Raw genomic sequence first — 56,810 nt, 5'->3', positions numbered from 1 at the left:
GCGGTCCACAGGTCGTCGGACAGATCGTGACCTCGGTCCTCTAGAGCGTTGGACATCCCGCCGTCGAGTATCACAACTCTGCGCTTGAGGACCTCGTCGAACAACGGCACGGTTCAAGTTTGCAGCCCCGTGGTCCGTGGACTGACGGGACACCGCGCCGAAAGGCGGCGGAGTGACGCACCTCCGGCAGAGGCTTGGCACTCCATCGAGCAAGGCTGGCAGTCTGCCTACATGACCCGAACCATCACCGTCACCATCAAGGGCGAGGTCGACGACGATCGCTACGCAGACCTCGCGAATGCCATATGGCTGATCGCATACAACACCGGGCTGGAGTTCGCCGTTGCCCCGGATCGGGAGGCTCAGTCAAGCCAGCTCAACGAGGCGTGGGCCAAGTACGGCGAAGTGAGCTGGTAGGGGCACGGCCTCTGTCTGTCGATGTGGACGCTGGAGTTAAGATGCCTCGGAGCGTGCACACGAGACCCGGTGGCCGACCTCTGCTCGTAGAGCCTTGGCGACGAAGTGACGCAGGCTCGGTGTTCCGCGCGAAATGCGCGATGCACGTCGGGCATAGCCGTCGTAAGGTGGGTCGACTGAGTTCGTCGCTGCGACCGTGTGACCGGTAGCCACGCGCCAGTAAAGACGGGTGGTCACCTCTGTTCGCAGATGCCCGTACCAACCATCGTCGGGTCCGACGCTCGACGCGTCTCCGGGTGGGCGTTGCCCGGAGGCGGCGGTAGAACACACCGCTGTATCTCCTGGTCGACGGAATCTAGGTGCTTCCCGGCCAGGAGTCCGAAGGGCGCCATCGCGTCTCGAGGCCGACACGCCACACGAACTGATTGGCATCCCGTAGGGCCATATCCGCTTCCTTGCGGGAAGGCCTCATCCGTGGCCACAAGTGCGGGTGCCACACACCTAGGTCAGCGGCGCGCTGCTCCAGGTCGCCGACCGTTTCGCCAGCAATGACCACCGAGACAGGTTCGCATCCATCCACTGGTTCACCGCCTGTGACGAATCCGACGAGACGCCCACGCCACTGCCGGGGACCTGGCCCAAAGCGCCGAGTTCGCATGGACCTACGGTAGGCCGCTGCTGCAGCACTCGTCTGCGTCGTTCTGGGCGAAGTGACGCACGGTCCGGCCTTTCCTCAGCAGGTTGTCAGCGGTTGGGCTTGGCGTCGGGAGTCGCCGAGCGACGTCATCAACCGACGGCTGGGTCGTCCTCCGGGCGCTCCTTGATCACTAGGCCGAGCACCGGCGCGCTGAGTTTCTCAAGGGCATCAACAGTGGCGGCGTGGCGTTCGGCGAGGGTGGCGGCGACTTGGGCTAGTTCGGCGTGGGCGTTGGCGAGGGTGGCCATGGACTCGGCGAGTTCGCGCTGGCGGGTCAGGAAGTCCTGGAGGGGCTGGGCGGTGGCGCTGGCGAGGTCGCCGACGGCGGTGACCAGCGCGCCCACCTGGCGCAGCGCCTCCTCGGGCTGGGTGACGCCGGTGACGGTCGCGTCGTACAGGCGGGTCCAGGCTTCGCTGGCGAGGCCGAGGGCTGCGCGCTGCGACTTCGTGAGGACCTCGAATGGGTTGTAGTCCACCATGTTCCGCACCCTGCCACGGTTCGGCGCCTTGCGTCACCGCCTGTGGTCTCGACGACGGTTGCTAGCGCAACCTGCTCGACCACCCAGTTCGCTCGTCCACCCGGTTGGCGGTGGGCCTTGGTTTCGAGACGGTCGCAGAGCGACCTCCTCAACCGGCGGCCATCCGTCGCAACCTGCTCGACAACCCGATGTGCTCGACCACCTCTACGAAGGCTTGACGGCGAGGACGGGGCAGGTGGCGCCGAGGAGGATGCGTTGGGCTACGGAGCCCATCACCAGTTTGCCGACGGGGGTGCGGTGGCGGAGGCCGACGACGATGAGGGTGGCGCCGACCTCGTCGGCGACGTCGAGGACCTGGTCGGCGACGTCGGGGCCCATGCTTTGGCGGACCTCGAACGGCACTCCGGAGTCGGCCAGTGACGACTCCAGGACGGCGACGTCGCCGCTCCGGGCGTATCGGTCGTCGACCAGCGCGTCGCCGCGGGTGGCGTTGACGACCACCACCGATGCCGACCGGAGCCGGGCCTCGGCGACGGCGTGCTCGACGGCGGCCGCGCCGTACTTGTCGGCGCTCCAGCCGACCACGATCGTGCCACTCACGACACCAGCTCCTTCTCCTTATCGGGGTCCGCGGCCTGTGGCCGGCGCACCAAAGACAGCACAGCGGGTACGGCGACGGCGAGCGCCACGATCACGTAGACGATGACCGCGAGCGGCTCGTTGACCAGACCGGAGGCTTCGCCGTCGGAGATCGACAGCGCCTCCCGGAACTTCAGCTCCATGAGCGGCCCGAGGATGACGCCGAGGATCAGCGGCAGGACCGGCAACGCGAACCGGCGCATCATGAAGCCCAGGGCGCCGAAGACCAGCAGCAGCATCAGGTCGAAGGCGCGCAGGTTGGCGGCGTACGCACCGAGCGAGGCGAAGAACAAGATGCCGGCGTACAGGTACGGCCGCGGGGTGCGCAGCAGCTTCGCCCAAAGCGGGGCCAGCGGCAGGTTCAGGAGCAGCAGCAGCGTGTTGCCGATCAGCAGGCTGGCCAGCAGCGTCCACACCAGGTCGGAGTGGTCGGTCATCAGCTGCGGGCCGGGCTCGATGCCGTAGCTCTGGAACGCCGCGAGCATGATCGACGCGGTCGCGGTGACCGGCAGGCCGAGGGCCAGCAGCGGGACGAAGGTGCCGGCCGCGGAGGCGTTGTTGGCGGCCTCCGGCCCGGCGACGCCCTCGATCGCGCCCTTGCCGAACTCACTGTCGGCCCCGGCCAGCTTCCGCTCCGTGACATAGGAGAGGAAGGTCGGGGTCTCCGCGCCGCCGGCCGGGACCGCGCCGAACGGGAAGCCGAGCGCGGTGCCGCGCAGCCACGGCCCCCACGAGCGCCGCAGGTCGTCACCGGCCAGCCACGGCCGGCCACCGACGCTGCTGATCTCCAGCGGCTTGCGGCGCAGGTGCGCGGCGACCCACAGCGCCTCGCCGAGCGCGAACACCCCGACCGCGACCACCACGATGTCGATCCGGTCGGCCAGCAGCGGGTTGCCGAAGCTCAGCCTTGACTGGGCGGTCGACAGGTCGAGCCCGACCAGGCCGATGGTGAGGCCGAGGAACAGCGCGATGAAGCCGCGCAGCCGGGACGACCCGAGCACGCTGGTCACCAGCACCATCGCGAGGACCGTCACCGCGAGGTACGACGGAGCGCCGATCTCGACGGCGATCTCGGCCAGCCACGGCGCCAGGAAGACCACCAGCATGGTGCCGATCGTGCCGGCGATGAACGAGCCGATCGCGGCGGTGGCCAGCGCCTGCGCTGCCCGCCCGCGCTTGGCCATCTTGTTGCCCTCGATCGCGGTCATCACCGACGAGGACTCGCCCGGTGTGTTGAGCAGGATCGAGGTCGTGGAGCCGCCGTACATCGCGCCGTAGTAGATGCCGGCGAACATGATGAACGCCTGCGCGGGCTCCAGCCCGTAGGTCACCGGCAGCAGCAGCGCGACGGTCATCGCCGGGCCGATGCCCGGGAGTACGCCGACGAAGGTGCCGAGCAGCACGCCGATGCAGGCCCAGAGCAGGTTCTCGAAGGTGAACGCGGCCTCCAGGCCGCCCCAGAGCAGGTCGAGGCTCTCCATCAGAGCACCCCGTCCAGGATGCCCGGGCTGAGCGGGATGTCGAGCCCGACGTAGAAGCCGTACCAGCTGCCGACCGACAGCACGATCCCGACGAGTACGTCGCGGATCAGGGTCCGGCTGCCAAGCGCCCAGGCGCTGCCGGCGAACAGGATCGCGCCGTTGATCGCCCAGCCGAGGACGCCGATGGTCAGGATCGTGAAGACCAGCACCGCGACCAGCTTGGCCAGCGTCACCCAGTCAGCGGGGTGGGTGAGATCCACGTCCTCGCCCTCCTCGCTCTCGGGTACGTCGCCGCGCGCGGTGACGATCGCGAGCAGGATGCCGAGGCCGAGCAGCACACTGCCGACCGCGTAGGGGAACGCCCGCGGCCCGACCGGGTCGCCGAACCCGACGTTGAGCGTGGTGGCGTCGTAGACGGTGTAGCCGCCGATCAGTACCAGCAGCGCCGCGAGGGCGTACTGGCCGCGGTCGACCCGCCGTTCGGGTGCGGTCGAAGTCGTCGTACTCACAGCAGTCCCAGCTCCTCAAGGGTCGTGGCGACCCGCTCGTCCTGTTCCTCCAGGAACCTCGTGAACTCGTCTCCGGTGCGGAAGGCGTCGATCCAGCCGTTGTCCTCCAGCGCCTGCTGCCACTCGGGGCTGTCGTGCATCTCGGCCAGCAGCGCGATCAGCTCCTCGCGCCGCTCCTCGGAGATCCCGGGCGGCGCCAGCACTCCGCGCCAGTTGGTGAAGACCAGGTCCACGCCCGACTCCGTGAGCGTGGGCACGTCCTTGACCGACTCGCCGGTGAGCCGCTCCTCGCCGGAGACCGCGAGCACCCGCAGCTCACCGGCCTCGATCTGGCCCTCGAACTCGCCGACACCCGAGAAGCCGACGTCGATCTTCTTGCCGAGCAGGGCACTGGTGAGCGGCCCGCCGCCGTCGTAGACGACGTACCGGGCATCCCTGGGGTCGATCCCGATCGCGCCGGCGAGCTGCATCGGGAACAGGTGGTCGGGCCCGCCCGGAGAGGAGCCGCCGCCGAGCACGATCCCGTCCGGGTCCTGCTTCCAGGCGTCGAGGAAGTCGTCGATGGTCTGGTACGGCGAGTCCGCCGGCACCAGCACGCCCTCCTGGTCCTCGATCAGCTGGGCGAGCGGGGTGGCGTGGTGCGGCCGCTGCTCCAGGCCGAGGGAGTACGTCGCGCCGACGACGCCGAGACCGACGGTCATCATCAGGGTCCCGTCGCCCTCGGCGTTCATCAGCCGCGACATCGCGACCGAGCCGCCGCCACCGATGATGTTGGTGACCTCGAACGAGCCGTCGATGACGTCGTCCCGCTCCATCACGCCGACCGCGGCCCGACCGGTCTGGTCGTAGCCGCCGCCGGGGCTGTTCGGGATCCACATCGCCAGGTCGTCGTCCTGGTCGCCGCGGGTCACCCCGCAGCCGGACGCGAGCGTGGCGGCGAGGGCGAGCACGACGGCGATCAGGACACCTCGTGTCCGGCTGCCGGTGGTCATAGCACTCCTTGGTCGTGGGATTGCGACATCCTGATGGTGCTGGCACCGTGTGGCGGTCGTCACGCTTGGGAAACTAAGGGAGGTTGTGGAACTTGTGGTCACGGCGCCGGCCGGTGACGCTGGCCGGTCAGTTCCTGCTCCTTCAGCTCGCTGTGCTGCTCGCCGTGCTGGCGGTCGCGAGCGTGGTCTCGGTACGCCAGAGCGAGGACGACTTCCGCGACACCCGGGGGGTGTTCCTGCGCCGCGGCGCCGAGCGGCTGGCCGGGACCCAGAACGTCCGCGACGAGCTGTCGGAGCCACCGGTGAGCATCACACTCGCGTCGTACGCCGAGGCGGAGCGTCGCCACCTGGACGCGGACTCGGTCTACCTCGCCGACCCGGAGGGCCGGGTGCTGTCCGGGACTAACCGGCCGGCCGTCGGCACCCGCGTCGACCTGTCCGACAGCACCGTGCTGGACCTGAGGGCCTGGACCGGTGACGTCGACGACCGCGGACGGAACTCGATCGCCACACATGTGCCAGTGCTGAGCGACCGCGGCGACCTGATCGGAATCGTCGTAGTGACCGAGGAGTACCCGTCGCTGGCGGCCCGGGCTCGCGCCGTACTGCCTGACCTGGTGGGCTTCCTCGGCCTCGGCCTGCTCCTCGGCGTGGCCGGCTCCTGGCTGCTGTCGCGGCTGATCCGGCGGCGTACCCGCGGCCTGGAGCCGACCGAGATCGCGGCGCTGGCCGACCAGCGCGAGGCGCTGCTGCACTCGCTCCGCGAGGGCGTCGTAGCGGTCTCGCCGGAGGGCATCATCACGGTGATCAGCGACAGCGCCCGCGAGGTGCTCGGGCTGCCGGCCACCCGGGAGGGCGAGCGGGTCGACCGGCTGGAGCTGGACCCGACCGTCCGCGACGCGCTGACCGGCACGACCGAGGCGCACGACGACGCGCTCGTGGTCGGCGGCCGGGTGCTGGTGCTGAACCGCAGCCGGGTCGTGTACGACGGCCGGCACGTCGGCACGGTCACCACCCTGCGCGACCGCACCGAGCTGCTCGCCCTGGAGAGCGAGCTCACCGCCCGCCAGGGCATCACCGACACGCTGCGCGCCCAGACCCACGAGTTCCAGAACCAGCTGCACACGATCTCCGGGCTGATCCAGCTGGAGGAGTACGACGACGTCACCGCGTTCGTGTCCGGGCTGACCCGGCGCCGGGCCGCGATCAGCGACGCGGTCACCGCCCGGGTCGCGGACCCCGCGGTCGCCGCGCTGGCGATCGCCAAGGTCAGCCTGGCTGCCGAGCGCGGCGTCGAGCTCCGGCTCGGCGAGGACTCCGCGCTGCCGCGGCTGGACCCCGAGCTGTCCGGCGACGTCGGCACGGTGCTCGGCAATCTGGTCGACAACGCGGTCGACGCGACGGTCACGGCCGGCGGCGACCGGGTCGACGTACGCCTGGTCGAGGAGGACGGGGCTGTCATCGTCGAGGTCGCCGACGGCGGCGCCGGCGTACCCGACGACGTGGCCGACGCGATCTTCCGGCGCGGCTACTCCACCAAGCCCGCCGACCCGGCCGACAGTGGGGCGGGCCGTGGTGTCGGGCTGGCGCTGGTGCGGGTGGTCAGCGAACGCCGTGGCGGCTCGGTGTCGGTACGCAACGACCGGGATCATGACCGGGGCGCGGTGTTCACCGTGCGGCTGCCGGCAGGACGGACCCGACCATGACCGACGACCTCACCGTGCTCGTCGTCGACGACGACTTCATGGTCGCCGGGATCCACACCCGGTTCGTGGACCGTACCGACGGGTTCCGGGTGGTCGGGCAGTGCGCCACCGGCGCCGCCGCGCTCGCCGAGATCGAGAGGCTCGGCCCGGACCTGGTGCTGCTCGACGTGCACCTGCCCGACCTGAGTGGGATCGAGGTGCTGCGCCGGCTGCGCGCCGGCGGCGACGACGTCGGCGTGATCATGGTGACCGCGGCCCGCGAGGCCGAGACGGTACGCGCGGCGGCGGCCGGGGGAGCGGCGCACTACCTCGTCAAGCCCTTCGAGTACGACGACCTGCGCGGGCGCCTGCAGGCCTTCGCCACCGCCCACCACGCGCTGGCCGGCGACCGGCCGCCCGAGCAGAGCGACATCGACGCGGTCTTCGGCCCCGCGGCCGCCGGCCGCGGCCCGGTGCTCCCGAAGGGCCTGAGCGCGCCGACCGCGGACGCCGTACTCGCCGCCCTCGCCGCGGCCGGAGAGCTGTCGGCGGCCGAATGCGCGGACCGGGTCGGCCTGTCCCGGGTCACTGCGCGGCGCTACCTGGAGCACTTCGTCGGCCGTGGCTGGGCGACGGTCCGGCTCCGCTACGGCAGCGGGCGCCCGGAGAGGCTGTATCGAAGCGCCGGGCGCGGCGTGCCCTCCCAGTAGGCAAACAGGCCACCGACGGGCCGAACCGGCCGGATCGGGACGCGTTTTGCCTACTGGGAGGTCCGGGTCAGGTCGCCTGTGCGATGGCGGGGTCGCTGAGCCCCGGCTGGCCGGTCTCGACGTGGCCGGCGAAGCGCCGGAGGAATCCGGTGTCCTCGGTCGACCGCGCGGTGACGTCGTACCAGTGGCCGCTGCTCTGGAGGCCGATCCGGTGGGTCACGCTCGCGCCCGGGTTCACGATGTGCGTGCTGCTCTGGCCGCCGTACGCGTTGGTCAGGGTGAGGTGGCGGACCGTCGTGGCCGGGTTGGTGAGGGTGAGGACGAGCTCGCCGGTGCCGCCGTCGTGGCGTGCGGTCACCTCCGCGGTCGCGGTCGCGCCCGGGCCGCGGAGGGTGCGCAAGAAGCCGTTCGGGCCGTGCACCGTGAGGTCGTACACCCCGTTGTAGGCGGTCGCGTTCCAGCTGTCGGTGAGCTGCTTGCCGGCCTCGACGGTGTAGGTCCACGGGCCGTCGCTGCGGTTGCCGGCGGTGACGTGGAAGCACGCTCCGGCTCCGGGGCCGGCGTCGAAGGTGAGCGCGAACCTTCCCGTCGACGGGCTCGCAGAGCCGTCCACCAGCGGTGCGTACGGCAGCGGCCGGGTCCGCCGGGAGCCACTTTCCTGCTTCGGCATCGCCGGCTTGGTCGGCGCCTTCGGGACGTACGTCGGGTGCCGGTCGCGGTCCGGCGGCTCGTACCCGCTGGTGTCCGGCAGCGCCGGCGGCGTGCTGGCGACGGCGCCGAAGTCGAACGCCGAGGTGAGGTCGCCGAAGATCGCCCGGCGCCACGGCGAGATGTTCGGCTCGATGACCCCGAAGCGCTGCTCCATGAACCGGATGATCGAGGTGTGGTCGAAGACCTCCGAGCACGAGTAGCCGCCGGTGCTCCACGGCGACACCACGAACATCGGCACCCGCGGACCCGGACCGTAGTGGCCGGCCGCGTACCCGCCGCCGCCGGGGTAGTGCTCGCCCTCCACGCTGACCGTGGACAGTCCCTGCGCATCCGACTTCGGCGGGAACGGCGGCACGATGTGGTCGAAGAAGCCGTCGTTCTCGTCGTAGGTGATGAACAGCGCGGTCTTGCTCCAGACCTCCGGGTCGGACGTCAGCGCGTCCAGGACGCCGGCGATGTACCAGGCGCCGTAGTTGGTGGGCCAGTTCGAGTGCTCGCTGAACGCCTCCGGCGCCGCGATCCACGAGACCTGTGGCAGCCGCCCGGCCTGGACGTCGGCGGTCAGCTGGTCGAACAGGCCGTCGCCGGCCTTGGCGTTCGTGCCGGTCCGGGCGCGGTCGAACAGCGGGCTGCCCGGGGCCGAGTTGCGGTAGGTGTTGAAGTACAGCAGCGAGTTGTCGCCGTAGTTGCCGCGGTAGGCGTCGTTGATCCAGCCCCAGTGGCCGGCCGCGTCCAGGCCGTCGCCGATGTCCTGGTAGACCCGCCAGGAGATGCCGGCCTGCAGCAGCCGCTCCGGGTAGGTGGTCCAGCCGTAGCCGGCCTCCTGGTTGCCGAGCACCGGGCCGCCGCCGGTGCCGTCGTTGCCGGTGTACCCGGTCAGCATGTAGTAGCGGTTGGGGTCGGTCGCCCCGATGAACGAGCAGTGGTAGGCGTCGCAGAGGGTGAAGGCGTCGGCGAGCGCGTAGTGGAACGGCATGTCGTCGCGTTCCAGGTAGGCCATCGTGTTCGCGGTCTTGGCCGGGATCCACCGGTCGTACTTGCCGTTGTTCCACGCATCGTGTCCGCCGGGCCAGTCGTGGTCCAGGCCGGTCAGGAACTGCATGCCGAGGTCGTCCGCGGTCGGGTGGAACGGCAGTACGACCTTCCTCCCGTTCGCCTGGTGGAAGACCGACTTGCCGCTCGGCAGCGTCACCGGACGCGGGTCGCCGAAGCCGCGGATCCCGCGCAGCCGGCCGAAGTAGTGGTCGAACGACCGGTTCTCCTGCATCAGTACGACGATGTGCTCGACGTCGTTGATGTCGCCGAGCTGCCGACTGGCGGGGAGCGCGGCGGCCCGCTCGATACTGGATGTCAGCGCGGCCATGGCGGCGGTGCCACCGGCGAGCTGGAGGAAACTGCGGCGGTTGAGGTCGGTCATCTGCTCTCCTCGAGACGGCGTCATTGCAGGCTGCACCTAAGTGCTCGACCTAAAGTGACGGCGATCATAAGCGCGCAAAATGCGCCGTGTGAAGATCTTGTCGCTGACTGGATGGAAACCTGGAAAAGTTGTTGCGGGATCCGAAACAAGAAGCTGCCGACCCGCGTTCGCGGCCACCCCCCCATCCCGGATATGAGGGATCACCCCTCATGCCCCGAGCACTCCCCAGCAGCCAGATTGGTGGGCAACGGACACGGCTCACAAGAGCGGTGCCACCCCAGGCAGGGAGTCATGATGAGCACCACGAAGATCTCGGTCAGGGCCGCGGCGACAGCCGGCGCCCTGGCCGTCACGGCCGGGCTACTCGCCGGCGGTAGCACGACCGCCACCGCCGCCGACTGGCTGAACACGGAGAACGTCTCGCCGATCGCCGGAATCCCGGACAGTGCCCGGATCGGGGTCGCCGCCGACGGCGACGCCACCGCGGTCTGGCGGGCGAAAGTCGGCGACCACTACCGCGTTGCAACGGCCACCCGGCCCACCGGCGGCGCGTGGAGTACGACGACCTACCTGTCGAGCGCGGTCGTCAACTCGTTCATGCCGGACGTCGAGGTCAACGCGTCGGGCGACGCGGTCGCCTCGTGGATGGTGAACTTCGGCAACGGCAACCGCCTCCAGGTCGCCAGGCGCATCGACGGTGGCGCGTGGACCTCCACGCTGCTCGGTCCCGCCGACGAGGCCGTGGCGGACCCGGAGGTCGGCATCGACGCGTCCGGCAGGGTGTTCGCGGCCTGGACGAGCTCCGCCGACCTCACTCGCTCGGCGACGCTCCCGGTCGACGGTCCGGTCGACCCGGATGTGCTCAGCTACGAGAAGGCCACGGCGCTCGACCTGGCGGTCACCCCGAGCGGCAAGGCGACTGCCGTGTGGTACGAGCAGGCGGGCGACCAGGACGCCGTCAAGGCACTGACCTGGAGCGCGACCTCGTGGACGCCCGCGGACACCGTGGACACCGACGACGTCGTCGGCGACCTGAGCGTCGCGGTCAACAAGTACGGCGTCGCGGAGGCGGCGTACACCGTCCAGAACGGTGGCCAGGGCCTCTTCGTGATGGCCTCGCGGCGCGTGGCAGGCAACTGGGACAACCCCGAGACGCTGTCGTTCAACGGAGACAACTCGATCGAGGCGAGCGTCGGCATCGACGGTGCATCGAACTCGGTTGTCGTATGGCGGACACAGGAGGGCGAGGTGCAGTACGCCCAGCGCGGTCCGATCGGAGAGTGGGCCGACGCGAAGATCCTCACCGGGACCGGCAATCCGATGGCACCGGCGGTCGCGATGAACGACCGCGGCGACGCCGCGATCCAGTGGGCGACCAGCCAACCCGGCATCGAGATGGCCGTCCGGCCGACGGGTGCGACGGGCTTCAAGCCGGCACCGTCGCTGGTGGCCGCACCGCTGCTGGTGGCCAACCGCGGCCTCGCACTGGACGACCAGGGCAACATCACCATCGTCACGGCGGTCAAGGCCACGGCCTCGACAGGTCGGGTGCTGAGCCGGACCTACGACACGGTCGCTCCGGTCGCGAAGGTCACCAAGCCGACCAGCCTTCGGGTGAACGCCACGAAGTTCGCCGTCGCGTGGAGCACGCAGGACAGGTTTGGGGTCCCCTCCAAGGACGTGTTCGTGCGGGCTGCCGCGTGGAACGCGGGCTTCGGATCGACCCAGGTGTTCAAGAACGACACCGGCCTGAACGCCGCGACGCTCGTCGGCACGCAGGGCCGCACCTACTGCTTCGCTGCTCGCGGGACGGACGCCGCCGGCAACCAGGGCGCGACGTCGGCGTACCGGTGCACCACCACGCCGCTGGACGACCGCAAGACAAAGCTCACCGGGAAGTGGAGCAACCAGAAGGGCGGCGCCCACTACCTCGGCACCGTCCGGACCACGACCAAGCACGGCGCGATGATGAAGCTGACCGGCGTCAAGGTCGAGCGGCTCGGTCTGCTGGTGGCCAGGGGGAAGGGTTACGGGAGCGTCGCCGTGTACTTCAACGGCACCAAGCTCGGGACCTTCTCGCTGGCCGCCACCAAGTCCAAGGCAAAGCAGCAGATCCCGGTCAAGGACTTCGGGAAGGTGCGGACCGGGACCGTCGTGATCAAGGTGGTCTCGCCAAACGGCAAGCCGGTCAAGATCGACGGCCTGCACCTTCAGAAGCTGCTCGGCTAGCGATCGCCGGCTGACGCTGCACGACCCGGTGGGCGGCCCCAACAGGGTCGCCCACCCGCCGGACTACAGCTTGGTCAGCTTCGCGAACGGACTGACCAGGCGCAGTTCCCGCGATCCGAAGTTGACGGTGACCGCGACGTCGTCCTCCGCCGCGATGACGCGACCGAGGCCGTACTGGTCGTGGGTGACTCGGTCCTCCACGGAGAACTTCTCGATCACCGGCTCGGGCTTGGGCTTGAAGGGGCTGGTGGATAGGGGGCGCCGGCTGCGAACGGTATTCATTGCCTCCCAGCATGGGCCATGCCGGGCGCAAAGGCTCCCCCACGCAGCATGTTTGTTTGGGCCGGGCGCCCATCTGGGCGATCTGTCCCAATTTTGCGCTGCCCGGGCGACGCGACGACGCCGGGGCGGACCTCCTCCGGGGCCTCGACCGTGGCGGCGTCACGCTCTCGAGGGCCCGGTGCTCGTGTCCGATTCCCGCCAGTACGACGTCCGTGGGTCGGGCAGGATTGGGGTCATGACCACGACCGACGAACGGACGACCCGGGACGCCTACCGCGACTCCGAGTCGTGCTACCGCGCGGTGAAGAGCCGGGACCGGCGCTTCGACGGCGTCTTCTACACCGGCGTCCACACCACCGGCATCTACTGTCGCCCCTCCTGCCCGGCGCGGACGCCGGCGTACCAGAACGTCAGCTTCTTCCCGAGCGCGGCCGCCGCCCAGGCGGCCGGCTTCCGGGCCTGCAAGCGGTGCCTGCCGGACGCCACCCCGGGCAGCCCGGACTGGGACATCGCCGCCGACGCGGCCGGCCGCGCGATGCGGCTGATCGCCGACGGCGTGGTGGACCGCGACGGCGTCGAGGGCCTGGCGGCCCGGATCGGCTACACGCCGCGGCACCTGACCCGGATCCTCACCGCCGAGCTCGGTGCCGGCCCGCTGGCGCTGGCCCGGGCCCGCCGCGCCCAGACCGCGCGGATCCTGATCGAGACCACCGCGATGCCGCACACCGACATCGCGTTCGCGGCCGGCTTCGCCAGCGTCCGCCAGTTCAACGACACGATCCGCGAGGTCTACGCGAGTACGCCGACCGAGCTGCGCGGCCGCCGCGGTGCCAAGGCGACCACCACCGGCCAGGTCACCATGCGACTCGCGGTGCGTACGCCGTTCGCGGGACGCGCGCTGCTCGACTTCCTCGCCATGCGCGCGGTCCCGGGCGTCGAGGAGACCGGCCCGGACTGGTACGCCCGGACGCTGCGGCTCCCGCACGGCACCGGCATCGTCCGGATCACCCTCGACGACCTGCCCGAAGGCGGAACCGCGTTCGTCGAGGCGACCTTCGAGCTCGACAGCCTCAAGGACACCGCCGCCGCCGTCGAGCGCACCCGCCGGCTGCTGGACGCCGATTGCGACCCGGTCGCGGTGGGCGAGCAGTTCGCCGGCGACCCGCTGATCGGCCCGCTGGTCCGTGCCCTGCCCGGGCTCCGGGTCCCGGGCCACGTCGACGGGCACGAGATCGCGGTCCGCGCCGTACTCGGCCAGCAGGTGAGCGTGGCCGGCGCGCGCACTGTGGCGGGGCGGCTGACCGCGGCGTACGGCGAACCGCTCGCGCACCCGCGGGACTCGCTGACCCACCTGTTCCCGTCCGCCGCCGCCTTGGCCGAGCTGGCGCCGGAGGACTACCCGATGCCGCGTGCCCGCGGCCGGGCGCTGATCGGGCTGTGCCGGGCGCTCGCCGACGGCGACGTCGCGCTTGACCGCGGCCCCGACCGCGACGACGTACGCCGCGCGCTGGTCGCCCTGCCGGGGATCGGGCCCTGGACCGCCGACTACGTCGCGTTCCGCGCGCTCGGCCACCCCGACGTGTTCCTGCCGACCGATGTCGGCGTCCGCAACGCGCTGATCGCGCTCGGCCGGGACCCGGCGCAGGCCGCGGCGCTCAGCGAGTCGTGGCGGCCGTGGCGCTCCTATGCCTTGATGTACCTGTGGCAGTCGCTCTCCGCCCCGGCGGACGAGCCTGCCGTAACGAAGAAGGGAAGCTGAATCATGTGGACCGTCATGGACTCGCCGGTCGGCGAGCTGCGCATCGTCGAGCACGACGACGCGATCACCGCGATCGAGTTCTCGCCGTTCCGGCCGCCGAGCGACGGCCGGCCGCTGGGGGAGCGCGACGACGACCACCCCGTGCTGGTCGAGGCGCGGCGCCAGTTGACGGCGTACTTCGCGCGTGAGCTGACCGACTTCGACCTGCCGCTCGACCCGCGCGGGACCGACTTCCAGCTGCGGGTGTGGAAGGAGCTGCAGACGATCGGCTACGGCCGGACCGCGTCGTACGGCGACATCGCACACCAGCTCGGCCACACCAACGCCGCCTCCCGCGCGGTCGGCCTCGCCAACGGCCGCAATCCGATCCCGATCGTGATCCCGTGCCACCGGGTGATCGGGGCCGACGGCTCGCTCACCGGGTACGCCGGCGGCATGGCCCGCAAGCAGACCCTGCTCGACGTGGAGCAGGAGGCGCTGTTCTGAGGCCGGACCTCAGCTGGCCTCAGCTGGTCGGTGCGGGCGTAGGCCGGATCGCGTGGCCGATGACCGCACCGACCGCAGCGGGCGCGGCGACTAGCATCAGCGTGAACGGGCCGAGCGTCGCGAGGTCAGAGCGGAGCACCGACCAGTCGAGGCTGCCGTCCGAGATGGCGATGAAGAACGGGACGCTCACGGCGTAGACGACGGCCACGACGCCCCAGGTGATCAGGGCCTGACGGAGGTCGCGCATCCCGTCGAAGATCGCCCAGGTCCCGCAGATTGCGGCCACCGCGAGGAACTCCAGGATGCCGACACCGATCGCCGCGCCGGCGTCGTTGTCGTTGGACATGAGGTGGACCGCTCCGAGCGCAGCGCCGTACAGAGCGACCAGGGTGAGGTAGCGAAGTGCAATTCTCATGCCCACAGCCTGGTGCGCTCTTTACCTTCCGGCATCGGTATGGGTACTCATCACGCCTGAGGACCGGCGTGTCGGACAGCCCGATCAGTGCGAGTCAGCGGTGGTGTGGCCGCTGCTGGCCGACCCGAAGATGCCGCCGATCATCGCCGGGATCGCGACCAGGAATGCGAAGATCGGCACCATGCCGGCGACGTCCGAGCGGAACACCGACCAGTCGATACTGCCGTCCTGAAACGCGGAGAACAGGGCGGCGAAGACGCCAAGGACAGCGCCTGCCAGCAGCCAGGTCATCACGGTCTCCCCGAGGGAGAGGCGGCGGCCGTCGATGAACCCGCCGGCGACGGCGACCACGAGCACCAGGCCGAACGCCAGCAGCCCGGCGCCGATGTTGGCGTCTTGCTGGTCCTCGGTCCAGATCCAGTTGACCAGCACGTTGTAGACGGTCCACCCCGCAATCAGGACCAGGACTCGGATCGCGAGCCGCAACAGGAACCCCATAGGTTCACGGTCCGCCATGCGCGCGCGATTCACAACTGGATAGTCGCCGCCCTAGTGGTCACGCCTGGAGATTCATCGGGGTCTGAGCGGCCAGGGCACGCACATCGCTGCGTTGTCGTCGGTCGACGGGCCACCGGCCCGCCTCCCTCCGACGCCTTGCGCTGCACGCACCCTGACCACTCATACCCTCGAAGAATCTCCAGGCGTGACCACTGGGACAGCCTGGCCCGGGTGCGCTACTCGGGCGCTACTCGGAGGCGGCGCGGCGCAGCGACTCCGACAGGCGGTCGGCAGCGGCGAGTACGGCGGGTGCGTGCATCCGGCCGGGCTGGCGGGAGAGCCGCTCGAGCGGGCCGGAGACCGACACCGCGGCGATGATCTTGCCGCTGGGGGAGCGGACCGGCGCGGAGACAGAGGCGACACCCTGCTCGCGCTCGCCGACCGACTGGGCCCAGCCGCGGCGGCGGATGCCGGACAGCGCGGTGGCCGAGAACGCGGCGTTCTGCAGGCCGCGGTGCATCCGGTCCGGGTCCTCCCAGGCGAGCAGCACCTGGGCGGCCGAGCCGGCGCGCATCGTCAACTGGGAGCCGACCGGGATCGTGTCGCGCAGGCCGGACGGCCGCTCGGCGGCCGCGACGCAGACGCGGTGGTCGCCCTGGCGCCGCCAGAGCTGGGCGGACTCGCCGGTGATGTCGCGCAGCCGCGCGAGCACCGGGCCGGCCGCGGCAAGGAGCCGGTCCTCGCCGGCGGCCGCGGAGAGCTCGGCCAGCCGGGGACCGAGGACGAAACGGCCCTGCATGTCGCGCGCCACCAGCCGGTGGTGCTCCAGGGCCACGGCAAGCCGGTGGGCCGTCGGCCGGGCCAGGCCCGTTCCGGCGACCAAACCGGCCAGCGTGGCCGGTCCTGCTTCCAGTGCCGCGAGGACGAGGGCTGCCTTGTCGAGAACGCCGACTCCGCTACTGTTGTCCATATAGCAATACTGCCGTCTCGGATCATGGGATGCAAGGCGTAGGCTGTGTGATCTACGGCTAAACGCCGAAAACTTCGGTCCACCTACGACAGCTGGAGCAGTTCATGGGCAAGACCCTTGCCGAGAAGGTCTGGGACGAACACGTCGTCCGCGCGGTCGCAGGCGAGCCGCACCTTCTCTACATCGACCTCCACCTCATCCACGAGGTCACCTCGCCCCAGGCCTTCGACGGCCTACGACTCGCGGGCCGCGCCGTACGCCGCCCCGACCTCACCCTCGCCACTGAGGATCACAACGTTCCCACACTTGACTGGGACAAGCCCATAGCTGATCCGATTTCCAAGACACAAGTGGACACTCTTCGCAAAAACGCTGCGGATTTCGGCGTACGACTGCACTCGCTGGGCGACGTCGAGCAGGGGATTGTGCACGTGGTCGGTCCGCAGCTCGGGCTGACCCAGCCGGGCATGACCATCGTGTGCGGCGACTCGCACACCTCGACCCACGGCGCGTTCGGTGCGATCGCGTTCGGCATCGGCACCTCCGAGGTCGAGCATGTGCTGGCGACCCAGACGCTGCCGCAGGCCAAGCCGAAGACGATGGCGGTGACCGTCAACGGCAGCCTGGCCGCCGGGGTCACCGCGAAGGACCTGGTGCTGACGCTGATCGCGCACACCGGCACCGGCGGCGGCCAGGGCTACATCGTGGAGTACCGCGGCCAGGCCATCGAGGAGCTCTCGATGGAGGGCCGGATGACGGTCTGCAACATGTCCATCGAGTGGGGCGCCAAGGCCGGCCTGGTCGCGCCGGACCAGACGACGTTCGACTACATCGAGGGCAAGCCGGAGGCGCCGAAGGGTGCCGACTGGGACGCCGCGCTGGCGCACTGGAAGACGCTGGTCTCCGATGCGGACGCCGAGTTCGACAAGGAGATCGTGCTCGACGCGGCCACGATGACGCCGTTCGTCACCTGGGGCACCAACCCGGGCCAGGGCGTGCCGCTCGGCGGCAACGTCCCGAGTCCCGACGACTTCGACGAGCCGAACGACAAGATCGCGACCGAGAAGGCGCTGCAGTACATGGGCCTGGAGGCCGGTACGCCGATGCGCGAGATCGCGGTCGACACCGTCTTCGTCGGCTCCTGCACCAACGGCCGGATCGAGGACCTGCGGCTGGCCGCCGAGATCATCAAGGGCCACAAGGTCGCCGAGAACACGCGGCTGCTCGTCGTACCGGGGAGCGTGCGGGTGCGCAACCAGGCGATCGAGGAGGGTCTCGACAAGATCTTCATCGAGGCCGGGGCGGAGTGGCGCGGCGCCGGCTGCTCGATGTGCCTGGGCATGAACCCGGACCAGCTCGCTCCCCAGGAGCGCAGCGCGTCGACCTCCAACCGCAACTTCGAGGGCCGGCAGGGCAAGGGCGGCCGCACCCACCTGGTGTCGGTGCCGGTCGCCGCGGCCACCGCCGTACGCGGCACGCTCTCCTCGCCCGCCGACCTGTCTTCTGTGGAGGTCTGAGATGGACAAGTTCACCACGCACACCGGTGTCGGCGTCCCGCTGCGCCGCAGCAACGTCGACACCGACCAGATCATCCCGGCGGTCTACCTCAAGCGGGTGACCCGGACCGGCTTCGAGGACGGCCTGTTCGCGGCCTGGCGCAACGACCCGTCGTTCGTTCTCAACAAGCCGGAGTACGCCGCGGGCTCGGTGCTGGTGGCCGGCCCCGACTTCGGCACCGGCTCCTCGCGCGAGCACGCCGTCTGGGCGCTGCAGAACTACGGCTTCCGGGTGGTCATCTCCTCCCGCTTCGCCGACATCTTCCGCGGCAACTCCGGCAAGGCCGGCCTGCTCGCCGCGCAGGTCGACGAGAAGGTCGTCCAGCGGATCTGGGACTACCTCGAGGACCGGCCGGGCGCGACGATCACCGTGGACCTGGAGTCGCGGACCGTGCGCGCCGGTGAGGGTCCGGACGCGATCGAGGACTCCTTCGACATCGACGACTACACCCGCTGGCGGCTGCTCGAGGGTCTCGACGACATCGGCATCACCCTCGGCCACGACGCCGACATCGCGGCGTACGAAGCGACCCGGCCGAGCTGGAAGCCGGCGACGCTCTGACCCGAGTTACTTGACATCCAGGCGAACTTGTTTGAACAAGTCGGCTGGATGCCTTGCCGGGGTCCAGTGGGTACGGCGAGGGTGGTGGCGGCCAGCCGCCGTCCCCCTGCCCGCACGCGAGACAAGGACTCCTGCATGCCCACTTCCACCAGATTCTGGCGCGCCACCGTCGCCGTGACCGCCGCCGGCCTCGTCGCCGGCGTCGGCCTCCTTCCCGGCCAGGTCGGCGCCGCCGCGCCCGAGGCAAACACAAAGCACGTGCTCGTCATCGGTGTCGACGGGCTGAACTGGAGCCGGGTCGGCGCCGCGAAGGCGCCGACGCTGATGCAGCTCACCGCCGAGGGCACGCTCGGCCAGAGCCTGCTGTACGCCGGCCCGATGGCCGCGACCTCGTCAGGTCCCGGCTGGTCGACGCTGCTCACCGGCACCTGGCCGGACCAGCACGGCGTCCGCGACAACAGCTTCGCCGGCTCCCAGCTCTCCCAGCACCCTGACTTCCTGACCCGCCTGGAGCGCAACCGCCCGGCCGCGGACACCTGGGCCGGCGTCGACTGGAAGGCGATCGACGACCACATCCTCAGCGACGAGATCGACACCAAGTTCGTGCGCGACGGTGACGCCACGGGCTATGTGCAGAACGACCTGGCGATCGCGGACAACGCATCCGCGCACCTGCGCACCGCCCAGGCGGACGCGACGTTCGCCTACTTCGGCCAGCAGGACATCGTCGGCCACAGCTACGGTGCGGCCAGCAAGCGCTACCTGAACGAGATCGCGGTGGTGGACGGCCACGTGAAGAAGCTGCTCGACGCGATCGCGGCCCGCCCCAACCGTGCCAACGAGAACTGGCTGGTGCTGATGGGAACCGACCACGGCCATACCGACGGCGGCGGTCACGGCGGCAACACGCTGCCCGAGCGGGGCACGTTCGTGCTCGCCTGGGGTGACGGCGTACCCGCGGCGGTCAACAACACCTCGCGACTGCCCGACCTGGCCGCCAGCGCGCTCGGGCACCTCGGCGTACCGACGCAGGCGGACGCCGACGGCCGGTTGATCACGTACGCCGACACCGACCCGTTCGAGTCCAAACGCCCGGCGCTCAAGTCGGCGACGACCGAGCCGATCCCGTCGACGATCAAGGGCTGGACCCAGGAGCTGCCGGCGGGCTGGAGCCAGGACATCGCGATGACCGCGACCGGCGTACCGGAGTGGCGCGGCTGGACGATGACCACCGACGCCTTCTGGGCCCAGGCACAGCGCGGCCAGAACCGCGAGCTCTTCGTCCGTGGCCGCGGCGTGATGGCGGTCGCCGACTCCGACGAATGGGCGGACGCGACCAGCTCGACCGGAGTGCGCTTCGACGCCACCCTGTGGACGCCATCGGTCTCGGTGGCGGCCAAGCGGTGGCTCGACGTCGACCTGACCCACTACTACCGCCAGGACGGCGACTCGATCGCCAACGTCGTGGTGCGGTTCGACGGCGGCGCTGCGACGGTCGTCAAGGCGTTCACGGGCGAGACGTCGGGGAGGCGCGAGACGGTCCGGATCACGGTCCCGGCCGGAGCCCAGAACGCTCGCGTCGGCTTCCGGCATGCCGGCACCAACGCGTGGTACTGGGCGGTCGACGACGTCGTGCTGCGCCCGGTGAGCTGACTAGACCTGTGCGTCGGGTCACCGCTGAAAGTACGGCGGTGACCCGGCGCGTTCATTGTGGGAAGCGGCTGAAATACCTAGCGTGCTTAGAGAAAGACGTCGAGCATGAGCTCGGCCTCGGGTTCATTGGAAGGAAAGCTAGTGAACAAGACGCAGCTCATCGACGCGCTGGCCGCGCGTTATGAAGGAAACCGCAAGGCCGCCGCTCACGCACTCGACTCGGTGCTGGACACCATCACCCGCGAGGTCGCCAAGGGCGAGAAGGTCGCGATCACGGGCTTCGGTTCGTTCGAGAAGCGGGTTCGTGACAGTCGCTGGGTACGTAACCCGCGCACTGGCGAACGGATCAAGGCGAAGAAGACCGCGATTCCGAAGTTCACCCCCGGAGCCGACCTGAAGGCCGTGATCTCGGGCGCGAAGAAGCTGCCCAAGCTCACGCTGGCGGCGGTGCCCGGGGTCAAGATGCCGGCGAAGAAGGCGCCCGCCAAGGCTGCCGCTCCGGCAAAGGCTGCTCCGGCAAAGGCGGCAGCGCCGGCCAAGAAGGCGGCACCGGCCAAGAAGGCGGCACCGGCCAAGAAGGCGCCCGCTAAGAAGGCTCCGGCAAAGACCGCGGCGAAGTCGACCCCGGCACAGTCGACGGCCACCAAGTCGACGGCTAAGAAGGCGCCCGCAAAGAAGGCGCCGGCAAAGACTGCGGCTAAGTCCACGGCTAAGAAGACGGCCACCAAGACGGCTGCAAAGTCGACGACGGCCAAGAAGGCGCCGGCCAAGAAGGCGCCGGCCAAGAAGGCGCCGGCCAAGAAGTCGACCGCGAAGAAGACCACGGCCAAGAAGTCCTAGCCCGGAACCCACTCGTTCGCGAGTACGGCGGCGGTCGCCGGCCCGACGCCGAGTTCGCGCGCCTGCGCAAGATCGGTCGGGTCGTCGACGTCCTGGCGCAGGCTGGCGAGGGCGCCGGCGATCTCCGCGCATCCGGCGTCGAGGTGCGCGTCCCGCGAGTCAGGGCCGAACCGGGGCGCGAAGTCCGCCAGCGCGGCGGCGTACGTCGTCGTACCCCGGCCGGCTGCGTCCGTGACGAAGCCAGGCCGGTCCTCCGGTACGGCGCGCAGCGCGGCCGCCAGATCGGTCGCGCGCAGCGCCGGCAGATCGGCGCAGACCGCGGCCACTCCGGCATCGGGCCAGCGGCGCACGGCTTCGTGCGCGGCTTGGAGCAGGCTGCCGTTGAGGTCGCCGGTGACGCCGTCCGGGATCACCGCGCAGCCGCGTGCGGCCAGTTCCGCGGCGAACCGGAAGTCGTCGGTCACCGCTAGCACTCCCACCACTCCCGGCGTGGCCGCCGCGACAGCGACCGTGTCCAGCGCGAACGCCGCGGCCAACGCGCTCCGGCGGGCATCGCTGATCCCGACCAGGCGCGACTTGGCCAGCGCCAACGGCTTCACGGGGACCAGCACGGCATACGAAGACATCGCGTTGATCCTGCCATCGCGGTGTGAGTCCGACGCAGTAGCCTCATGCTGATGTCGAGCGGGAGTGGACCCGCGGCCGGGATCGGACGAGGACGATGGCGAGGAAGCTGAAGATCAAGCAGCAGCGCGGCTGGGCCTACACCCTCGCCGCCACCATCTTGGAGCCGATCCTGCTCGGGGCGACCAAACGCCACTGGATCGACGAGGAGAAGGTGCCGACCGAGGGCGGCTGCGTGGTCGTGCTCAACCACGTCACCAAGATCGACCCGCTGACCGCCGCCCACCTGGTCTACTACCGCGGCCGGCTGCCGCGGTACCTCGCCAAGTCGTCGCTGTTCAAGAACAAGGCGATGGCGAAGTTCATGACCGCCGCCGGCCAGATCCCCGTCGAGCGCCTCTCGTCGAACGCCGCCGGCGCGTTCGACGCCGCGGTGGCTGCGATCGAGCAGGGCGAGCTGGTCGTGGTCTACCCCGAGGGCTCGATCACCCGCGACCCCGACCTGTGGCCGATGCGCGGCAAGTCCGGCGCGGCCCGGATCGCGCTGGCCACCGGCTGCCCGGTGATCCCGATCGCCCAGTGGGGCGCCCACGAGATCCTCGCGCCGTACAGCAAGCGGCCCAAGCTCTTCCCACGCAAGACGATCACGATGAAGGTCGGCGAGCCGGTGCTGCTGGAGGACTTGCGCGCCGAGCCGCTGACGTCCGCGGCCGTCAACGAGGCGACCGACCGGATCATGGCCGCGATCACCGCGCTGCTGGAGGATGTGCGCGGCGCCAAGGCCCCGGCGGAGCGGTTCGACCCGCGGCAGGCCGGCGTGAGCGAGATCGGGAAGCCCAAGGACCGCAAGAGCGGATCGGACGACAGTGGAGCAGAAGGCCAGAGGGAGGGCGGCGTATGACCAAGGTGGCGGTATTCGGAGCCGGATCGTGGGGTACGGCGTTCTCGCTCGTGCTCGCCGACGCCGGCAACGACGTGACCATCTGGGGCCGACGGGAGGAGGTGTGCGCGACGATCAACGATAAGCGGGAGAACTCCGACTACCTGCCTGGCATCCAGCTTCCGCCCACGATCTCGGCGACCCACGACCCGGAGAAGGCGCTCGCCGAGGCCGAGGCGGTGGTGCTCGCCGTACCGTCCCAGACGCTGCGCCAGAACCTCGGTGAGTGGTCCGACTTCATCGCCGACAACCAGGTGCTGATCTCGCTGATGAAGGGCGTGGAGCTCGGCACCGTGAAGCGGATGTCGGAGGTGATCGCCGAGGTCACCGGCGCCGGCCCGGACCGGATCGCCGTGGTCAGCGGTCCGAACCTCGCCAAGGAGATCGCCAGCCGGGAGCCGGCCGCTTCGGTGGTCGCCTGCGCCGACGAGGATGTCGTGAAGCGGCTGCAGACGCTGTGCCACACCAAGGCGTTCCGGCCCTACAGCTCGCTCGACGTCCTCGGCTGCGAGCTGGGCGGCGCCTACAAGAACGTGGTCGGGCTCGCGGTCGGGATGGCGGTCGGGCTCGGCTTCGGCGACAACACCACCGCCTCGGTGATCACCCGCGGCCTCGCCGAGACCGCCCGGCTGGCGATGGCGCTCGGCGCCAACCCGCTGACGCTGATGGGCCTGGCCGGGCTCGGCGACCTTGTCGCTACCTGCTCCTCGCCGCTGTCGCGCAACCGGAGCTTCGGCGAGAAGCTAGGCCAGGGGATGACGACCGAGGAGATCTACGCCTCGACCCGGCAGGTCGCCGAGGGCGCGAAGTCCTGCTCGTCGCTGCTCGACCTGGCTCGTCGCACCAACGTGGACGCGCCGATCGCCGAGCACGTCGAGGCTGTCGTCGGCGGCCGGATGACCGCCCCGGAACTGATGGACAGCATGATCTCCCGCGACATCAAGGCCGAGACAGACTAGTGGTTGCGGGGCGGGCAGTTTCACTAGGTACCTAGTGAAACTGGCCCAACCCACGCGAAGTTTCCAGCGGGCTGGGACAGAAACGGTCGGGCTAACTGCTCGTCAGGGTGTCGAGGGCGGTCTTGAGGTCGGTCCAGAGGTCCTCGATGTCCTCGATGCCGACCGACATCCGGACCAGGCCGTCGGGGATCGTGGCCGCCTCCGACTTCCAGCGGCGGCGGCGCTCGAAGGTCGACTCGACGCCGCCGAGGCTGGTGGCGTGCACCCAGAGCTTGGTCTTGTGGGTGAGCAGGTCGGCGGCGAGCGCGCCCTCGGCGAGCACGATCGACACGATCGCACCGAAGCCGGGGTAGCGGACCTCACCGACGGCGGGATGCTCGCCGAGGCGGCGTACCAGCTCCTGGGCGTTGGCCTGGGCGCGCTCGATCCGCAGGTGGAGGGTGCGGAGGCCGCGTAGCGCCAGCCATGCCTCGAACGGCCCGGGGACGGCGCCGATCAGGTCCCGCCGGCCCTTGAGTACGCCGTACAGCTCGTCGTCGCGGGTGAGCACAGCGCCCATCAGCACGTCGCTGTGGCCGGCGATGAACTTGGTCGCGGAGTGCACGACCAGGTCGGCGCCGAGGTCGAGCGGCTGCTGCAGCAGGGGAGTGGCGAAGGTGTTGTCGACCACGACGTACGCGCCGGCCTCGCGCGCGGCCTCGGCGATCACCGGGATGTCGGCCAGCTCGAGCGCCGGGTTGGTGGGCGACTCCAGCCAGACCAGCGAGGCGTCGGCGCAGGCCTTGACCACGGCCGCGGTGTCGGCGATGTCGACCAGCTCTGCGTGCAGCCGGCCGCGGGCCTCGAGATCGGCCAGCTGCATGACGGTGCCGGAGTAGGCGTGCCGCGGCGCGACCACCTTCTGGCCCTGGCCGACCAGGTCGAGCAACGTGCTCACGGTCGCCAGCCCGGAGGCGAACGCCAGGCACCGGCCGCCCTCGAGCGCGCCGAGAGCGGTCTCGAAGGCGGTCCAGGTCGGGTTGGTGTAGCGGCCGTACTCGCGGTCTCCGCCCGCGACGTACGTCGAGGCCATCGTGATCGGCTCGTTCAGCGGGTTGTCGGGCTCGTGGGCGGGCCGGCCGGCGGTGACGGCGACGGTGGCGGGGCGGTAGGACGCGGGATCGGCCATGCCCACAGCCTAGGGAGTCTGCTGAGCAATCCCGTCGGCTGCGCGGCGCGATACGCGCACGCTCGCTGTGTTGTCCTCGGTCGACGGGCCACCGGCCCGCCTCCCTCGTCCGCCTTGCGAGCGCACACGTCTCACACCGCTCGCTTCGACGGTATTGCTCAGCAGACTCCCCGGGAGCCGGTCACTTGCAGCGGTCGACGGGCTCGAGCGTCTTCTTGATGGCGGGCGCGAGGTCGACCATGGCGGCGCCGGTCGGGCGGTACGCCGCGGGCAGCTGCACCTGGACGGCCGGGCTGAAGTCGATGGTGGTCATCACCACGTCGGCGGACTGGTCGGCAATCTGGTCCTCCGGCACGAACCAGCCGACACCGTCGACCTCCTGGCACGGCGGCGGCGCCTCGGTGCCGTCGGTCGCCACCACGTCATCCGGCAGCGGCACCCCGCAGGTCAGCACGATCGCCGGCTCGCCCCAGGCGGCGCCGAGGGCGTTGGCGGGCTCCATCTCGCGCTGCTGCTGGCCGCCGACGGTCTCGGGGAGCTCCTCGATCAGCTTGGCGCAGGTCTCCTCGGTCGTGTCGCTCATGTCCGGCTCGTCGATCGGCACCTTCTCGCTGCAGGCTGCCAGGGTCGCGACCAGGTAGGCCCCGATCGCGAAGGCAAGGACGGGACGGAAATGGATGGCGCCCCGTGTCCGAGCGGACCCGGGGCGCCGGAAGCTCGTCAACAACTGCTCAGATGTGGACGACCGGGCAGGTGAGCGTGCGCGTGATCCCATCGAGGGTCTGCACCTTGGCCACCACGAGCTTGCCGAGCTCGTCGACGTTGCGTGCCTCCGCGCGCACGATCACGTCGTACGGGCCGGTCACGTCCTCGGCGAGGGTAACGCCCTTCACCTTGGCGATCGCGACGGCGACCTCGGCAGCCTTGCCGACGTCGGTCTGGATCAAGATGTAGGCCTGTACGACCATCGTGACTCCTCGATCTGTTGCGGACTTGGTCACTGGTCAACCTATCGCGTGCCCGACGCGACCGGATAGGTTGCACCCTCCCTAGTGGCGACGCAGGTGGGAAAGGCCACGTCTGATGAGATGGGGGCCATGACCTTCGCACCCGACGTGACCCTCGCCGAGGCCGGCGAGTTCGGGCTGATCGACGCTTTGGTACAGGTCTTCGAGCAGGGCGAGCAGGTGCTGGTCGGGCCGGGCGACGACGCCGCGGTGCTCCGGGTCCGTACCGGCCATGTCGTGATCTCGACCGACCTGCTCGTCGAGGGCAACCACTTCCGGCGCGACTGGGCCTCCGCCGAAGACGTCGGCCACCGCGCCGCCGCCCAGAACATCTCCGACATCAACGCCATGGGCGGCCGGGCCACCTCGCTCACCATCGGTGTCGCGGCACCGGCGGACCTGCCTGCGCAGTGGCTGCTGGACTTCGCCCGCGGCTTCGCCGCGGAGGCGGCGCTGGTCGGGGCGAGTGTGGTCGGCGGCGACCTGACCCGGGCCGACGAGATCGTGATCGCAGTGACGGTGCTGGGCGCCTGTACCGAGGCGCCGATACTCCGCTCCGGGGCGACGGCCGGCGAGGTGGTCGCGCTCCGCGGCCGTCAGGGCTGGGCGGCTGGCGGGCTCGCCGTACTCGGGCGCGGGTTCCGCTCGCCGCGGGCGCTGGTCGACGCCTACCGACGCCCGGAGCCGCCGTACGACGCCGGCCCGGCCGTCGCCGGCCTCGCGACGGCGATGATCGACATCTCCGACGGCCTGCTCGCCGACGCCGGCCACATCGCCGCCGCGTCCGGAGTGGCGATCGACATCGACAGCGGCGCCTTCGAGATCCCGGAGCCGCTCGAGGCGGTCGCCGCCGCGACCGGCGCGGAGCCGCTGCAGTACGTGCTCGGCGGGGGAGAGGACCACGCGCTGCTCGCCACCTTCCCGGCCGGTGCGGTGCCGGACGGCTGGCTGACCATCGGCCGCGTCCTGGACGGCAGTGGCGTCACCGTCGACGGTGCGGAGTACGACGGCCCCCGCGGCTGGACCCATTTCTGAGCCCTCGCGTCACCAGTTGACCGACCACCGGTCGATGATCCAAAGCCAGGTGCCATCGTCCTGGCGCCGCGCGACCTCCGAGGTGATGTCACCGTCGATACTGCGCGTCGAGGTGAGGGCCAAATCGCCGGAGATCAGCGCTGGGCGCTGCTCACCGAGCTTGAACCTTCGTCCTTCCGGCCCGATTCCCGTGACTTGGAGCTCGGTGAAGAACTCGCGAATGGCTTCGGTGCCGCGCACCAGCCGTCCCTCGCCGAGTTCGATCACCGCGTCCGGCTCGAACAGGGCGGTCATGCCACCAACATCGCCGGCGTTCTCCCTGACTACTAGCTGCCGCTCCAGCTCCTGGGGATCGTAGATCGGGTCTCTTCCCGTCAGCTCACTCACTCCGCCCACGGTAGCGCCGCTGGGGTTGCCCGCATTTCCGCTCCTTCCCGCTCCTCACGCGGTTAGCGTGAAACCCATGGCCACCGAGCGCGGTCCGCGAACCTTCGACCCGGTCCTGGTCGCCAACCGGGAGACCGACGCCTGGGCCGCCTACTACCGCCGCGAGTGGCGCCGCTTCCTCAGCGCCGCCGTCGGGATGGTCCACGAGGGCTTCGGGATGGGTCGGCTGCGCACGCTGGCCGGCGCCTGGCACGTGCTGCGCGCGAACCAGCACTGGGCGCCGTACCCGGACAACCACCCGGACGCCGCCCGGGCGTCGATGCGGCGCTTCTACCGGATGGTCGACCTCGACCTCGACCCGGTGCGGGCCGCCGAGCTGGAGGTCGAGTGGTGGCGGCTGCACCGGGAGCACCAGCACGACTCGGCCACCTCTACCGAGGAGCTGGTGCAGTCCCTGGTCGACCTCTACGCCTACGTGTACGACGCACCGCCGGCCACCATGAGGGCGGCGGCCAAGAAGCGGGTCGAGGCGATGGGCTTCTCCGATGCCTGGGTCGCCGGCGGCTGCGCCGACGACGACCTGCTCGCCCAGGAGCGGAGCGCCCTGGTCGCGTCGTACACCGCGCTCCGGCAGGCCGTCGGCCCCGCCTGACCGGTCTCGGCCAGGAGTTCCACACACCGAGCACCGCTGTGCGACAACAAACCTCGGTGGCTTTGCCGTCCTAGTGAGTAGGTGGCGCCTGAATGGGTATTGAGCCGCCGACCGATGCCGCCGAGTCGGAGGAGCGAAATGGGTCTCGGACAGTCCTCACCCTTCAAGCGCGTAGCGTTCGCAGCGTTGCTGGCCACCTGTCTTGGCTTGGCTGTTCCTGTCATCCCCGATCGGCCGCCGCCTCCTGCTGAGGTGCTGCCAGTCGCCTACGCCGCGGCGGACTGGCAGAACCTCGGCGAGCAGGGCTACGACCATCCGGCAGCCGACGACCTCCGCCGACACCGCGCCGCGCTCGTGAAGCGCAAGTACGACAGCTTCGGCTACAACGTTGCCGCCATCTATGTCGACGTCTCGGGACTCGTTGAGGGTGCCGACCCGATCTTGTTCAAGGGTGGCCGAGCCACGGTCTTGGACGCCGATGCCCTCAACCCGGAGAAGTCGAGGGTCCTGGGACTCGGCGAGGGCCAGAGCATCGCCGTGATGACAACCGAGAGTGACTTCCTCAGCCAGCAGCACTCGGAGGGAAAGCTGCTCGAGCTTGTTCGCAAGCTGCTACGCCAGCTCGGCGTCCCGGTGGCCGAGATCGAGAAGGAAGCGAGGGCGCGCACCCGGGCTGTGGTCACCGAGCGTTCACCGTGCACCAAGGTGTGCAGCCGGGAACTGTCGAGGTCGGCTCCGCAGGCGCAGGTGGCGGCTCTCGTGCCGCACCGGCCCGGCCGCAATGCCGATGGCCTGATGGCGAAGTGGAACGCCAGCGTGGCCGCCGCCCAGGACCGCAAGGAGCAGCAGGAGAAGCTGGCCCGAAGCACGAAGGTCGTCAACGAGGTCATGGCCCCCGCCACGGGCGAGTGCACCGCCCCGTCCCGGGCCCGACGCCGTACGGCGGTAGCTGCTGGCTGCGAGGATCATGAGAGTTCGGCGGAGCTTGCTCGCGCGCTGGTGTCGCCGGGCGGGATCGACTTCTCATCGCTGGAGCTGCGTTACCTGGACTTCAACGGAGACAAGGGCGAGGTCGACTTCGCGTTCCACGGCGCAAGTCCCCAGCCTGGCGGACAGAACGTCGACGGAGTCGACGAGGCGAAGCAGGCATCGGATGCGTTCTTCGTGTGGCTGGCGCTGCCGAAGTCGGCGTTCTGGGTGAACCTCAACCCCGATCAGCCGGACCGGGTCATGGATCGTGCGTTCGGCCGGACCGATGCCGGGCGGGTGCTACTGGAGGCCGACCTGGAGCTGAAGCGGACGGGCAGCCGGCTGATGGACCCGGACACTCCGACGGGGCGGCGGTTCTGGGCGGGGCTGGCGACCACCGGCGCCACCTGCTTCGTCAGCCGGGCCTGGATCACGCCGGAGGCGGCCACGGTGCGCGAGGACGGGGATGCGCTGTACATCGTGGACGCGCCGCTGCGGGTGCAGATGGAGTCCGATCTACAAGGCCGCCCGGGCAGCGCGCTCGACTGCCCGCAGCCGGCGGCAGCCACCGAGAGGTTCGAGAAGATCTACCGGACCGTGATCCTGCCGCACATGGTGCGGGCGGTGAACCAGGCGCCATCGTTCGCGCCGCTACGCCGCGTCTACAAGAGCCGAGTTGCGGCGGAGTGGTACCGCGCGAAGTACGGCGCTGCCGGACCGTACGCCGGGATCGTCGACAGCGGCGAAATCGGGCGCTGGCAGATCAACGACTGGGCGCCGCGGTACACCTTCCGCCACTATCTCGCGACCCTGCGAGACCCCGCCTACAAGAAGACGATCACGACCACCAGCGGTGCGGTTCAGACCATCAGGACCTATACGTACGGCGGCGTGGACTTCAGCGCCGTCGCCCGCAGCGCCGTCAGCGCCAGCGAGTTCGAGAAGGGCTGGCCGACTCTCGCCGATGCCGTACGGCGCGGAGTCGAGGACGGCTCGGCGTCCGAGGGATCGGAACGCTGGCTGGGTGGCGGGGCGAGTGTCGACACCGCGGCGCTGGCCCGTGAGTTCCCGCCGCGACGCCCGCCCGGCCGGCCGAAGGCCGACTCCGGTCAAGACGAGGACCGGCTGCGCCAGGTCGCGCCGTACGCCGTCTCGGCTCTCGTGGCCGGCGGTCTCCTACTCCTCGCCGCGGCAGTGTTCTACAGCCTGCGCGGCCGACGTGCGGAGCGCCGCCGCGGCACGCTCCTGCTCGTCATCGGAGCTGTCGGCCTGCTGGTGCTCGCTCTCGTTCTCGGCCTCTTGGCCTGGCTCGGCGACGACGACAGTGGCCCGGACTACGCGGCCGACTGCGCGCTGATCGAGGAGAAGGGACCCGAACTCGGGTCGCCCCTGACGGAGATGACGGCCCAGTCGCAGCAGGGCGCGGGCGCCGATCCCGGCGAGCGAGCCGGCAGTATGGAGGAGCAGGCGCAGATCTTCCGCGAGATGGCTGACGGCATGACCGATCGGGAGATGGCCGAGGCGATCGAGGACTACGCCGACGCGTCGGACCGGATCGCCCAGGCGACGCGTGACCGCGACATCGGTGCGATGACGCGAGAGATTCCGGTCCTGAGCCGAATCCTCCGTGAGCTGCCGCCGTGGCTGGACGAGCACTGCCCGCGCTGGCTGGGCCCTGGTCAGTGGGGCGAGCCGGGCTCGACCCCGACCGCACCCACGGGGCTGCCGACCGGCCTGCCAACGGACTTCCCGACGGGTGGGGCGACCGGAGCGCCGACTGAGTTGCCTTCGATGCCGTCGCTTCCCAGCATCCCTTCGCCCCCAGAGAACTGACGGCCGCGGGATGACGAAGGCCGCCACCCGGTCGGGTGGCGGCCTTCGTAGAGGTCGAGTCAGGTCAGCGGGTGACCTTGCCGGCCTTCAGGCAGCCGGTGCACACGTTGAGGCGCTTGGGCGTGCCGTTGACCTTCGCGCGGACGCGCTGGATGTTGGGGTTGAAGCGACGCTTCGTAATCTTGCGCGACCACGGACGGTTGTTGCCGAAGCCGGGCTTCTTGGCGCAGATGTCACAGACGGCAGCCACCGGGAACTCCTGGATTGATCGGGTTAGTCAGTACGAGGGCCCACCCCGTCGACAAGAGCGACAGTGAGCGGGCAACCGCACAAGAGTATCCGATGGCCTCCCGGGTGGGCGAATCGAGTGGGCTGTGCCGACGACCAGCGTCTGGTGAGTTAACTCGTCTAGTGTGTGTCCCTCCCCACCCGGCGCCGGGCGTAGCGACCTCGTCCGGCCAACGTTGAGGCAGGTCATGACAGTAGAGAAGGGCAGCACGGTGCTCCCCGCCGTTCTGCGCTTCGTGGATGTCGCCTGCGACGCGTTGGCCGAGGCGCGCGAGGAGATCGACGCGCTCAACGTGTTCCCGGTGCCGGACGGCGACACCGGCACCAACATGTTCCTGACCATGACCGCGGCGCGGGACGCACTCCAGGCCGCTGTCGACCCAGACGCGGAGGAGCCGGCCGTGCTGGCGGCGCTCGCGCGCGGCGCCTTGCTCGGCGCCCGTGGCAACTCCGGGGTGATCCTGGCGCAGATGGTGAGCGCGGTGTGCCGCCGGCTGTCCCGGGTTCCCGAGGGGGAGCGGGCCGCGGTCACCATCGCCGAGTCGATCCGCGAGGCGACCGACGCCAGCTACGCCGCGGTCGGCGTGCCCGTCGAGGGCACGATCCTGACCGTCTCCCGGGCCGCGTCGAACGCCGCGCTGGCCGTGGCCGAGGACCCGGCCAGCCAGACCGCCGACGTGTACGCCGCCGCCGCGGCCGCCGCTCGCGAGGCGCTGGCCCGCACCCCCGAACAGCTGCAGACCCTCGCCGACGCGGGCGTGGTCGACGCGGGCGGCCGTGGCCTGAGCGTGGTGTTCGACGCCGCCGAGACCGCGCTCACCGGCCGGCGCAGGGTGGCGCCGCCGAGCGTGCTCGGCAGTCGCCGAATCCCGATGCCGATGCCCACGGGCGACCTGACCGCCGAGGGCCCGGCGTACGAGGTGATGTACCTGCTCGACGCCGACGACGACGCGGTCCCCGCCCTGCGTGGCCGGCTGCTGCCGCTCGGCGACTCGCTGGTGATCGTCGGCGGCGACGGGCTCTGGAACGTCCACGTCCATGTCGACGACGTCGGCGCGGCGATCGAGGCCGGCATCGAGGCCGGCCGTCCCTACCGGGTCCGGGTCACCCACTTCGCCGAGCAGACCCAGGCCGCGCGCGAGCGGCGGTCGCGGGTGGCCGGCCGCCGAGTGGTTGCGGTGACCGCGGGGCCGGGGCTGGCCGACCTGTTCGAGAGCGCGGGTGCGGTCGTGGTCAGCGGCGGGCCGGGTCGGCGGCCGTCGGCCGGGATGCTGCTGGTGGCGATCACCGAGTGCGGCGCCGCCGAGGTCGTCGTACTCCCCAACGACCCGGACTCGGTGCGGGCCGCCGAGATCGCGGCCCGGACCGCCGAGGAGGAGAGCGAGGTACGGGTCGCGGTGATCCCGAGCCAGGCGCAGGTGCAGGGCCTGGCGGCTGTGGCCGTGCACGAGCCCGGCCGGACCTTCGACGCCGACGTGCTGGAGATGACCGCCACCGCCCGGCACGCCCGGCACGGCGCGGTAACGATCGCGGCCAAGAAGGCGATCACGATGGGCGGGCCCTGCGAGCCGGGCGACGTGCTCGGCGTGATCGCGGGTGACTTTGCGATCGTCGGCGAGGATCTGTACGACGTCGGGGTTGAGGTGATCCAGCGGCTGATCGGCGGTGGTGGCGAGCTGGTCACGATCGTCGCCGGGGCCGAGGACCGGCCCGCCAACGGCGAACGGCTGGCCGACCGCTGGGCCGCGTACGTCGAGGAGCAGCACCCGACTGTCGACGTCGTGGTGTACGACGGAGGTCAGGAGCGCTATCCACTGCTGGTGGGAGTCGAGTAGACCGGCCGAAAGGGGGCCACGTGGGGATCAGCCTGGACTCACCGATCGCAACCGTGGTCGGTGACAACAAGACCAAGCGCGACAAGATCGAGCAGAAGCTCGGCCTGCACACCGTCGGCGACCTGGTCGGCCATCACCCGCGCCGCTATCTGAAGATGGGGGAACTCACCAAGGTCGGCGACCTCGCCGTCGGCCAGCAGCTGGCCGTGGTCGGCCGGATCGTGGAGTCCGAGATCCACACCTACCAGGACCGGCGTACCGGACACCGCGCCTACCGAGTCGAGACCGTGCTGGCCACCGACGGCCCCGAGCTCAAGATGACGTTCTTCGCCAAGAAGAAGCACACCGCGGAGTGGCACGCGCGCCGGGTCCGGAGGGGCATGGAGGGCTTCTTCATGGGCCAGGTCGGCCGGTTCCGGCAGGACTGGCAGCTCACCAACCCCGACATCATCCCGTTCGGCGTCGAGTCCGAGAACGAGGACGGCGAGGTCGACCCCGCGGACGGTGCGGCGCTGGCCGGGCTGCGCGGCCTGTTCCCGATCTACCCGCTGACCGCCGGCGTCACCTCCTGGGAGCTGCAGCGAGCGGTGGCGTTCGCCCTCGACGTGGTCGACGAGGTTCCCGAGCTGCTGCCCGACGACCTCCGCAGCGAGTACCACCTGCTGCCGGTCCGCGAGGCGCTGCGCGGCGTACACACTCCGGCGAGCTTCGCCGAGGTGGAGCGGGCGCGCCGGCGGTTCCGGTTCGACGAGGCGCTGGTCACCCAGCTGGTGCTCGGCCGGCGCCGCGCCGAGCTGCGGGCCCAGGGCGCCCAGGCCCGCACCGGCGGCGACGGCTCGCTGCTCAAGGCCTTCGACGAGCGGCTGCCGTTCGAGCTGACGACCGGCCAGCGCGAGATCGGCGCCCAGATCGCCGACGACCTGGCCCAGCCGCACCCGATGCACCGGCTGCTGCAGGGCGAGGTCGGCTCCGGCAAGACCCTGGTCGCCGTGCGCGCGATGCTGCACACCGTCGACTCCGGCGGCCAGGCCGCGCTGCTCGCGCCGACCGAGGTGCTGGCCCAGCAGCACTACCGCTCGATCACCGACCTGCTCGGCGACCTGGCCGGCGGCGGCATGCTCGGCGGCGCGGCCGAGGGCACTACCGTCGCGCTGCTCACCGGCTCGATGAACAAGGGCCAGCGCAAGGAGGCGCTGCTGCGGATCGCCTCCGGCGAGGCCGGGATCGTGGTCGGCACCCACGCGCTGCTTCAAGAGCACGTCAGCTTCGCCGACCTCGGCCTGGTCGTTGTCGACGAGCAGCACCGCTTCGGCGTGGAGCAGCGGGCTGCGCTCACCGACAAGGCGGGCACCCCGCCCCACGTGCTGGTGATGACCGCGACCCCCATCCCGCGCACGGTCGCGATGACGGTCTTCGGCGACCTCGAGGTCTCCACCCTGCGCGAGCTGCCGGCCGGCCGGGCGGCGATCCAGACCAACGTGGTCCCGCTCGCCGACCAGCCGCACTGGTTCGACCGGGTCTGGCAGCGGGTGCGCGAGGAGGTCGCGAAGGGCCACCAGGTGTACGTCGTGTGCCCGCGGATCGGCGGCGACGAGGCCGAGCCGGGCCAGGTGGACCAGGTCGACGTCGACGACGAGGGCAACCAGCTCGCGACGGGGACGCTGTCCTCGGTCGAGGCCGTGGCCGCCCAGCTCGCCGAGGGCCCGCTCAGCGGGCTCCGGCTGGAGACCCTGCACGGCCGGCTGGCGCCCGACGAGAAGGACCGCGCGATGCGGGCGTTCGCGGCCGGCCGGGTCGACGTACTCATCGCCACCACGGTGATCGAGGTCGGCGTCGACGTCGCCAACGCCACGATGATGGTGCTGCTCGACGCCGACCGGTTCGGCGTCTCCCAGCTCCACCAGCTGCGCGGCCGGGTCGGCCGGGGCGGCCTGCCCGGACTGTGCCTGCTGGTCACCGGCGCACCGGCCGAGGGGCCCGCGCGGGAGCGGCTGACGGCGGTGGCGGCGACCACCGACGGCTTCGAGCTCTCCCGGGTCGACCTCGAGCAGCGGCGCGAGGGCGACGTGCTCGGCGCCTCCCAGTCCGGCTACCGGTCGAGCCTGCAGAACCTAAGAGTTCTCCGTGATGAGGAGCTGATCCAGGAGGCCCGACGTGCGGCGGAGACGCTTCTGACGCAAGATGGGTCCTTGGCTCGGGCTCCACTGCTCGCTCGGGCCGTCCAGGAGATGGAAGACTCTCGGGAGTCCGAGTTCATGGAGAAGTCATGACCCGCATCATCGGCGGGTCCGCGGGGGGCAGGCGGATCAACGCACCCCGCGGGTCCAATACCCGGCCCACCACGGACCGGGTGCGCGAGGCGCTGTTCTCCGCGATCGAGTCGTGGTGTGGCTCGCTGTCCGGGCTCCGCTTCCTGGACCTGTACGCCGGCAGCGGCGCGGTCGGACTGGAGGCCAGGTCCCGCGGCGCCGGTGTGGTCACCTTCGTCGAGCAGGACCGCCGGACCGCCGCGCTGATTGGCCAGAACGCCAAGACCCTGTCGATGAACCACGTCGAGGTGCTGACCAGCTCGGTCGTCGCCGCGCTCGCGCGGACCCCGGTGGCGCCGTACGACGTGGCGTTCCTGGACCCGCCGTACCCGATGCCGGGCGCGGAGGTCGCCGAGACTCTCCGGCTGCTGGTCGAGCACGACTGGCTGGTCCCCGGCGCCCTGGTCGTCGTCGAGCGATCGGTCCGGACCTCGGCGCCCGACTGGCCCTGCGGCCTCGCCGCGGAGAAGGAGCGGACCTACGGCGAGACCGTGCTTTGGTACGGTCACGCCGCCGGCTGCGATGCCGACCCCGATGCCGAGCCTGACTCTGAGGAGTGACTGTGCGCAGAGCCGTGTGTCCCGGATCGTTCGACCCGGTCACCAATGGCCACATCGACATCGTGTCGCGGGCCTCGCAGCTGTTCGACGAGGTGATCGTCGCGGTCGGGGTGAACAAGTCGAAGAACCGGCTGTTCTCGCCCGAGGAGCGGATCGAGATGCTCCGCACCGCCTGCGAGGAGTTCCCCAACGTCCAGGTCGACGGCTTCACCGGCCTGCTCACGACGTTCTGCCAGGAGCGCGACGTCTCGGCGATCGTGAAGGGGCTGCGCGCGTTCAGCGACTTCGACTACGAGCTGCAGATGGCGCAGATGAACTCCAAGCTCGCCGGCGTCGAGACCCTGTTCATGCCCACCAGCCCGGGCTACTCCTACGTGGCGTCCAGCCTGGTCAAGGAGGTCGCCACGTTCGGCGGCGACGTCAGCGGGCTGGTGCCCGGCTTCGTCCTCGACCGGTTGACGGCCAAGCTCGCCGGACCGCGAACGGAGTGAGCCTGGTCCGGCGAAACAGGGGAGGCAGCCCGCCGAAGGCGGCCCGCGCCGGTCGGCCGAAGGCCTGTGGGTTTTGCTGCGGGTCTCGCGGCCGGATAAGATGCTCGCCGATCTGTTTGGTCTAGACATTGGTGTGAACGCGCTTGCGTAAGTTGGACCCGAGAGCGCCGCTCGTGCTCGACACTCGCGAGCTCGGCCGCCGCCCGGGGTCCCAGCGCGAAGTGTCTCGCTCAGTGCCTGCGCCGCCAGATCTTGGCATCGAAGTTCTCTCCGTCCCGGAAGGGGCGCCGGTTGAGCTGGATCTCCGGCTCGAAGCGGTCATGGAGGGCGTCCTCGTCACGGGTACGGCGCAAGCCGGGCTCGCCGGCGAGTGTGCGCGGTGCCTGGATCCGATCGAGGACGATATCGTCGCTCGGTTCCAGGAGCTGTTCGTCTACGACGACAGCGAGGCCGACGAAGAGGACGAAGGTGTCAGCCGGTTGGAGGGAGACATGGTCGACCTCGAACCACTGCTGCGAGACGCGGTGGTGCTTGCGCTGCCGTTCCAGCCTCTGTGCGAGGAGGACTGTCCCGGGCTGTGCACCGAGTGCGGTGCGCGGCTGAAGGACGATCCGGACCACACACATGGGGCGCCGATCGACCCGAGATGGGCCGGGCTCGCCGCACTGCAGGACGAAGACTGAGCGTCGGTCACCTCGACCGACGGAGAACGAGTGCCCGGTCGCCCGGCCGGCACGGCTTAGAGGAGAGAAGAAGTGGCTGTCCCGAAGCGGAAGATGTCGCGCAGCAACACGCGTCACCGTCGTTCGCAGTGGAAGGCTGTCGCCCCGACCCTGGTGACCTGCGCCAACCCTGCCTGCGAGGCCAAGCACCTCCCGCACCGTGCGTGCGGCACCTGCGGCCAGTACGGCGCGAAGGCTGACCGGCGCCAGGTTCTGTGAGCCTGACGCCATCGCGATCTTGACGGAGCTCTCCGAGCCTGACAGCGGTCTACCCGACCGCTACCCCGCTCTGCGCACGGCGCTGGGCGACCCCGAACTCGACCCCGGGTTGTTGGAGCGCGCCCTGACCCATCGCTCCTACGCCTACGAGAACGGTGGGCTGCCCACCAACGAGCGGCTGGAGTTCCTCGGCGACTCGGTGCTCGGTGTGGTGGTGACCGAGACGCTCTACCTCAACCACCCGGACCTCTCCGAGGGCCGGCTGGCGAAGCTGCGCGCGGCGGTGGTCAACGCCCGCGCGCTGGCCGAGGTGGCACGGGCGATCGGCCTGGGGGAGCACATCAAGCTCGGTCGCGGTGAGGAGTCGACCGGCGGCCGCAACAAGGCCTCGATCCTCTCCGACACCGTCGAGGCCGTGATCGGCGCCGTACACCTCTCCGGTGGCTTCGTGGTCGCCACCGAGGTCGTGCACCGGCTGTTCGACCCGATGATGGAGGCCGCCGCCCGGCTCGGTGCCGGCCTGGACTGGAAGACCTCCCTCCAGGAGCTCTCCGCCGAGCACGCGCTGGGCGTCCCCGAGTACGTCATCGAGGACGACGGCCCCGACCACATGAAGACCTTCACCGCCCAGGTCCGGGTCGGCAAGACCCTCTATGGGCACGGCATCGGCCGGTCCAAGAAGGAAGCCGAGCAGCAGGCCGCCGAGACGGCGTACGGCGAGATCGCCGCCACCGTTGCCAAGCGGGACCTCGCCAAGCAGGCCGGCGCCACCCCCGACCCGAGCTGACCCACTCTCAACGTGCCCGAGCTGCCTGAGGTCGAGGTCGTCCGCGCCGGCCTGGAGCGCCACGTCGTCGGCGCCACGATCAGCAAGGTCGACGTACTCCATCCACGCCCGGTACGCCGCGACCCGCGCGGCGCCTCCGGCTTCGCCGCGGCCCTGACCGGCCGCCGCATCGACGCCGCTCACCGCCGCGGCAAGTACTTCTGGCTCGCCCTCGACAACGGGGACGCCCTCCTCGGTCACCTCGGCATGAGCGGCCAGATGCTGATCCAGCCGCCCGGGGCGCCCGACGAGCGGCATCTGCGGGTCAGGTTCACCCTGCCCGGCTCGCCTGTCGAGCTCCGTTTCGTCGACCAGCGCATGTTCGGCGGGCTGCTGGTCTCCACCGGCGGCGCCGGGCTGCCGACGGAGATCGCGCACATCGCCCGCGACCCGATCGACCCAGAGTTCGACGACGCCGAGTTCAGCCGGCGGGTGCGCCGGCGTACCGCCGGGGTGAAGCGGCTGCTGCTCGACCAGGGCCTGATCTCTGGCGTCGGCAACATCTACGCCGACGAGGCGCTGTGGCGGGCAAAGGTGCACGGCGACCGGCCGGGGGAGCGGCTCACCGCAGGCCAGGTCGGGACGCTGCTCGCGGAGGTGCGGACGGTGCTGACCGAGGCGCTCGGCCAGGGCGGAACGTCGTTCGACGCGCTCTACGTCAACGTCAACGGGGAGAGCGGATACTTCGACCGGTCACTGAACGCCTACGGCCGCGAGGGCGAGGCCTGCCGGCGCTGCGGCACGCCGATCCGGCGGATCGCGTTCATGAACCGTTCGTCGTACTTCTGCCCGCGCTGCCAGCCTGTACCGCGGGTCCGGAGCTAGCCGCAACTGAAATTGACCGAGTCAGAATTGACCGCGGCCGAAGTTGGTGCAACTCTGGAAGACGGCCCGGTTCAACGGGTCCTGACACTCAACCCCCTTCGGAGGCTAATTCATGGCCAAGGCGCTGATCGGCTACATGAACAGCGACCTGCGGACCCCCGCCCGACTCACAGCCGAGAATCGTCGGCTGCGAGAGCGCGTGGTCGAGCTCGAGACTTTGGTCCTGCGACTGCAGGAGGAGAACGACGCGCTTTCCGCGCCGCTCCACATCGACCTCGAAACGCCAGCGATGCAGGAGATGCAGCCGGCCTGACGGGCCGGACCATCATCTCGGGACAGTGGCGCCTGGGTGCGCCCGCCCGTTCTTTGGCGACCCCTGGGCTCGTCGCAGCCGACCTGACTCGCCGGCGCATGGCGTGACCCAGCGACCTGGGTTGTCGTTGGTCATGCGTGCGACCCATCTTCTCTGCTGCGACTGCGGCCCTGCTGCTTGGTGCATCGGCGTGCTTAGCGACCGCCCCCTCGGCGTACGCCGGCGACCCCGGCCCGCGTGCCGCCGCACCTGACCAGGCGGGACTACCGCTCCTGCCGCTGCGGACCAGCGCGAAGGTCGCCCACCTCTCATCCCATCCATCCCAGGTCGGGATCGCGGGCTGCTTCCTGCCGACCGCGCCGCTGTTCGTGGCCTCGGGCGTCGAGTCGATCCGCGTGTACGACGTGCGGGACGGCACCGCGCCCCGGCTCACGGGCGTGCTGCCCAGCCTGCAGTTCGAGAACGAGGCGATGAACTGCGGCGAGCGGGTGACCTCGAAGGGCGTGCGGCGGTTCGCGCTGGTCGGCCTGGACCCGCTCTACGTCAACCCGTTCGACATCCAGCACGTCAGCGTGTCCGGTAACGAGCTACTGGTCGTCGAGGTCACCAGGCCGTCCGCGCCGAAGGTGGTCTCTCGGATCAGGTCGACGACCAGCACACACACCGTGGCTTGCATCAATAGGAAGAGGTGCGACTTCGTCTACTCGGCGGGCAACGACGGTAAGTTCTCGGTCTTCGACCTGCGCAACCTCGCCCGGCCGCGCGAGGTCGACAGCAACCCGCGGCGGGCCGGCGTACAACCGTTCGCGTCACCCACCGCCGGGCACAAGTGGAACTTCGACGCGGCCGGGATCGGCACCCACACCGGGTTCGGCGGCAGCTCCATGTGGTCGCTGCGCGACCCCGCTCGGCCGCGGCTGATCACCACGACCGGCGTCGCCGGCAAGGGCACAGACCCTCGCTACCCTGGCTGGAACGACTTCATTCACCACAACTCCTTCCGGCCCAACGCGCACCGGTTCCGTCCTGGGGCCCGTCCATCGTTCGCCAACGGCAACGTGCTGATGGTGACCGAGGAGGACTACGTCGAGACCGACTGTGCCAAGGCAGGCAGCTTCCAGACCTGGTGGGTCAAGCGACTCGACGGCACCAAGAACGCCATCGTCCCGCTCGACAAGGTCGAGCTCGCCGACCTCGGCAACTACCCGCTGCCGAACGGTGCGTTCTGCTCGGCGCACTGGTTCGACTGGCACCCGACCGGAATCGTCGCGGCCGGCTTCTACGCCGGCGGCACCCAGCTGCTCGACGTCCGCAACCCACGCGACATCAAGGCCTACGGTCACGCGTGGGGCGGGGTGTCGCAGGTGTGGGACGCGATGTGGCTGCCGAGGTACGACGCCCGCGGCCGGCAGACCGGCGCCAAGACCAACGTCGTCTACTCGATCGACCTGGTCCGCGGGCTCGACGTGCTCGCGGTCGACGTCCCCGGCGATGGCCGGGGCGCGGTGCCGCCGTCCGGCATGACCTCGTCCCGATCGGACTCGGACCTGGCGGCGGCGGCCCCCGCGGGGATCGTCGGCGGCGCGATGCTGCTCGCCGTTGCGATTCAGCGCGCCCGCTCGCGGCGTACAAAAACGACCTGACCGCCGGCGGGTACGGCGGGTAGCGTCGCTCACTTGTGAGCCGTCTCGTCGAAACCGTCGTCCCCGCCCGCCTCGGCACCAGTTATCGGTGGCTGCTGGCGTCGTCGTGGGTGAGCAACATCGGCGACGGCATTGCGCTCGCCGCCGGCCCGCTGCTGGTGGCCTCGCAGACCCGCGATCCGATGCTGGTGGCGCTGGCCGCCCTCCTGCAGCGACTGCCCTGGCTGCTGTTCGGCCTGTACGCCGGAGCGCTCGCCGATCGCCTCGACCGGCGGCTGATGGTGATCGTCGCCAACCTGATCCGCGCCGGCGTGCTCGGCGTACTCGTCGCCACGATCGCCAGCGGCCACGTGAACGTCGCGGTTGTGCTGGTCGCGATGTTCGCGATCGGTACGGCGGAGGTCTTCGCCGACACCACCTCGAGCACGCTGATGCCGATGCTGGTCGACAAGCGCGACCTCGGCATCGCCAACGCCCGGAACATGGCGGGCTTCCTGACCATGAACCAGATGGCCGGCCCGCCGCTGGGCGCGTTCCTGTTCGCGGCCGGGATGGCTTGGCCGTTCGTGGCCCAGGTGATCACGGTGCTGCTCGCGGTGGTCCTGGTTGCGCAGGTCGTGACCACGAAAGGCGCGGTGCGGTCGGTCGACACCCATGTCCGGCAGGACATCGTCGACGGGCTGCGCTGGCTGATGCGCCATCCGCCGGTGCGCACGCTGGCGTTGGTGATCGTCACCTTCAACGTCACCTGGGGCGCGGCCTGGTCGGTGCTGGTCCTGTACTCGCTGGACCGGCTGCACATGGGCGAGGTCGGCTTCGGCCTGCTCACCTCGGCCGCAGCCGTGGGCGGGCTGATCAGCACGCTCAGTTATGGCTGGCTCGAACGGCGGATCCCGCTCGCCGCGCTGATGCGCATCTGCCTGCTGCTGGAGGTCGTGATGCACCTGGCGTTCGCGCTGACCACCGTGGGCTGGCTGGCGATCCTGATCATGTTCGTGTTCGGCCTGTACGCCTTCGTGTGGGGCACGCTCTCCAGCGCCATCCGGCAGCGCGCCGTACCGACCGAGTTCCAGGGCCGGGTCGGCAGTGTGTACATGGTCGGCGTCTTCGGCGGCATCGTTGTCGGGCAGGCGCTGGGCGGCGTACTCGCCGACGTCTGGGGCCTGACCGCGCCGTTCTGGTTCGCGTTCGTCGGCTCCGGCATCACCCTCGCCCTGGTCTGGCGCCAGCTCGGCCACATCGCCCACGCCGACGAACAGAACACCGACCCGGCCGGTGTTGACGTGTGAGGGCGCTGACCCGGCCGGTGTTGACGTGTGAGGGCGCTGACCCGGCCGGTGTTGACGTGTGAGGACGCTGACCCGGCCGGTGTTGACGTGTGAGGGCGCTGACCCGGCCGGTGTTGACGTGTGAGGGCGCTGATCCGGCCGGTGTTGACGTGTGAGGACGCTGATCCGGCCGGTGTTGACGTGTGAGGACGCCGATCCGGCCGGTGTTGACGTGTGAGGACGCTGACCCGGCCGGTGTTGACGTGTGAGGGCGCTGACCCGGCCGGTGTTGACGTGTGAGGACGCCGACCCGGCCAGTGTTGGCATCGCCGCCGCGAAGACGGGCCGGGTCGGCGTCGTACGGCGTGAAGGCGGGCCGGGTCGGCGTCGTACGGCGTGAAGACGGGCAGGGTCGGCGTCGTACGGCGTGAAGACGAGCCGGGTCGGCGTCGTATGGCGTGAAGACGGGGCGGGTCGGCGTCGTACGGCGTGAAGACGGGGCGGGTCGGCGTCGTATGGCGTGAAGACGGGGCGGGTCGGGGGAGGGTGGACTGGTCCCTATGCTGTCGGCCATGCGCCGAGCGTCGATCGTTGCCGTCCTGACCACCGTTCTTCTGGCCACCGCTGCTTGCGGATCCGGTTCCGACGACTCGGAAGCCGACGATGGCGACCGGTCGGACTCCAGCAGTTCGGCGGGAAGCGACCCCACGGCGTCGGGTGACGAGGAGAGCGAGGCGACAGACGGGGAGTCGCCGAGCGAGTCGGGCGGGCCGACCGGGTCGACGGACCCGACCGAGCCGACTGAGTCCAGCGAGTCGGATGAGCCGGCCGGCAACCACGATCCGGCGAAGCCGACCGTGGCCACGGCCAAGCAGGTGCCGTCGAAGGTGTGCAGCCTGCTGACGGCTCAGGATCTCGCTGCGTCCGGGTTCGGCACGGTCCAGGGGACCCAGCCGATGCCCGACAGCGGCTGTGCCGCGGAGGCTGCGAGCGGCAAGTTCGAAGGGCTGGTCTACGGGGTTCCTCCGAAGGAGGGCGACGGCCGGGCGCCGACCGGTCCGATGAAGATCGAGGTGTACGACGTCAACGGCAACACCGCCGTCTGGGGCTGCTACGCCGAGGCGGGCACCTGCACCGCCGAGATCGCCATCGGCGCCGGTCGCTGGGCCGTGGTGCACGTGGCCACCGAGAACCTCGCCTCCCAGAAGGCGCAGACGGTCAAGGTCGCGAGGAAGCTCGTCGAGCGGGTCTTCAACCGGCTGCCGAACGCCTGAGCGCGAGCGCGCCGGCTACGGCCGGGCGACGGTGTAGTGGACGTCGGTCCACCAACGGATCACCCCGTCGCGCTGCAGCCGCTGCTCCAGGATCGGGTCCACGCGAGCCTGTGCCGCCGCCAGCAGGTCGCGCGACTCCAGCATCTCCAGGACGTAGCGCATGCCCTGCGACCACATCCAGCGCCAGTACTGGTCGCTGTCGGTGAACTCGATGGTGATCCGGTGCGTCTCGGTGCGATGGTCGCCGAGGCCGTTCGCCTCGAGGAAACCGGCCATCGCTTCCGGACCGGCGAAGGGTCCCTGCCGCGGCGTGCCGCGCGGGGCCCTCTGGTCGGCGGGCAGGTCGGCGTCGATGGCGTCGTACACCTCGGTCCAGGACTTGTCGGCGTCGCCGAACCAGCTGAACGCCAGCCGGCCGCTGCCGCTCAGCACGTCGCGGTAGCGGCGTACCGCGTCGTCGAGCCCGGGCAGGAAGAACAGCACCAGGCTGCCCAGGACCAGGTCCCACGGCCCGTCCGGCGGATCCTCCGCGTCGCGGACCTCGGCGGTCAGCCACGGCAGCTCGCCGCCGCGGCTGCGGAGAGAGGCCACCATGCCGGGCGCCAGGTCGGTGGCGAGTACGGCGCCCGCGGGGCCGACCGCACGGGCGGCGGGCAGCGCGGACGCGCCGCGGCCGCTGCCGAGGTCGAGCACCCGTTCGCCGGGCTGCGGGCCCGCGGTCGCGACCAGCCGCTCGCCGATCACGGCGAAGAAGTCGACGCCGATCTGGTCGTACGTCGCGGCCGCACGGTCGAAGACTCCGGCGATGCCGGCCTTGCGGTCCTCGGCGGTCGGCTCGGCTGTCGGTTCGGTCACGAGGCCCAGCCTGCCCTATCGTGCTATGTCGTGCCGTAGATAGTCGGGGTCCCCAAAACGGGCGGCTTCCCCTTGTAGGGTGAGGCTCACTGAGCTTCCCCGCGCGGTCGTTTGAAAGATGTCCCGTTCAGTTGCAGCACCGAATGTTGGCTGGGTCGAGCCAGGTCACGAAGATCAGGGGAGCCACACCGTTGTACCTCAAGAGCCTGACGCTCAAGGGCTTCAAGTCGTTCGCGTCGTCGACGACCCTGCAGCTCGAGCCCGGCATCACCTGCATCGTCGGCCCCAACGGCTCCGGCAAGTCCAATGTCGTGGACGCCCTCGCCTGGGTGATGGGTGAGCAGGGAGCCAAGTCACTGCGCGGCGGCAAGATGGAGGACGTCATCTTCGCCGGTACGGCGGGACGCCCGCCGCTGGGCCGCGCCGAGGTACAGCTGACCATCGACAACACCGACGGCGCGCTGCCGATCGAGTACGCCGAGGTCACGATCAGCCGGACCATGTTCCGCAACGGCGGCTCCGAGTACGCCATCAACGGAAACAACTGCCGGCTGCTCGATGTCCAGGAGCTGTTGAGCGACAGTGGTATCGGCCGGGAGATGCACGTGATCGTCGGCCAGGGCCAGCTCGACTCGATCCTGCACGCGACTCCAGAGGACCGGCGTGGCTTCATCGAGGAGGCCGCCGGCGTCCTCAAGCACCGCAAGCGCAAGGAGAAGGCGCTCCGCAAGCTCGACTCCACCGAGGGCAACCTGACCCGGCTCGCCGACCTGCTCACCGAGATCCGGCGCCAGCTCAAGCCGCTCGGCCGCCAGGCCGAGGTGGCCCGGAAGGCGGCGGCGGTGCAGGCCGACGTCCGTGACGCCCGGGCCCGGCTGCTCGCCGACGACCTGGTCACCGCGCAGACCGCGCTGGAGCAGGAGATGGCCGACGAGACGCTGCTGGTGCAGCGGCGTACCGCCGTCGAGGCCGAGATCGCAGCGGCCCGGGAAGCCGAGGCGGCACTCGAGGCGGCGCTGCGCGAGGACCTGCCGGCGCTGGCGAAGGCCCAGGACACCTGGTTCGCGCTGTCCGGGCTGCGCGAGCGGCTGCGCGGCACCCAGTCGCTGGCGGCCGAGCGGATCCGCAACGCGGCGAGCAGTGCCGACGTACCGGAGGCGCAGGGCGGCCGCGACCCCGACCAGCTCGAGGCCGAGGCCGAGCGGATGCGGGTCCAGGAGCAGCAGATCGGCGCCGAGGTGGACACCAACCGGGTCGGCCTGGACGACGCCATCGCCGCCCGCAAGGCAGCCGAGGACGCTGCCGCGGAGGAGGAGCGCCGGGTGGCCGGCCGGCAGCGCGCCGCCGCCGACCGGCGCGAGGGCCTGGCCCGGCTGCACGGCCAGGTCAACGCGCTCAAATCCCGCGCGGCCGCGGCGGACGACGAGGTTGGCCGGCTCGGGCTGGCGCGTGAGGACGCGACCGCTCGCGCCGAGCGCTCGCAGCGCGACTTCACCGCCCTGGAGACCAAGATCGCCGGCCTGGACGCGGGCGAAGAGGGCCTGGACGCCGAGCACGAAGGCGCCGTCGGCACGCTCGCCGACATCGAGGAGCGGCTGGCCAAGGTCCAGGACGAGGCGCAGCAGGCTGACCGCGACCGCGGCGCGCTCGCGGCCCGCAAGGACGCGCTTGAGATGGGCCTGAACCGCAAGGACGCCGCGGGCGCCCTTCTCGCCGCCACCGACCGGGTGTCCGGGCTGCTCGGCTCGGTCGCCGCGCTGCTGTCGGTGCGCTCGGGCTACGAAGCAGCGGTGGCGGCCGCCCTCGGCTCCGCCGCCGACGCCGTCGCGGTCACCGACGCCGAGTCCGCGCTCAACGCGATCGCCTATCTCAAGGACGATGACCTCGGTCGCGCCGGCATGCTGCTCGCCGGACCCGACGCCGCCGATCGGGACTGGCCCGGCCTGCCCGGCTCCGCGGCGTACGCCGTGGACGTGGTGGAGTGCCCGGCGCAGCTCACCGGCGCGCTGGCCCGGCTGCTGTTCAAGGTCGCCGTGGTCGACGACCTGGCCGCTGCCCGGAGCCTGGTCGCCGACCTGCCCGACGTCGTCGCGGTCACCCGCGAGGGCGACCTGCTCGGCGCGCACTTCTCGTCCGGCGGCTCGTCCGCGCAGCCGAGCCTGATCGAGGTGCAGGCCGCCGTCGACGAGGCGACCGCCAAGCTCGCCGAGGCGACGGCAGCGGGGGAGCGGCTCGCCTTCGAGACGTCCAAGCTGGAGGCGGAGCGGCTGGAGGCACAGAAGCGCGCCGACGTGGCCCTCGCCAAGCTGCACGAGTCCGACGCGACGCTCGCGGCGGTGGCCGAGGAGCTCGGTCAGTACGGCGCCCAGGCGCGCGCCGCGCGCGGTGAGGCGGAGCGGCTGGCCAAGGCGATCCAGACCGCCGAGGAGGCGCGCGACAAGGACCTTGCCGGCCTTGCCGATCTGGAGGCGCGGCTTGCCAGCGCCGAGGAGGCGCCGGAGGAGGAGCCCGACACCTCGGTCCGCGAGGAGCTGGTCGAGGCGGCCAGGGCCTCCCGGCAGGCGGAGATGGACGCGCGGCTGGCGCTGCGCACCTCCGAGGAGCGGGCACGCGCCCTGCACGGCCGGGCCGACAGCCTGCTGCGGGCGGCGCGCACCGAGCGCGAGGCGCGGGCCCGCGCGGCGGAGCGCCGCGAGCGGCTGGTGCGCGAGGGCAGGGCAGCCGAGGCGGTCGGCGTCGGGGTACGCGCCGTACTCGAGAAGCTGGAGCAGTCGGTCACCAAGGCGGCCGCCGCGCGGTCGGAGATCGAGGCATCCCGCCAGGAGCGGGAGCAGGCGCTGCTGACCTGCCGCGCCAAGCTGCGCGACCTCGGCCGCGAGCACGACGAGCTGGTCAACACCGTCCACCGCGACGAGATGGCCCGCACCCAGCAGAAGATGCGGATCGAGCAGCTCGAGGAGCGCGCGCTCGAGGAGCTCGGGCTGGACCCCGACGGCCTGGTCACCGACTACGGCCCGGAGACGCTGGTGCCGCTAGCCCAGTTCATGGGGCCAGGCGAGGTCCCCGAGGGCGAGGAGACGCCGGAGCCGGTCGTGTTCGTCCGCGAGGAGCAGCAGAAGCGGCTGCGCTCAGCCGAGCGGGCGCTGGCGATGCTCGGCCGGGTGAACCCGCTCGCGCTGGAGGAGTTCTCGGCGATGGAGGAACGACACAAGTTCCTCACCGAGCAGCTGGAGGACCTGAAGAAGACCCGCAAGGACCTGCTCGACATCGTCCGCGAGGTCGACCAGCGGGTGGAGCAGGTGTTCACCGAGGCATGGGAGGACGTGAAAGTCGCGTTCGAGCACGTCTTCGCCCGGCTGTTCCCGGGTGGCGAGGGCCGGCTGATCCTGACCGACCCGTCCGACATGCTCGTGACCGGTGTCGAGGTCGAGGCCCGGCCGCCGGGCAAGAAGGTCAAGCGGCTCTCGCTGCTGTCCGGCGGCGAGCGGTCGCTGGTGGCGGTGGCGTTCCTGGTGGCGCTGTTCAAGGCGCGGCCATCGCCGTTCTACATCCTCGACGAGGTCGAGGCCGCGCTCGACGACACCAACCTCGGCCGGCTGCTGCAGATCTACGAGGAGCTGCGCGAGAACTCGCAGCTGATCGTGATCACCCACCAGAAGCGGACCATGGAGGTTGGTGACTCGCTGTACGGCGTGACCATGCGCGGCGACGGCGTCTCCGCGGTGATCAGCCAGCGGCTGCGCGAGGCCCAGTCGGCCTAGGGCGTCTCTCTCAAGTCCGCGCCTGCTGCACGGACTTTCGGACTCGATCTGGCTGCGTTGGCGTCGCTCGACGGGCCAACCGGCCCGCCTTCGCGCCGCCGCCTTGCCAGATCGGCCCGAAAGCCCGCTCGCGACGGCGCCGACTTGAGAGAGACGCCCTGACCGTCACAGCGTCTGGTTCAGCATCATCGGGTCGTGGGTGAAGCCGGCCCGTCGGTAGGCGTTCTCGGCCTTGCTGTTGACGTGCACCGTGACGTGCTCGGCGTCCGCGAGCCGGGCCAGGCTCACCAGCTGGTCGATCAGCCGCCCGCCGACGCCGGTGTTCCGGTGGTCGGCGGCCACGAACACGGCCTGCACGTCGGCCGACCTCCTGTTGGTGGTCAGCGCACCCGGCACCCGGGCGGTGAGCGCGACGAAGCCGTACGCGACCACCGTGCCCTCCTGGTCGAGGCCGACCACGCACCGGTGGCTGGCCTCGTGCGTCGCCCACCACCGCACGAAGCTCTCGACGAAGCTGCCGCGGGACGAGGTCGGTTCGGGGCCGTCCTCGAACGCGGACTCCCACCGGAGCGAGGCGACCTGTCGCACCTGCTCGGGCGTGGGGCGGGCCAGTCGGATCGCGGGGCTCGGCGCATCGGACACGTGGACACACTAGGGTCCGAGCTGTGCCGCACGACACCCACCCGGACCGCCCATCCCGCCCGACCCGGGCCGACTTCGTCGCCTGGCGGCAGGTCACCACCCGGTGGCGCGACGACGACGCCTACGGCCACCTCAACAACGCGACGTACTACGAGCTGTTCGACACCGCCGTGAACGCGCACCTCTACGAGGCGACCGGCCTCGACATCAGGGCGCTGCCGCAGATCGGCATCGTCGCAGAGACGTCGTGCCGCTACTTCCGCGAGCTCGGCTTCCCCGCTCCGATCGACACCGGCCTGGTCGTCGACAAGGTCGGCCGCTCCTCGGTGGTCTACCGGATCGGGCTCTTCCAGGGACCGTCCGACGAGGCGGCGGCAGAGGGCCGCTTCGTGCACGTGTACGTCGACAACACCGACCCCGCGCGCCCCGCCGTACCGATGCCGGACGCGATCCGCGCCGCCGTCGAGCCGCTGCTGACCCGACCGATCTAGCTCCGCACGACGATCCTGATCGTGCCGGCGCCACTGGTGAACGGTTCGTAGGTCTCGCTACGTGTCCGGATTGTTGTTGACGACTCGCAGATAGTCGTCACGCTGGAACCGGGTGACCTTCCCAGCCGCGTCCCGCACTCTGATCTCGATGTTCAGTTTCGTGTCGGGAAAGCCCTGTGGCACCGGAATCCACGCTTCCCAAACGTCGTCGCGGTGGCTCTGCGGAGGTGCGTCGTCGTAGAACTCAGATTCGAGTTCCACGGAGTCGGTGTAAAGCCTCACGCTGGGGGGATAGCCGAGAGGGGAAAATGTCGTGTCGTCGGCAAAGCGCGCGTGGATCGTGAAGGCACCGTCTGACTCCGACACATCGATCTGCCAGGCCACCGGATCGACCCACCTGATGCGCGGAGGCGCGAAGTCGAACGTGCAGCTGCTGCGCCGTTCTCCATCCGGCCCGAAGTCCTCGAAGTCGCAGGTGTCCCTTCCGGGACCACCGATCAGGCGATCGTTGCCCCGCCCGCCCGCGAGCGTGTCGTCGCCGACGCCACCGATGAGCCCGTCCTCGTCGCGGTCACCGTGCAGCCGGTCGTTCCCTGGGCCCCCATGCACGTAGTCGCCTCCCCAGCCGCCACGAACGACATCGCTCCCGCGTTGGCCGAACAGCCGATCATCATTTCCGTCGCCGTGAATCCGGTCCCTGCCGTCACCACCGAAGATGCGATCGGCGCCTGCACCGCCGTACAGCACGTCTGCTCCGGATCCGCCGTCGATGGTGTCGTTGCCTCGCCCGCCGTAGATGCGGTCCGGACCTCCGCGACCGCAGATGACGTCGTCGCCCGCGGTTCCGAATAGACGGTCCGCGCCGGGGGTGCCGACGATGGTGCACGGCTGGCCGTTCCACGCCCGCGGCGGAGCCGCGGCGGTAGAGGCGCTGAGTGTTGTGAGCAGAGCAACCAAGGTAGCGACCAGGACGGTCAGAGGTGTGCGCACGGGCACCTTCCGTTGGCGTGAGGGACAGAGGACAGCCGGCATCATGACATGCGTGGACGCCGCCACGGTCTTCATGTGTACGTCGACAACACCGACCCCGCGCCCCGTCGTATCGATGCCGGACGCGATCGGCGCCGCCATCGAGCCGCTGCGACGCGCTTGAGCCGGGTGGCATGCGGGCGAAATCGCCGGTTTATGGGAGGCTGGCCGTCGGCCGTCGAACCCTCCCGACCAGACAGCTACCGCATCACAAGCTCAGGAGTCCCTCACCAGTGCTGGCCCTCGTCATCACCATGTTCATCATCGTCCTACTCGCGGGCGTCGTCGTCGTGTACGTCGCGTTCCCCCACCGTGGCGAGGATCTCCCGGGCGCGCGCTGGCTCGGCAAGCTGGCGCGGCGCAGCGTCACCGCTCTCCCTGTCGAGCGCAACGAGACCAAGCGGCCGGACGGCGAGCTGTTCGGCTGACCGTCGGACGCGAGCGAAGCGAGCGTGTCAGGCGGAACAAGCGATGAGCCCGCCGGAGGCGGCCCGCGTTGTTCGGGGCGAAGCCCGTGATTGGATTGCGCCATGGGTGAATGGCTCTTCTTGATCATCGGCATCGCCGTCGTCGGCGCGCTCGCGCTCGTCGGGCTGCTGGCCAGCGGCCGGCGCCGGAAGGTCGAGCCGCGGGGCGGTACCGACGTCATCGCGCCGCCGGAGACCACGGAGGCACCTGCCGAGGCGGAAGCCCCGGCCGAGGCCGAAGCACCAGAGCTCGAGACGCCCGAGAGTACGGCGAGCCGGCTGGTCCGGCTGCGGCAGCGGCTGTCCCGCTCGCAGGGCGCGCTCGGGAAGGGGCTGCTGGCCCTGCTGTCCCGCGAGCGCCTCGACGAGGACACCTGGGAGTCCATCGAGGACACCCTGCTCACCGCGGACATCGGCGTCGGCCCGACCCAGGAGCTGGTCGAGAAGCTGCGTACCCGGCTGCGGGTCGAGGGCGCCGAGTCGGCCTCGCCACGCGACGTACTCCGTGAGGAGCTGGTGGCGCTTGTCGACCCGACCATGGACCGGCGGCTCGCGGTCACCGGCGCCGACGGCAAGCCGGGCGTGCTGCTGGTGGTCGGCGTCAACGGCGCCGGCAAGACCACCACGGTCGGCAAGATCTCCCGGATCCTGGTGGCCGACGAGCGCAAGGTGGTGCTCGGCGCGGCCGACACCTTCCGCGCGGCCGCGGTCGAGCAGCTGGCGACCTGGGGCGAGCGGGTCGGCGTCGACGTCGTACGGCGCCCCGAGGGCACCGATCCGGCGAGCGTCGCGTTCGACGCGGTCAAGGAGGGCGTCGACACCGGCGCCGACACGGTCGTGATCGACACCGCCGGCCGCCTCCAGAACAAGGCCGGCCTGATGGACGAGCTCGGCAAGGTCAAGCGGGTCATCGAGAAGCAGGCGCCGGTCACCGAGGTGCTGCTCGTCCTGGACGCGACGACCGGTCAGAACGGCATGATCCAGGCCCGCGTCTTCTCCGAGGTCGTCGACGTGTCCGGCATCGTGCTGACCAAGCTCGACGGCTCGGCCAAGGGCGGCATCGTGGTCGCCGTGCAGCGCGAACTCGGCGTACCGGTCAAGCTGGTCGGCCTCGGCGAGGGCGCCGACGACCTGGCGCCCTTCGACCCCGAGGCCTTCGTCGACGCGCTGCTCGGCTAGCCGGACAGGTCGATCTCGCCGCTGGTGGTGACAGTGCCGAGCCGGGGGAAGTTCAGGCGCACCGCGGCGTCGTGCTCGTCGGCGGTGAAGGCGGTCATCGCGTCCTCGACGAAGACCAGCTCGTAGCCGAGGTCCGCCGCCCAGCGTGCGGTCGACTCCACGCCGAGGTTGGTCGCGATCCCGGCCATCACCAGGTTAACGACCCCCCGCTCCCGCAGCGCCTCGTCGAGGCCGGTGTTGTGGAAGGCCCCGATCGTGCCCTTGACGATCTGGACGTCGCCGTCCTCGGCCACACCGGGGGCGAAGCCGCTCCCGGGCGGCTGCTCGGCCACGTTCGGCCGGTCGACGCGGACCGCGACGACGGGCGCCCCCGCCGTACGGAACCGGGCGGCGAGGTCGAGCGAGGTGGTCAGCACCTGGGCGCCGGCGTACGGCGCGAGCGGCAGCTCGATCAGCCGCGGCATCAGGTCGATCAGGACGAGCGCCGTACTGGCGGCGGGAAGGGTGGTCACGTTCGAAACCTACCCGCGTCGTGTGAGCCGAAGTTCACGCCGACGTAACAAACGGCGGGAACTCGTTTCATGACTGCAACAACCGGATCCGTAGGTCGAAACCTCGGCCGGTGAGGGTTTCACCATCTGGCGGGGGCTGGCTCGACATCGTCGTCGACGCGTGCCCTCGCCCCGCTTTCATGTGTGACTCCTGGAGGTCCCGTGTACGACGGCTACTACACCTGGATGCTGGTGTCAGCGTCGCTCGTCCTGTTGATGACAGCGCCTGGCCTGGCTCTCTTCTACGGCGGCATGAGCCGGTCGAAGTCCGTCCTGAACATGATGATGATGTCGTTCAGCGCCTTGGCCGTGGTCGGCATCGTCTATGTGCTCTGGGGCTGGAACATGTCCTACGGCGACTCGTATGCCGACGCCAATGGCGGCACCGGCAAGGAGATCGCCGGCCTGTTCGCCAACCCGTTCCACAACTTCGGGATCAGCGACCTCGACCCCGCCAACTACGTCTTCGTCGCCTTCCAGCTGACCTTCGCGGTGATCACCGCGGCCCTGATCAGCGGCGCGATCGCCGACCGCGTGAAGTTCTCCGCGTGGCTGGTCTTCCTGCCGCTGTGGGTCACGCTGTCCTACTTCCCGCTCGCGCACATGGTCTGGGGCGGCGGCTACCTCACCTGGGCCGACGCGGACGGCCTCGCCGGCCAGCTCTTCGGCTCGACCGACGGCGTGCTCAACGTGGCGCCGATCGACTACGCCGGCGGCACCGTCGTACACATCAACGCCGGCATCGCCGGCCTGGTCCTGGTGCTGCTGATCGGCAAGCGGCTGGGCTTCGGCAAGGAGCCGATGAAGCCGCACAACCTCACCCTGACCATGATCGGCGCCGGGCTGCTGTGGGTCGGCTGGTACGGCTTCAACGTGGGCTCGCTCGTCTTCGGCAGCACCGAGGAAGAGGAGATGCTCGCGCAGTACACCACCGAGACCGGCCTGGTCTGGGTGAACACCACCGTCGCCGCCTGCGCCGCGATCCTCGGCTGGCTGCTGATCGAGAAGATCCGTGACGGCAAGGGCACCTCGCTGGGTGCCGCGTCCGGCGTCGTCGCCGGCCTGGTGGCCGTGACCCCGGCGTGTGGCGCGCTGACGCCGGTCGGCTCGATCATCCTCGGCATCGTGGCTGGTGTGCTCTGCTCGCTCGCGGTCGGCCTCAAGTACCGCTTCGGGTACGACGACTCGCTCGACGTCGTCGGCGTGCACCTGGTCGGCGGTCTGGTCGGCACCATCGGCATCGGCTTCCTGGCCGCGCCGACCGCTGCCACCTCCGCGATCCCGGAGGGCCTGCTGTACGGCGGCGGCTGGAAGCTGCTGGCCCTGCAGGTCGTCTGCGCACTGTTCGCGATGGCCTGGTCGGCCGTGGCGACGCTGGTGATCGGCCTGGCGATCAAGTACACGCTCGGCTGGCGGATCGACGACGAGGCCGAGGTTGACGGCATCGACTTCGCCGAGCACGGCGAGACGGCGTACGACCTCAGCTCGGCCGCCGGCTCCCGCCGGGGCGCCTCGTCGGTCCTGGTCAAGAAGCCGGTCGCCGCGGAGGCCGAGGCCACCGAGGAGGTCAACGCATGAAGCTGATCACCGCGGTCATCAAGCCGCACAAGTGGGAAGAGGTCCGCGAGGCCCTGGAGACCTTCGGCGTGACCGGGATGACGGTCAGCGAGGTCAGCGGCTACGGCCGGCAGAAGGGCCACACCGAGGTCTACCGCGGCGCGGAGTACGACATCGCGCTGGTGCCCAAGATCCGGATCGAGATCGTGGTCGACGACGGCGACGCTGACGACATCGTCGGCATCATCGTCAAGGCCGCGCAGACCGGCCGGATCGGCGACGGCAAGGTGTGGGTCAGCGGTATCGACACCGTGGTGCGTGTCCGTACCGGCGACCGCGACGAGGCAGCGATCTAGAGTCGTCCGTGCCAGCGTGCGCTATGTCGCACGCTGGCACGGACGACTCGGTTAGGAAGTGCAGATGAAGCTCGTCACCGCGGTGGTCAAGCCGCACAAGTGGGAGGACGTCCGGTCCGCGCTCGAGACCGTGGGCGTCACCGGGATGACGGTCAGCGAGGTCAGCGGCTACGGCCGGCAGAAGGGCCACACCGAGGTCTACCGTGGTGCGGAGTACGACGTCGCGCTGGTGCCCAAGATCCGGGTCGAGATTGTGGTCGACGACGCCGACGTCGAGCAGGTCGTGGAGACCGTCGTGAACGCCGCCCAGACCGGTCGGATCGGCGACGGCAAGGTGTGGGTGAGCGACATCGCGACCGTCGTCCGGGTCCGCACCGGCGACCGCGACCAGGCCGCGATCTAGGCGCTGCAACTGACGTGACCGCGATCGAGCGGGCCGAGCGCGCGGCTGCGGCCGATGCGCTCTGCTCCGCGGCGTACGCCGACTGCGGCGGGCCCGACACCGGGGTCGCGCTGGTCGCGGTCGGCGGCTACGGCCGCGCCGAGCTGGCGCCGTACTCGGACCTCGACGTGGTGCTGGTCCACGACGACGGCGTCGACCTCGGCGCGCTGGCGGAGAAGATCTGGTACCCGCTCTGGGACGCCCGCGCCAACATCGACCACTCGGTGCGCTCGGTGTCGGAGATGGTCGATGCCGCCGGGGGAGACCTGCGGGTCGCCCTCGGGCTGCTCGACCTGCGCCACCTCGCCGGCGACCCCAACCTCACCCTGCGGGTGCGGACCACGATGCTCGCCGGGTGGCGGCGCAGTGCCCGGGCCCGGTTGCCGGACCTGCACAAGATGGTCGAGACCCGGCACGAGCTGATGGGCGAGCTGGCGCACACCTCGGTGCCGGACCTGAAAGAGGCCGCGGGCGGGCTGCGGGACGCGACCGTGCTGAAGGCGCTGGTCGCGACCTGGCTGGTCGACGTGTCTCATGTCGAGCTGGAGCGCTGCCGGCAGTCGCTGCTCGACATCCGCGACGTCCTGCACACCTACGCCGGCCGCGCCGCCGACCGGATCGCCCCGGAGGCGTGGGAGGACCTGGCGCCGCTGCTCGATCTCGAGGACGCGGCCGCGGTGCAGGTGCACGTGCGCGAGCTGGGCCGCCGGATCACCCACCTGTCCCGGCTGACCTGGCGCCGGGTGCAGGCGGTCCTGGAGCGGCCGCCGAAGGTGAGTGGGGTACGCCGGCCGAGCCTGACGCCCGTCGGTCGCGGGATCGCGCTGGCGTCGAGCGAGATCGTGCTGGACACGCGGGCGCGTCCTGCCGACGACCCGCTGCTGCTGCTCCGTGCCGCCGCGGCGGCGGCCGAGCGGGACGTCGTACTGGCTCCCGCGACCGCGGCCCGGCTGGTACGGGAGTGCGCGCCGCTGCCCGAGCCGTGGCCCGCGGAGGCGCGCCGGCTGCTGGTGCTACTGCTCGCGTCCGGCAGCGGTTTGCTGCCGGTGTGGGAGACGCTCGACGAGACCGGCGCGCTGGACCTGATCTTGCCGGAGTGGGAGCGGATCCGGCTGCTGCCGCATGCCTCGGCGATCCACCGCTTCACCGTCGACCGGCACGTCGTGGAGACCTGCATCGAGGCGTCGGCACTGATCCGCAACGTCGCTCGTCCCGACGTACTGCTGGTCGCCGCGCTGCTGCACGACATCGGCAAGGGCGGGCTGACCGAGCACAGCGTCGCCGGCGAGCCGATCGCGCGGACGGTGGCGACCCGGATGGGCTTCCCGCCCGACGAGGCGGAGCTGATCGCCACGCTGGTGCGCTGGCACCTGATGCTCTCGGAGACCGCCACCACCCGCGACCCGGACGACCCGGCGACGGTCGCCCTGGTCGCGTCGAAGCTCGGTACGCCGGAGGCGCTGTCGCTGCTGGCGTCGCTGACAGAGGCCGACGCCAAGGCGGCATCGGCGAAGGCGTGGTCGACCTGGCGGGCCGGTCTGGTCCGGCAGCTGTCCCGGCGTACTCTCGCGGCGCTGGTCGCGACCGCCGCCGGCACCTCCGCGCCCCGGATCGTAGAGGCCGAGCTCCCGGTGCCGGCCGAGGTGCGGGCGGATCCCGCAGCTGTCTCGATCACCGTCGAGCCGAACGCCGACGGCGCCCGGGTGACCCTGGTCTCCGGCGACCGGGTCGGCCTGCTCGCGGATGCGGCGGCGATGTTCGCGATCCAGCGGACGTCGGTGCTGGCGGCGCGGGCCTGGGTGCAGGAGCGGTACGGCGTCTCGGTCTGGGACGTCGCCGACGACGGCCTCGACCCGGCCGTGCTCCGGCAGCGGCTGGCAGCGATCGTCGACGGCCGGCTGGACGCCGGCGAGCGGCTCTCCCGCCCGCAGCCCGCACGGCTCGAGCCGTCGGTCGTCGTCCGGCCGGAGGCGTCGCAGACCGCGACCGTGCTGGAGGTACGGATGGACGACCGCCCCGGCGTCGTACACCTGGTCTGCGCGGCACTCGCCCGGCTCGACATCTCCGTCCGCTCGGCCCACGTCTCGACACTCGGCCCGCAGGCGGTCGACGTGTTCTACATGCAGGAGACCGGCGCCGGAGCCCTGTCCGACGAACGCGCCGCCGCCGCTGCCCACGGCGTCCGCGAGGCCCTCTCCCGCACCGTCACCCTGCCGTCGCGGCACCGGGCGTAGGGCTGGGCAGTTTCACAAGGTGGGTCACATCGGTGAGTGCAACATCCTGCTCCTGATGGGTGTGTCGCATGGCTGGTCCGGTGTTCTCGTGGCGGATGGTGCCGTCTGTGTT

General features: G+C 70.6%; 55 protein-coding genes and 1 pseudogene (1 of these 56 running past the window's edge). 35 read left to right on the top strand and 21 right to left on the bottom strand.

The window, feature by feature from the left end; all coding sequences use genetic code 11:
* Window positions 1-110 carry the beginning of a homocysteine S-methyltransferase gene (mmuM, locus tag DDV73_RS01625; protein ID WP_240617046.1) on the bottom strand. It extends 796 nt beyond the left edge of the window, so only the first 110 of its 906 coding nucleotides appear in the window; it begins with the start codon at window positions 108-110; its stop codon lies beyond the left edge, outside the window.
* Window positions 111-231: 121 nt separating this feature from the next.
* Between mmuM and DDV73_RS01620 the strand changes: the two genes are divergently transcribed.
* Entirely contained in the window at window positions 232-417 is a 186-nt protein-coding gene (locus tag DDV73_RS01620) for a hypothetical protein (protein WP_109505511.1), read from the top strand.
* 786 nt (window positions 418-1,203) lie between these two features.
* On the opposite strand, the gene DDV73_RS01615 is transcribed toward DDV73_RS01620, so the two are convergent.
* The 5 genes and pseudogenes from DDV73_RS01615 to DDV73_RS01595 all read right to left on the bottom strand — a co-directional run bounded on the left by DDV73_RS01615 (window position 1,204) and on the right by DDV73_RS01595 (window position 5,214).
* Window positions 1,204-1,593, bottom strand: coding sequence for a hypothetical protein (locus DDV73_RS01615; RefSeq protein ID WP_109505510.1), 390 nt, complete (start codon window positions 1,591-1,593; stop codon window positions 1,204-1,206).
* A 204-nt stretch (window positions 1,594-1,797) separates the two neighbouring features.
* On the bottom strand, window positions 1,798-2,193 hold the full coding sequence (locus DDV73_RS01610; protein ID WP_240617045.1) for a universal stress protein: 396 nt from the start codon (window positions 2,191-2,193) through the stop codon (window positions 1,798-1,800).
* 263 nt (window positions 2,194-2,456) lie between these two features.
* A pseudogene (locus tag DDV73_RS01605) lies at window positions 2,457-3,713 on the bottom strand (tripartite tricarboxylate transporter permease); the annotation flags it as partial.
* Window positions 3,713-4,222: a tripartite tricarboxylate transporter TctB family protein gene (locus DDV73_RS01600; RefSeq protein ID WP_109505508.1), complete on the bottom strand. Its 510-nt coding sequence runs from the start codon at window positions 4,220-4,222 to the stop codon at window positions 3,713-3,715. The pseudogene DDV73_RS01605 and the gene DDV73_RS01600, both read right to left, overlap by 1 nt.
* Window positions 4,219-5,214, bottom strand: a complete 996-nt coding sequence (locus tag DDV73_RS01595) for a Bug family tripartite tricarboxylate transporter substrate binding protein (protein ID WP_109505507.1) — start codon at window positions 5,212-5,214, stop codon at window positions 4,219-4,221. The genes DDV73_RS01600 and DDV73_RS01595 overlap by 4 nt, the downstream gene beginning before the upstream one ends.
* Before the next feature lie 92 nt (window positions 5,215-5,306).
* Here DDV73_RS01595 and DDV73_RS01590 point away from each other — a divergent pair, with 92 nt between their 5' ends.
* Window positions 5,307-6,920: a sensor histidine kinase gene (locus DDV73_RS01590; protein WP_109505506.1), complete on the top strand. Its 1,614-nt coding sequence runs from the start codon at window positions 5,307-5,309 to the stop codon at window positions 6,918-6,920.
* Window positions 6,917-7,609 carry a response regulator gene (locus tag DDV73_RS01585; protein ID WP_109505505.1) on the top strand — a complete coding sequence of 231 codons (693 nt, stop codon included), beginning with the start codon at window positions 6,917-6,919 and terminating at the stop codon, window positions 7,607-7,609. The genes DDV73_RS01590 and DDV73_RS01585 overlap by 4 nt, the downstream gene beginning before the upstream one ends.
* Window positions 7,610-7,676: 67 nt before the next feature.
* Here the strand turns inward: DDV73_RS01585 and DDV73_RS01580 are convergent, their stop codons facing one another.
* Window positions 7,677-9,737, bottom strand: a complete 2,061-nt coding sequence (locus DDV73_RS01580) for a phosphocholine-specific phospholipase C (protein WP_109505504.1) — start codon at window positions 9,735-9,737, stop codon at window positions 7,677-7,679.
* A 294-nt stretch (window positions 9,738-10,031) separates the two neighbouring features.
* On the opposite strand from DDV73_RS01580, the gene DDV73_RS01575 reads away from it, so the two are divergent.
* Window positions 10,032-11,966 (top strand): hypothetical protein, encoded by a 1,935-nt coding sequence (locus tag DDV73_RS01575; RefSeq protein ID WP_154402566.1) that lies wholly within the window; start codon window positions 10,032-10,034, stop codon window positions 11,964-11,966.
* A 63-nt stretch (window positions 11,967-12,029) separates the two neighbouring features.
* On the opposite strand, the gene DDV73_RS01570 is transcribed toward DDV73_RS01575, so the two are convergent.
* A complete protein-coding gene (locus DDV73_RS01570; RefSeq protein WP_109505502.1) occupies window positions 12,030-12,248 on the bottom strand; it encodes a hypothetical protein in 219 nt (72 codons plus the stop codon).
* Window positions 12,249-12,483: 235 nt separating this feature from the next.
* On the opposite strand from DDV73_RS01570, the gene DDV73_RS01565 reads away from it, so the two are divergent.
* Window positions 12,484-14,007 carry a DNA-3-methyladenine glycosylase 2 gene (locus tag DDV73_RS01565; RefSeq protein WP_109505501.1) on the top strand — a complete coding sequence of 508 codons (1,524 nt, stop codon included), beginning with the start codon at window positions 12,484-12,486 and terminating at the stop codon, window positions 14,005-14,007.
* Window positions 14,008-14,010: 3 nt separating this feature from the next.
* Window positions 14,011-14,493, top strand: coding sequence for a methylated-DNA--[protein]-cysteine S-methyltransferase (locus DDV73_RS01560; protein ID WP_109505500.1), 483 nt, complete (start codon window positions 14,011-14,013; stop codon window positions 14,491-14,493).
* Window positions 14,494-14,512: 19 nt separating this feature from the next.
* Here the strand turns inward: DDV73_RS01560 and DDV73_RS01555 are convergent, their stop codons facing one another.
* The 3 genes from DDV73_RS01555 to DDV73_RS01545 all read right to left on the bottom strand — a co-directional run bounded on the left by DDV73_RS01555 (window position 14,513) and on the right by DDV73_RS01545 (window position 16,376).
* Window positions 14,513-14,908 (bottom strand): hypothetical protein, encoded by a 396-nt coding sequence (locus DDV73_RS01555; RefSeq protein WP_109505499.1) that lies wholly within the window; start codon window positions 14,906-14,908, stop codon window positions 14,513-14,515.
* 84 nt (window positions 14,909-14,992) lie between these two features.
* Complete coding sequence (locus tag DDV73_RS01550) at window positions 14,993-15,406, bottom strand: hypothetical protein (RefSeq protein ID WP_109505498.1); 414 nt, start codon at window positions 15,404-15,406, stop codon at window positions 14,993-14,995.
* A gap of 247 nt (window positions 15,407-15,653) precedes the next feature.
* Window positions 15,654-16,376, bottom strand: a complete 723-nt coding sequence (locus DDV73_RS01545; protein WP_109505497.1) for an IclR family transcriptional regulator — start codon at window positions 16,374-16,376, stop codon at window positions 15,654-15,656.
* A gap of 104 nt (window positions 16,377-16,480) precedes the next feature.
* Here DDV73_RS01545 and leuC point away from each other — a divergent pair, with 104 nt between their 5' ends.
* The 4 genes from leuC (at window position 16,481) to DDV73_RS01525 (ending at window position 20,987) form a co-directional block, all read left to right on the top strand.
* Window positions 16,481-17,893 (top strand): 3-isopropylmalate dehydratase large subunit, encoded by a 1,413-nt coding sequence (leuC, locus tag DDV73_RS01540; protein WP_109505496.1) that lies wholly within the window; start codon window positions 16,481-16,483, stop codon window positions 17,891-17,893.
* Between the two features lies 1 nt (window position 17,894).
* Entirely contained in the window at window positions 17,895-18,494 is a 600-nt protein-coding gene (gene leuD, locus DDV73_RS01535; protein ID WP_109505495.1) for a 3-isopropylmalate dehydratase small subunit, read from the top strand.
* 135 nt (window positions 18,495-18,629) lie between these two features.
* Window positions 18,630-20,147, top strand: coding sequence for an alkaline phosphatase family protein (locus DDV73_RS01530; RefSeq protein ID WP_109505494.1), 1,518 nt, complete (start codon window positions 18,630-18,632; stop codon window positions 20,145-20,147).
* A gap of 141 nt (window positions 20,148-20,288) precedes the next feature.
* Complete coding sequence (locus DDV73_RS01525) at window positions 20,289-20,987, top strand: HU family DNA-binding protein (RefSeq protein WP_109505493.1); 699 nt, start codon at window positions 20,289-20,291, stop codon at window positions 20,985-20,987.
* On the opposite strand, the gene cofC is transcribed toward DDV73_RS01525, so the two are convergent.
* On the bottom strand, window positions 20,984-21,613 hold the full coding sequence (gene cofC, locus DDV73_RS01520; RefSeq protein WP_109505492.1) for a 2-phospho-L-lactate guanylyltransferase: 630 nt from the start codon (window positions 21,611-21,613) through the stop codon (window positions 20,984-20,986). The two genes, DDV73_RS01525 and cofC, sit on opposite strands and share 4 nt — an antisense overlap.
* Before the next feature lie 95 nt (window positions 21,614-21,708).
* Between cofC and DDV73_RS01515 the strand changes: the two genes are divergently transcribed.
* Window positions 21,709-22,512 (top strand): lysophospholipid acyltransferase family protein, encoded by an 804-nt coding sequence (locus DDV73_RS01515; protein WP_109505491.1) that lies wholly within the window; start codon window positions 21,709-21,711, stop codon window positions 22,510-22,512.
* Window positions 22,509-23,510, top strand: coding sequence for an NAD(P)H-dependent glycerol-3-phosphate dehydrogenase (locus tag DDV73_RS01510; RefSeq protein ID WP_109505490.1), 1,002 nt, complete (start codon window positions 22,509-22,511; stop codon window positions 23,508-23,510). Before DDV73_RS01515 ends, DDV73_RS01510 begins: the two co-directional genes overlap by 4 nt.
* Before the next feature lie 91 nt (window positions 23,511-23,601).
* On the opposite strand, the gene DDV73_RS01505 is transcribed toward DDV73_RS01510, so the two are convergent.
* From DDV73_RS01505 to DDV73_RS01495, 3 genes are all read right to left on the bottom strand, one after another.
* Entirely contained in the window at window positions 23,602-24,678 is a 1,077-nt protein-coding gene (locus DDV73_RS01505; protein WP_109505489.1) for a trans-sulfuration enzyme family protein, read from the bottom strand.
* A gap of 181 nt (window positions 24,679-24,859) precedes the next feature.
* On the bottom strand, window positions 24,860-25,453 hold the full coding sequence (locus tag DDV73_RS01500; protein ID WP_109505488.1) for a DUF3515 domain-containing protein: 594 nt from the start codon (window positions 25,451-25,453) through the stop codon (window positions 24,860-24,862).
* Window positions 25,410-25,646, bottom strand: a complete 237-nt coding sequence (locus DDV73_RS01495) for an Lrp/AsnC family transcriptional regulator (RefSeq protein ID WP_109505487.1) — start codon at window positions 25,644-25,646, stop codon at window positions 25,410-25,412. The genes DDV73_RS01500 and DDV73_RS01495 overlap by 44 nt, the downstream gene beginning before the upstream one ends.
* 129 nt (window positions 25,647-25,775) lie before the next feature.
* On the opposite strand from DDV73_RS01495, the gene DDV73_RS01490 reads away from it, so the two are divergent.
* Window positions 25,776-26,720, top strand: a complete 945-nt coding sequence (locus DDV73_RS01490) for a thiamine-phosphate kinase (RefSeq protein ID WP_109505486.1) — start codon at window positions 25,776-25,778, stop codon at window positions 26,718-26,720.
* A 9-nt stretch (window positions 26,721-26,729) separates the two neighbouring features.
* Here the strand turns inward: DDV73_RS01490 and DDV73_RS01485 are convergent, their stop codons facing one another.
* A complete protein-coding gene (locus DDV73_RS01485) occupies window positions 26,730-27,107 on the bottom strand; it encodes a YybH family protein (RefSeq protein WP_109505540.1) in 378 nt (125 codons plus the stop codon).
* A 76-nt stretch (window positions 27,108-27,183) separates the two neighbouring features.
* Between DDV73_RS01485 and DDV73_RS01480 the strand changes: the two genes are divergently transcribed.
* Window positions 27,184-27,759 (top strand): hypothetical protein, encoded by a 576-nt coding sequence (locus DDV73_RS01480; protein ID WP_109505485.1) that lies wholly within the window; start codon window positions 27,184-27,186, stop codon window positions 27,757-27,759.
* Between the two features lie 207 nt (window positions 27,760-27,966).
* A complete protein-coding gene (locus DDV73_RS01475; RefSeq protein WP_154402565.1) occupies window positions 27,967-30,561 on the top strand; it encodes a PT domain-containing protein in 2,595 nt (864 codons plus the stop codon).
* A 64-nt stretch (window positions 30,562-30,625) separates the two neighbouring features.
* On the opposite strand, the gene rpmB is transcribed toward DDV73_RS01475, so the two are convergent.
* Window positions 30,626-30,811: a 50S ribosomal protein L28 gene (gene rpmB, locus DDV73_RS01470; protein WP_109505483.1), complete on the bottom strand. Its 186-nt coding sequence runs from the start codon at window positions 30,809-30,811 to the stop codon at window positions 30,626-30,628.
* A gap of 226 nt (window positions 30,812-31,037) precedes the next feature.
* On the opposite strand from rpmB, the gene DDV73_RS01465 reads away from it, so the two are divergent.
* The 12 genes from DDV73_RS01465 (at window position 31,038) to DDV73_RS01410 (ending at window position 43,134) form a co-directional block, all read left to right on the top strand.
* On the top strand, window positions 31,038-32,684 hold the full coding sequence (locus DDV73_RS01465) for a DAK2 domain-containing protein (protein WP_109505482.1): 1,647 nt from the start codon (window positions 31,038-31,040) through the stop codon (window positions 32,682-32,684).
* A gap of 20 nt (window positions 32,685-32,704) precedes the next feature.
* Entirely contained in the window at window positions 32,705-34,954 is a 2,250-nt protein-coding gene (locus tag DDV73_RS01460) for an ATP-dependent DNA helicase RecG (RefSeq protein ID WP_109505481.1), read from the top strand.
* The gene (gene rsmD / locus DDV73_RS01455) at window positions 34,951-35,553 is read left to right on the top strand and encodes a 16S rRNA (guanine(966)-N(2))-methyltransferase RsmD (protein ID WP_109505480.1); all 603 of its coding nucleotides are present in this window, start codon (window positions 34,951-34,953) and stop codon (window positions 35,551-35,553) included. Before DDV73_RS01460 ends, rsmD begins: the two co-directional genes overlap by 4 nt.
* Before the next feature lie 2 nt (window positions 35,554-35,555).
* Complete coding sequence (coaD, locus tag DDV73_RS01450) at window positions 35,556-36,044, top strand: pantetheine-phosphate adenylyltransferase (RefSeq protein WP_109505479.1); 489 nt, start codon at window positions 35,556-35,558, stop codon at window positions 36,042-36,044.
* A gap of 173 nt (window positions 36,045-36,217) precedes the next feature.
* Window positions 36,218-36,727: a YceD family protein gene (locus DDV73_RS01445; RefSeq protein ID WP_240617044.1), complete on the top strand. Its 510-nt coding sequence runs from the start codon at window positions 36,218-36,220 to the stop codon at window positions 36,725-36,727.
* A 72-nt stretch (window positions 36,728-36,799) separates the two neighbouring features.
* Window positions 36,800-36,985, top strand: a complete 186-nt coding sequence (gene rpmF / locus DDV73_RS01440; protein ID WP_109505477.1) for a 50S ribosomal protein L32 — start codon at window positions 36,800-36,802, stop codon at window positions 36,983-36,985.
* Between the two features lie 19 nt (window positions 36,986-37,004).
* The gene (gene rnc / locus DDV73_RS01435; protein ID WP_206050652.1) at window positions 37,005-37,772 is read left to right on the top strand and encodes a ribonuclease III; all 768 of its coding nucleotides are present in this window, start codon (window positions 37,005-37,007) and stop codon (window positions 37,770-37,772) included.
* A gap of 12 nt (window positions 37,773-37,784) precedes the next feature.
* On the top strand, window positions 37,785-38,636 hold the full coding sequence (gene mutM, locus DDV73_RS01430; protein WP_109505476.1) for a bifunctional DNA-formamidopyrimidine glycosylase/DNA-(apurinic or apyrimidinic site) lyase: 852 nt from the start codon (window positions 37,785-37,787) through the stop codon (window positions 38,634-38,636).
* 112 nt (window positions 38,637-38,748) lie between these two features.
* The gene (locus DDV73_RS01425) at window positions 38,749-38,949 is read left to right on the top strand and encodes a hypothetical protein (protein ID WP_109505475.1); all 201 of its coding nucleotides are present in this window, start codon (window positions 38,749-38,751) and stop codon (window positions 38,947-38,949) included.
* 137 nt (window positions 38,950-39,086) lie between these two features.
* Window positions 39,087-40,592, top strand: a complete 1,506-nt coding sequence (locus tag DDV73_RS01420; RefSeq protein ID WP_109505474.1) for an LVIVD repeat-containing protein — start codon at window positions 39,087-39,089, stop codon at window positions 40,590-40,592.
* 35 nt (window positions 40,593-40,627) lie between these two features.
* Complete coding sequence (locus DDV73_RS01415) at window positions 40,628-41,881, top strand: MFS transporter (protein ID WP_109505473.1); 1,254 nt, start codon at window positions 40,628-40,630, stop codon at window positions 41,879-41,881.
* A gap of 551 nt (window positions 41,882-42,432) precedes the next feature.
* Entirely contained in the window at window positions 42,433-43,134 is a 702-nt protein-coding gene (locus DDV73_RS01410) for a hypothetical protein (protein WP_154402564.1), read from the top strand.
* 15 nt (window positions 43,135-43,149) lie between these two features.
* On the opposite strand, the gene DDV73_RS01405 is transcribed toward DDV73_RS01410, so the two are convergent.
* Complete coding sequence (locus tag DDV73_RS01405) at window positions 43,150-43,989, bottom strand: class I SAM-dependent methyltransferase (RefSeq protein WP_161962255.1); 840 nt, start codon at window positions 43,987-43,989, stop codon at window positions 43,150-43,152.
* Between the two features lie 191 nt (window positions 43,990-44,180).
* Here DDV73_RS01405 and smc point away from each other — a divergent pair, with 191 nt between their 5' ends.
* Window positions 44,181-47,750 (top strand): chromosome segregation protein SMC, encoded by a 3,570-nt coding sequence (gene smc, locus DDV73_RS01400; RefSeq protein WP_109505470.1) that lies wholly within the window; start codon window positions 44,181-44,183, stop codon window positions 47,748-47,750.
* Window positions 47,751-47,915: 165 nt separating this feature from the next.
* Here the strand turns inward: smc and DDV73_RS01395 are convergent, their stop codons facing one another.
* Complete coding sequence (locus DDV73_RS01395; protein WP_109505469.1) at window positions 47,916-48,392, bottom strand: GNAT family N-acetyltransferase; 477 nt, start codon at window positions 48,390-48,392, stop codon at window positions 47,916-47,918.
* Window positions 48,393-48,415: 23 nt separating this feature from the next.
* Between DDV73_RS01395 and DDV73_RS01390 the strand changes: the two genes are divergently transcribed.
* Window positions 48,416-48,883 (top strand): acyl-CoA thioesterase, encoded by a 468-nt coding sequence (locus DDV73_RS01390; RefSeq protein WP_109505468.1) that lies wholly within the window; start codon window positions 48,416-48,418, stop codon window positions 48,881-48,883.
* Between the two features lie 57 nt (window positions 48,884-48,940).
* On the opposite strand, the gene DDV73_RS01385 is transcribed toward DDV73_RS01390, so the two are convergent.
* Window positions 48,941-50,014, bottom strand: a complete 1,074-nt coding sequence (locus tag DDV73_RS01385) for a calcium-binding protein (RefSeq protein ID WP_109505467.1) — start codon at window positions 50,012-50,014, stop codon at window positions 48,941-48,943.
* Window positions 50,015-50,145: 131 nt separating this feature from the next.
* Here DDV73_RS01385 and DDV73_RS01380 point away from each other — a divergent pair, with 131 nt between their 5' ends.
* Window positions 50,146-50,340, top strand: a complete 195-nt coding sequence (locus DDV73_RS01380) for a hypothetical protein (RefSeq protein ID WP_109505466.1) — start codon at window positions 50,146-50,148, stop codon at window positions 50,338-50,340.
* A gap of 102 nt (window positions 50,341-50,442) precedes the next feature.
* On the top strand, window positions 50,443-51,558 hold the full coding sequence (ftsY, locus tag DDV73_RS01375) for a signal recognition particle-docking protein FtsY (RefSeq protein ID WP_109505465.1): 1,116 nt from the start codon (window positions 50,443-50,445) through the stop codon (window positions 51,556-51,558).
* Here ftsY and DDV73_RS01370 read toward each other — a convergent pair.
* Window positions 51,555-52,070 (bottom strand): isochorismatase family protein, encoded by a 516-nt coding sequence (locus DDV73_RS01370; RefSeq protein ID WP_109505464.1) that lies wholly within the window; start codon window positions 52,068-52,070, stop codon window positions 51,555-51,557. The genes ftsY and DDV73_RS01370 overlap by 4 nt on opposite strands.
* A gap of 201 nt (window positions 52,071-52,271) precedes the next feature.
* Here DDV73_RS01370 and DDV73_RS01365 point away from each other — a divergent pair, with 201 nt between their 5' ends.
* From DDV73_RS01365 to DDV73_RS01350, 4 genes are all read left to right on the top strand, one after another.
* Complete coding sequence (locus tag DDV73_RS01365; RefSeq protein WP_240617043.1) at window positions 52,272-53,687, top strand: ammonium transporter; 1,416 nt, start codon at window positions 52,272-52,274, stop codon at window positions 53,685-53,687.
* Window positions 53,684-54,022, top strand: coding sequence for a P-II family nitrogen regulator (locus DDV73_RS01360; protein WP_109505463.1), 339 nt, complete (start codon window positions 53,684-53,686; stop codon window positions 54,020-54,022). Before DDV73_RS01365 ends, DDV73_RS01360 begins: the two co-directional genes overlap by 4 nt.
* A 64-nt stretch (window positions 54,023-54,086) precedes the next feature.
* On the top strand, window positions 54,087-54,425 hold the full coding sequence (locus DDV73_RS01355; protein ID WP_109505462.1) for a P-II family nitrogen regulator: 339 nt from the start codon (window positions 54,087-54,089) through the stop codon (window positions 54,423-54,425).
* A 14-nt stretch (window positions 54,426-54,439) separates the two neighbouring features.
* Window positions 54,440-56,698 (top strand): [protein-PII] uridylyltransferase, encoded by a 2,259-nt coding sequence (locus tag DDV73_RS01350; RefSeq protein WP_161962254.1) that lies wholly within the window; start codon window positions 54,440-54,442, stop codon window positions 56,696-56,698.
* Window positions 56,699-56,810 lie beyond the last annotated feature (112 nt).

This window comes from Nocardioides speluncae (genome assembly GCF_003121585.1).
In the GTDB taxonomy this organism is placed as follows: domain Bacteria; phylum Actinomycetota; class Actinomycetes; order Propionibacteriales; family Nocardioidaceae; genus Nocardioides; species Nocardioides speluncae.
Note: the sequence above shows the minus strand (reverse complement) of the source record. Positions and strands in the feature narration are given on the sequence as shown.

Bases quoted from the DNA above. Each gene is read 5' to 3' on its own strand.
- DDV73_RS01620 (WP_109505511.1), top strand. From the start codon at position 232: ATGACCCGAACCATCACCGTCACCATCAAGGGCGAGGTCGACGACGAT.
- DDV73_RS01615 (WP_109505510.1), bottom strand. From the start codon at position 1,593: ATGGTGGACTACAACCCATTCGAGGTCCTCACGAAGTCGCAGCGCGCA.
- DDV73_RS01595 (WP_109505507.1), bottom strand. From the start codon at position 5,214: ATGACCACCGGCAGCCGGACACGAGGTGTCCTGATCGCCGTCGTGCTC.
- DDV73_RS01585 (WP_109505505.1), top strand. From the start codon at position 6,917: ATGACCGACGACCTCACCGTGCTCGTCGTCGACGACGACTTCATGGTC.
- DDV73_RS01580 (WP_109505504.1), bottom strand. From the start codon at position 9,737: ATGACCGACCTCAACCGCCGCAGTTTCCTCCAGCTCGCCGGTGGCACC.
- DDV73_RS01575 (WP_154402566.1), top strand. From the start codon at position 10,032: ATGAGCACCACGAAGATCTCGGTCAGGGCCGCGGCGACAGCCGGCGCC.
- DDV73_RS01570 (WP_109505502.1), bottom strand. From the start codon at position 12,248: ATGAATACCGTTCGCAGCCGGCGCCCCCTATCCACCAGCCCCTTCAAG.
- DDV73_RS01565 (WP_109505501.1), top strand. From the start codon at position 12,484: ATGACCACGACCGACGAACGGACGACCCGGGACGCCTACCGCGACTCC.
- DDV73_RS01560 (WP_109505500.1), top strand. From the start codon at position 14,011: ATGTGGACCGTCATGGACTCGCCGGTCGGCGAGCTGCGCATCGTCGAG.
- DDV73_RS01555 (WP_109505499.1), bottom strand. From the start codon at position 14,908: ATGAGAATTGCACTTCGCTACCTCACCCTGGTCGCTCTGTACGGCGCT.
- DDV73_RS01550 (WP_109505498.1), bottom strand. From the start codon at position 15,406: ATGGGGTTCCTGTTGCGGCTCGCGATCCGAGTCCTGGTCCTGATTGCG.
- DDV73_RS01545 (WP_109505497.1), bottom strand. From the start codon at position 16,376: ATGGACAACAGTAGCGGAGTCGGCGTTCTCGACAAGGCAGCCCTCGTC.
- leuC (WP_109505496.1), top strand. From the start codon at position 16,481: ATGGGCAAGACCCTTGCCGAGAAGGTCTGGGACGAACACGTCGTCCGC.
- leuD (WP_109505495.1), top strand. From the start codon at position 17,895: ATGGACAAGTTCACCACGCACACCGGTGTCGGCGTCCCGCTGCGCCGC.
- DDV73_RS01530 (WP_109505494.1), top strand. From the start codon at position 18,630: ATGCCCACTTCCACCAGATTCTGGCGCGCCACCGTCGCCGTGACCGCC.
- cofC (WP_109505492.1), bottom strand. From the start codon at position 21,613: ATGTCTTCGTATGCCGTGCTGGTCCCCGTGAAGCCGTTGGCGCTGGCC.
- DDV73_RS01515 (WP_109505491.1), top strand. From the start codon at position 21,709: ATGGCGAGGAAGCTGAAGATCAAGCAGCAGCGCGGCTGGGCCTACACC.
- DDV73_RS01510 (WP_109505490.1), top strand. From the start codon at position 22,509: ATGACCAAGGTGGCGGTATTCGGAGCCGGATCGTGGGGTACGGCGTTC.
- DDV73_RS01505 (WP_109505489.1), bottom strand. From the start codon at position 24,678: ATGGCCGATCCCGCGTCCTACCGCCCCGCCACCGTCGCCGTCACCGCC.
- DDV73_RS01500 (WP_109505488.1), bottom strand. From the start codon at position 25,453: ATGGGATCACGCGCACGCTCACCTGCCCGGTCGTCCACATCTGAGCAG.
- DDV73_RS01495 (WP_109505487.1), bottom strand. From the start codon at position 25,646: ATGGTCGTACAGGCCTACATCTTGATCCAGACCGACGTCGGCAAGGCT.
- DDV73_RS01490 (WP_109505486.1), top strand. From the start codon at position 25,776: ATGACCTTCGCACCCGACGTGACCCTCGCCGAGGCCGGCGAGTTCGGG.
- DDV73_RS01480 (WP_109505485.1), top strand. From the start codon at position 27,184: ATGGCCACCGAGCGCGGTCCGCGAACCTTCGACCCGGTCCTGGTCGCC.
- DDV73_RS01465 (WP_109505482.1), top strand. From the start codon at position 31,038: ATGACAGTAGAGAAGGGCAGCACGGTGCTCCCCGCCGTTCTGCGCTTC.
- rsmD (WP_109505480.1), top strand. From the start codon at position 34,951: ATGACCCGCATCATCGGCGGGTCCGCGGGGGGCAGGCGGATCAACGCA.
- DDV73_RS01425 (WP_109505475.1), top strand. From the start codon at position 38,749: ATGGCCAAGGCGCTGATCGGCTACATGAACAGCGACCTGCGGACCCCC.
- DDV73_RS01410 (WP_154402564.1), top strand. From the start codon at position 42,433: ATGCGCCGAGCGTCGATCGTTGCCGTCCTGACCACCGTTCTTCTGGCC.
- DDV73_RS01385 (WP_109505467.1), bottom strand. From the start codon at position 50,014: ATGGCGGCGCCGATCGCGTCCGGCATCGATACGACGGGGCGCGGGGTC.
- ftsY (WP_109505465.1), top strand. From the start codon at position 50,443: ATGGGTGAATGGCTCTTCTTGATCATCGGCATCGCCGTCGTCGGCGCG.
- DDV73_RS01360 (WP_109505463.1), top strand. From the start codon at position 53,684: ATGAAGCTGATCACCGCGGTCATCAAGCCGCACAAGTGGGAAGAGGTC.
- DDV73_RS01355 (WP_109505462.1), top strand. From the start codon at position 54,087: ATGAAGCTCGTCACCGCGGTGGTCAAGCCGCACAAGTGGGAGGACGTC.